Annotated in this window: 61 protein-coding genes; 45 read left to right on the plus strand and 16 right to left on the minus strand. The window is 68.2% G+C overall.

All coding sequences use genetic code 11. The features are described from left to right. The 30 genes from BLU09_RS20705 to rplQ all read left to right on the plus strand — a co-directional run. A partial coding sequence (locus BLU09_RS20705; RefSeq protein ID WP_482805277.1) for an EF-Tu C-terminal domain-related protein occupies positions 1-234 on the plus strand: 234 nt, incomplete at its 5' end. A 201-nt stretch (positions 235-435) separates the two neighbouring features. Next, complete coding sequence (gene rpsJ / locus BLU09_RS20710; RefSeq protein ID WP_002633608.1) at positions 436-744, plus strand: 30S ribosomal protein S10; 309 nt, start codon at positions 436-438, stop codon at positions 742-744. Positions 745-797: 53 nt separating this feature from the next. Next, positions 798-1,421 (plus strand): 50S ribosomal protein L4, encoded by a 624-nt coding sequence (gene rplD, locus BLU09_RS20715; RefSeq protein WP_002633607.1) that lies wholly within the window; start codon positions 798-800, stop codon positions 1,419-1,421. Continuing rightward, the gene (locus BLU09_RS20720) at positions 1,418-1,711 is read left to right on the plus strand and encodes a 50S ribosomal protein L23 (protein ID WP_002633606.1); all 294 of its coding nucleotides are present in this window, start codon (positions 1,418-1,420) and stop codon (positions 1,709-1,711) included. The genes rplD and BLU09_RS20720 overlap by 4 nt, the downstream gene beginning before the upstream one ends. A 34-nt stretch (positions 1,712-1,745) precedes the next feature. Continuing rightward, positions 1,746-2,591, plus strand: a complete 846-nt coding sequence (gene rplB, locus BLU09_RS20725; RefSeq protein WP_011553343.1) for a 50S ribosomal protein L2 — start codon at positions 1,746-1,748, stop codon at positions 2,589-2,591. 9 nt (positions 2,592-2,600) lie between these two features. Beyond that, on the plus strand, positions 2,601-2,888 hold the full coding sequence (rpsS, locus tag BLU09_RS20730; protein ID WP_002633604.1) for a 30S ribosomal protein S19: 288 nt from the start codon (positions 2,601-2,603) through the stop codon (positions 2,886-2,888). 35 nt (positions 2,889-2,923) lie between these two features. Then, positions 2,924-3,268, plus strand: a complete 345-nt coding sequence (gene rplV / locus BLU09_RS20735) for a 50S ribosomal protein L22 (RefSeq protein ID WP_013939877.1) — start codon at positions 2,924-2,926, stop codon at positions 3,266-3,268. Between the two features lie 41 nt (positions 3,269-3,309). Beyond that, on the plus strand, positions 3,310-3,972 hold the full coding sequence (rpsC, locus tag BLU09_RS20740; protein WP_002633602.1) for a 30S ribosomal protein S3: 663 nt from the start codon (positions 3,310-3,312) through the stop codon (positions 3,970-3,972). Positions 3,973-4,038: 66 nt separating this feature from the next. Then, complete coding sequence (rplP, locus tag BLU09_RS20745; RefSeq protein ID WP_002633601.1) at positions 4,039-4,458, plus strand: 50S ribosomal protein L16; 420 nt, start codon at positions 4,039-4,041, stop codon at positions 4,456-4,458. 45 nt (positions 4,459-4,503) lie between these two features. After that, positions 4,504-4,710, plus strand: a complete 207-nt coding sequence (rpmC, locus tag BLU09_RS20750; protein WP_011553344.1) for a 50S ribosomal protein L29 — start codon at positions 4,504-4,506, stop codon at positions 4,708-4,710. A 90-nt stretch (positions 4,711-4,800) separates the two neighbouring features. Beyond that, the gene (rpsQ, locus tag BLU09_RS20755; protein ID WP_011553345.1) at positions 4,801-5,127 is read left to right on the plus strand and encodes a 30S ribosomal protein S17; all 327 of its coding nucleotides are present in this window, start codon (positions 4,801-4,803) and stop codon (positions 5,125-5,127) included. Positions 5,128-5,194: 67 nt separating this feature from the next. After that, on the plus strand, positions 5,195-5,563 hold the full coding sequence (gene rplN / locus BLU09_RS20760) for a 50S ribosomal protein L14 (protein ID WP_002633598.1): 369 nt from the start codon (positions 5,195-5,197) through the stop codon (positions 5,561-5,563). Between the two features lie 43 nt (positions 5,564-5,606). Then, positions 5,607-5,942: a 50S ribosomal protein L24 gene (gene rplX, locus BLU09_RS20765; RefSeq protein WP_011553346.1), complete on the plus strand. Its 336-nt coding sequence runs from the start codon at positions 5,607-5,609 to the stop codon at positions 5,940-5,942. A gap of 181 nt (positions 5,943-6,123) precedes the next feature. Next, positions 6,124-6,777: a 50S ribosomal protein L5 gene (gene rplE, locus BLU09_RS20770; RefSeq protein ID WP_020478749.1), complete on the plus strand. Its 654-nt coding sequence runs from the start codon at positions 6,124-6,126 to the stop codon at positions 6,775-6,777. 27 nt (positions 6,778-6,804) lie between these two features. Continuing rightward, positions 6,805-6,990 (plus strand): type Z 30S ribosomal protein S14, encoded by a 186-nt coding sequence (locus BLU09_RS20775; protein WP_011553348.1) that lies wholly within the window; start codon positions 6,805-6,807, stop codon positions 6,988-6,990. 162 nt (positions 6,991-7,152) lie between these two features. Beyond that, a complete protein-coding gene (rpsH, locus tag BLU09_RS20780) occupies positions 7,153-7,569 on the plus strand; it encodes a 30S ribosomal protein S8 (RefSeq protein WP_011553349.1) in 417 nt (138 codons plus the stop codon). Positions 7,570-7,633: 64 nt separating this feature from the next. Further along, on the plus strand, positions 7,634-8,200 hold the full coding sequence (rplF, locus tag BLU09_RS20785; RefSeq protein WP_090491282.1) for a 50S ribosomal protein L6: 567 nt from the start codon (positions 7,634-7,636) through the stop codon (positions 8,198-8,200). A gap of 108 nt (positions 8,201-8,308) precedes the next feature. Then, entirely contained in the window at positions 8,309-8,665 is a 357-nt protein-coding gene (gene rplR / locus BLU09_RS20790) for a 50S ribosomal protein L18 (RefSeq protein ID WP_026114014.1), read from the plus strand. A 22-nt stretch (positions 8,666-8,687) separates the two neighbouring features. Further along, the gene (rpsE, locus tag BLU09_RS20795; RefSeq protein ID WP_011553352.1) at positions 8,688-9,209 is read left to right on the plus strand and encodes a 30S ribosomal protein S5; all 522 of its coding nucleotides are present in this window, start codon (positions 8,688-8,690) and stop codon (positions 9,207-9,209) included. Positions 9,210-9,212: 3 nt separating this feature from the next. After that, positions 9,213-9,482, plus strand: a complete 270-nt coding sequence (gene rpmD / locus BLU09_RS20800; RefSeq protein ID WP_011553353.1) for a 50S ribosomal protein L30 — start codon at positions 9,213-9,215, stop codon at positions 9,480-9,482. A 20-nt stretch (positions 9,483-9,502) separates the two neighbouring features. After that, positions 9,503-10,030, plus strand: a complete 528-nt coding sequence (rplO, locus tag BLU09_RS20805) for a 50S ribosomal protein L15 (protein ID WP_011553354.1) — start codon at positions 9,503-9,505, stop codon at positions 10,028-10,030. 134 nt (positions 10,031-10,164) lie between these two features. Continuing rightward, the gene (secY, locus tag BLU09_RS20810) at positions 10,165-11,511 is read left to right on the plus strand and encodes a preprotein translocase subunit SecY (RefSeq protein ID WP_090491527.1); all 1,347 of its coding nucleotides are present in this window, start codon (positions 10,165-10,167) and stop codon (positions 11,509-11,511) included. Positions 11,512-11,674: 163 nt separating this feature from the next. Then, complete coding sequence (locus BLU09_RS20815) at positions 11,675-12,322, plus strand: adenylate kinase (protein WP_011553356.1); 648 nt, start codon at positions 11,675-11,677, stop codon at positions 12,320-12,322. Between the two features lie 357 nt (positions 12,323-12,679). Then, positions 12,680-12,898 (plus strand): translation initiation factor IF-1, encoded by a 219-nt coding sequence (infA, locus tag BLU09_RS20820; RefSeq protein WP_002614803.1) that lies wholly within the window; start codon positions 12,680-12,682, stop codon positions 12,896-12,898. A gap of 73 nt (positions 12,899-12,971) precedes the next feature. Continuing rightward, a complete protein-coding gene (gene rpmJ, locus BLU09_RS20825; protein ID WP_011553357.1) occupies positions 12,972-13,088 on the plus strand; it encodes a 50S ribosomal protein L36 in 117 nt (38 codons plus the stop codon). 54 nt (positions 13,089-13,142) lie between these two features. Beyond that, entirely contained in the window at positions 13,143-13,526 is a 384-nt protein-coding gene (rpsM, locus tag BLU09_RS20830) for a 30S ribosomal protein S13 (RefSeq protein WP_011553358.1), read from the plus strand. A 61-nt stretch (positions 13,527-13,587) separates the two neighbouring features. Continuing rightward, positions 13,588-14,028 (plus strand): 30S ribosomal protein S11, encoded by a 441-nt coding sequence (rpsK, locus tag BLU09_RS20835; protein WP_011553359.1) that lies wholly within the window; start codon positions 13,588-13,590, stop codon positions 14,026-14,028. Positions 14,029-14,097: 69 nt separating this feature from the next. Beyond that, complete coding sequence (rpsD, locus tag BLU09_RS20840; RefSeq protein WP_090491283.1) at positions 14,098-14,724, plus strand: 30S ribosomal protein S4; 627 nt, start codon at positions 14,098-14,100, stop codon at positions 14,722-14,724. 143 nt (positions 14,725-14,867) lie between these two features. Then, the gene (locus BLU09_RS20845) at positions 14,868-15,890 is read left to right on the plus strand and encodes a DNA-directed RNA polymerase subunit alpha (protein WP_011553361.1); all 1,023 of its coding nucleotides are present in this window, start codon (positions 14,868-14,870) and stop codon (positions 15,888-15,890) included. A 183-nt stretch (positions 15,891-16,073) separates the two neighbouring features. Beyond that, the gene (rplQ, locus tag BLU09_RS20850) at positions 16,074-16,493 is read left to right on the plus strand and encodes a 50S ribosomal protein L17 (protein ID WP_011553362.1); all 420 of its coding nucleotides are present in this window, start codon (positions 16,074-16,076) and stop codon (positions 16,491-16,493) included. A gap of 103 nt (positions 16,494-16,596) precedes the next feature. On the opposite strand, the gene BLU09_RS20855 is transcribed toward rplQ, so the two are convergent. From BLU09_RS20855 to BLU09_RS20865, 3 genes are all read right to left on the minus strand, one after another. Further along, on the minus strand, positions 16,597-17,181 hold the full coding sequence (locus BLU09_RS20855) for a hypothetical protein (RefSeq protein ID WP_244171905.1): 585 nt from the start codon (positions 17,179-17,181) through the stop codon (positions 16,597-16,599). Positions 17,182-17,313: 132 nt separating this feature from the next. Continuing rightward, complete coding sequence (locus tag BLU09_RS20860; RefSeq protein WP_090491285.1) at positions 17,314-18,693, minus strand: tetratricopeptide repeat protein; 1,380 nt, start codon at positions 18,691-18,693, stop codon at positions 17,314-17,316. 14 nt (positions 18,694-18,707) lie between these two features. Next, on the minus strand, positions 18,708-19,502 hold the full coding sequence (locus BLU09_RS20865; RefSeq protein WP_090491286.1) for a lysophospholipid acyltransferase family protein: 795 nt from the start codon (positions 19,500-19,502) through the stop codon (positions 18,708-18,710). A gap of 235 nt (positions 19,503-19,737) precedes the next feature. Between BLU09_RS20865 and BLU09_RS20870 the strand changes: the two genes are divergently transcribed. The 3 genes from BLU09_RS20870 to BLU09_RS20880 are packed head-to-tail and all read left to right on the plus strand — an operon-like array spanning position 19,738 to position 23,280. Then, positions 19,738-20,352, plus strand: a complete 615-nt coding sequence (locus tag BLU09_RS20870; RefSeq protein WP_011553366.1) for a deoxynucleoside kinase — start codon at positions 19,738-19,740, stop codon at positions 20,350-20,352. Then, complete coding sequence (locus BLU09_RS20875; protein WP_186817663.1) at positions 20,349-21,524, plus strand: DUF2314 domain-containing protein; 1,176 nt, start codon at positions 20,349-20,351, stop codon at positions 21,522-21,524. Before BLU09_RS20870 ends, BLU09_RS20875 begins: the two co-directional genes overlap by 4 nt. A gap of 55 nt (positions 21,525-21,579) precedes the next feature. Beyond that, positions 21,580-23,280 carry an FHA domain-containing protein gene (locus tag BLU09_RS20880; RefSeq protein WP_090491288.1) on the plus strand — a complete coding sequence of 567 codons (1,701 nt, stop codon included), beginning with the start codon at positions 21,580-21,582 and terminating at the stop codon, positions 23,278-23,280. Positions 23,281-23,295: 15 nt separating this feature from the next. On the opposite strand, the gene BLU09_RS20885 is transcribed toward BLU09_RS20880, so the two are convergent. Continuing rightward, entirely contained in the window at positions 23,296-24,207 is a 912-nt protein-coding gene (locus BLU09_RS20885) for a DMT family transporter (RefSeq protein WP_090491289.1), read from the minus strand. A 75-nt stretch (positions 24,208-24,282) separates the two neighbouring features. On the opposite strand from BLU09_RS20885, the gene BLU09_RS20890 reads away from it, so the two are divergent. After that, on the plus strand, positions 24,283-25,194 hold the full coding sequence (locus BLU09_RS20890) for a pseudouridine-5'-phosphate glycosidase (RefSeq protein WP_090491290.1): 912 nt from the start codon (positions 24,283-24,285) through the stop codon (positions 25,192-25,194). Between the two features lie 21 nt (positions 25,195-25,215). On the opposite strand, the gene BLU09_RS20895 is transcribed toward BLU09_RS20890, so the two are convergent. Next, positions 25,216-25,701 carry a GAF domain-containing protein gene (locus BLU09_RS20895; protein WP_090491291.1) on the minus strand — a complete coding sequence of 162 codons (486 nt, stop codon included), beginning with the start codon at positions 25,699-25,701 and terminating at the stop codon, positions 25,216-25,218. A gap of 99 nt (positions 25,702-25,800) precedes the next feature. Here BLU09_RS20895 and BLU09_RS20900 point away from each other — a divergent pair, with 99 nt between their 5' ends. Then, positions 25,801-26,538, plus strand: a complete 738-nt coding sequence (locus BLU09_RS20900) for an SIR2 family NAD-dependent protein deacylase (protein ID WP_090491292.1) — start codon at positions 25,801-25,803, stop codon at positions 26,536-26,538. Positions 26,539-26,593: 55 nt separating this feature from the next. Here the strand turns inward: BLU09_RS20900 and BLU09_RS20905 are convergent, their stop codons facing one another. Beyond that, the gene (locus BLU09_RS20905; protein ID WP_167371123.1) at positions 26,594-28,288 is read right to left on the minus strand and encodes a serine/threonine-protein kinase; all 1,695 of its coding nucleotides are present in this window, start codon (positions 28,286-28,288) and stop codon (positions 26,594-26,596) included. A gap of 122 nt (positions 28,289-28,410) precedes the next feature. On the opposite strand from BLU09_RS20905, the gene BLU09_RS20910 reads away from it, so the two are divergent. Next, the gene (locus BLU09_RS20910) at positions 28,411-30,384 is read left to right on the plus strand and encodes an ABC-F family ATP-binding cassette domain-containing protein (RefSeq protein ID WP_090491294.1); all 1,974 of its coding nucleotides are present in this window, start codon (positions 28,411-28,413) and stop codon (positions 30,382-30,384) included. A gap of 23 nt (positions 30,385-30,407) precedes the next feature. Here the strand turns inward: BLU09_RS20910 and BLU09_RS20915 are convergent, their stop codons facing one another. Further along, positions 30,408-31,070, minus strand: a complete 663-nt coding sequence (locus BLU09_RS20915; protein ID WP_090491295.1) for a TFIIB-type zinc ribbon-containing protein — start codon at positions 31,068-31,070, stop codon at positions 30,408-30,410. A gap of 85 nt (positions 31,071-31,155) precedes the next feature. After that, a complete protein-coding gene (locus BLU09_RS20920; protein ID WP_090491296.1) occupies positions 31,156-33,399 on the minus strand; it encodes a sensor histidine kinase in 2,244 nt (747 codons plus the stop codon). 107 nt (positions 33,400-33,506) lie between these two features. Between BLU09_RS20920 and BLU09_RS20925 the strand changes: the two genes are divergently transcribed. The 8 genes from BLU09_RS20925 to BLU09_RS20960 all read left to right on the plus strand — a co-directional run bounded on the left by BLU09_RS20925 (position 33,507) and on the right by BLU09_RS20960 (position 42,847). Then, positions 33,507-35,912: a lytic transglycosylase domain-containing protein gene (locus BLU09_RS20925; protein WP_090491297.1), complete on the plus strand. Its 2,406-nt coding sequence runs from the start codon at positions 33,507-33,509 to the stop codon at positions 35,910-35,912. Positions 35,913-36,142: 230 nt separating this feature from the next. Beyond that, entirely contained in the window at positions 36,143-36,346 is a 204-nt protein-coding gene (locus BLU09_RS20930; protein WP_011553379.1) for a cold-shock protein, read from the plus strand. A gap of 134 nt (positions 36,347-36,480) precedes the next feature. Continuing rightward, positions 36,481-37,878 carry an L-seryl-tRNA(Sec) selenium transferase gene (gene selA / locus BLU09_RS20935; protein ID WP_090491298.1) on the plus strand — a complete coding sequence of 466 codons (1,398 nt, stop codon included), beginning with the start codon at positions 36,481-36,483 and terminating at the stop codon, positions 37,876-37,878. Next, positions 37,875-38,468, plus strand: coding sequence for an HNH endonuclease (locus BLU09_RS20940; RefSeq protein WP_090491299.1), 594 nt, complete (start codon positions 37,875-37,877; stop codon positions 38,466-38,468). The genes selA and BLU09_RS20940 overlap by 4 nt, the downstream gene beginning before the upstream one ends. A gap of 220 nt (positions 38,469-38,688) precedes the next feature. Beyond that, positions 38,689-39,642 carry a P-loop NTPase gene (locus BLU09_RS20945; protein WP_090491300.1) on the plus strand — a complete coding sequence of 318 codons (954 nt, stop codon included), beginning with the start codon at positions 38,689-38,691 and terminating at the stop codon, positions 39,640-39,642. Then, positions 39,639-41,447, plus strand: coding sequence for a helix-turn-helix domain-containing protein (locus BLU09_RS20950; protein ID WP_090491301.1), 1,809 nt, complete (start codon positions 39,639-39,641; stop codon positions 41,445-41,447). Before BLU09_RS20945 ends, BLU09_RS20950 begins: the two co-directional genes overlap by 4 nt. 85 nt (positions 41,448-41,532) lie before the next feature. Beyond that, positions 41,533-41,796, plus strand: a complete 264-nt coding sequence (locus BLU09_RS20955) for a hypothetical protein (RefSeq protein WP_011553384.1) — start codon at positions 41,533-41,535, stop codon at positions 41,794-41,796. A 10-nt stretch (positions 41,797-41,806) separates the two neighbouring features. After that, on the plus strand, positions 41,807-42,847 hold the full coding sequence (locus BLU09_RS20960) for an RluA family pseudouridine synthase (protein ID WP_090491302.1): 1,041 nt from the start codon (positions 41,807-41,809) through the stop codon (positions 42,845-42,847). On the opposite strand, the gene BLU09_RS20965 is transcribed toward BLU09_RS20960, so the two are convergent. After that, positions 42,828-44,138 (minus strand): HD-GYP domain-containing protein, encoded by a 1,311-nt coding sequence (locus BLU09_RS20965; protein ID WP_090491303.1) that lies wholly within the window; start codon positions 44,136-44,138, stop codon positions 42,828-42,830. The genes BLU09_RS20960 and BLU09_RS20965 overlap by 20 nt on opposite strands. A gap of 4 nt (positions 44,139-44,142) precedes the next feature. Then, on the minus strand, positions 44,143-45,909 hold the full coding sequence (locus BLU09_RS20970; RefSeq protein WP_090491304.1) for a HEAT repeat domain-containing protein: 1,767 nt from the start codon (positions 45,907-45,909) through the stop codon (positions 44,143-44,145). A gap of 158 nt (positions 45,910-46,067) precedes the next feature. On the opposite strand from BLU09_RS20970, the gene BLU09_RS20975 reads away from it, so the two are divergent. Continuing rightward, a complete protein-coding gene (locus BLU09_RS20975) occupies positions 46,068-46,403 on the plus strand; it encodes a hypothetical protein (protein WP_090491528.1) in 336 nt (111 codons plus the stop codon). 163 nt (positions 46,404-46,566) lie between these two features. Here the strand turns inward: BLU09_RS20975 and BLU09_RS20980 are convergent, their stop codons facing one another. From BLU09_RS20980 to BLU09_RS21005, 6 genes are all read right to left on the minus strand, one after another. Continuing rightward, a complete protein-coding gene (locus tag BLU09_RS20980) occupies positions 46,567-49,032 on the minus strand; it encodes an OPT family oligopeptide transporter (RefSeq protein WP_090491305.1) in 2,466 nt (821 codons plus the stop codon). 161 nt (positions 49,033-49,193) lie between these two features. Then, positions 49,194-50,081, minus strand: coding sequence for an RNA polymerase factor sigma-32 (locus tag BLU09_RS20985; protein WP_020478755.1), 888 nt, complete (start codon positions 50,079-50,081; stop codon positions 49,194-49,196). A 431-nt stretch (positions 50,082-50,512) separates the two neighbouring features. Further along, the gene (locus BLU09_RS20990) at positions 50,513-52,567 is read right to left on the minus strand and encodes a transglutaminase TgpA family protein (RefSeq protein WP_186817662.1); all 2,055 of its coding nucleotides are present in this window, start codon (positions 52,565-52,567) and stop codon (positions 50,513-50,515) included. Beyond that, positions 52,564-53,532: a DUF58 domain-containing protein gene (locus tag BLU09_RS20995; protein WP_090491307.1), complete on the minus strand. Its 969-nt coding sequence runs from the start codon at positions 53,530-53,532 to the stop codon at positions 52,564-52,566. The genes BLU09_RS20990 and BLU09_RS20995 overlap by 4 nt, the downstream gene beginning before the upstream one ends. Further along, positions 53,529-54,509: an AAA family ATPase gene (locus BLU09_RS21000; RefSeq protein WP_090491308.1), complete on the minus strand. Its 981-nt coding sequence runs from the start codon at positions 54,507-54,509 to the stop codon at positions 53,529-53,531. The genes BLU09_RS20995 and BLU09_RS21000 overlap by 4 nt, the downstream gene beginning before the upstream one ends. Positions 54,510-54,604: 95 nt before the next feature. Beyond that, positions 54,605-54,928: an STAS domain-containing protein gene (locus tag BLU09_RS21005; RefSeq protein WP_090491309.1), complete on the minus strand. Its 324-nt coding sequence runs from the start codon at positions 54,926-54,928 to the stop codon at positions 54,605-54,607. Positions 54,929-55,076: the final 148 nt, after the last annotated feature.

Raw genomic sequence — 55,076 nt, forward strand, 5'->3', positions numbered from 1 at the left:
GGTCGTCACACCCCGTTCTTCAAGGGCTACCGCCCGCAGTTCTACTTCCGCACCACGGACGTGACGGGCTCGGTGAAGCTGCCGGAGAACGTCGAAATGGTGATGCCGGGCGACAACATCGCCATCGAGGTGGAGCTCATCACCCCGGTGGCCATGGAGAAGGAGCTGCGCTTCGCTGTTCGCGAGGGTGGCCGCACGGTGGGCGCCGGCGTCGTGGCGGAAATCATCGAGTAGCGCAAACCCCCAGTGGCTCCCTGCGTTCCCAATTCCGGGAAATTTCAGGGAGCCGTTGGGAATCATGTTGCACACCCTGGGGCGGGATGGTACACACCGCGCCCCTTCGTTCTGAAGAAACGGCTCTGTGAAATCCAGGGGACGTCGGTCGTAACGCCCTCCCGCGGCAGAGGCAGAGTCCGTTCAAAGAGGTTCTTGCGAATGGCGACACAGAAGATCCGCATCCGGCTGAAGGCGTACGACTCGAAGCTCCTGGACCAGAGCGCGGGTGAGATCGTCGAGACGGCCAAGCGCACAGGCGCGAAGGTGGCCGGTCCGATCCCCCTTCCCACGCGCATCAACAAGTTCACGGTGCTGCGGTCTCCGCACGTGGACAAGAAGAGCCGTGAGCAGTTCGAGATCCGCACGCACAAGCGCCTGCTCGATATCCTCGAGCCCACGCAGCAGACGCTGGATGCGCTGATGAAGCTGGATCTGTCGGCTGGCGTTGACGTCGAGATCAAGTCCTAGGAAGCGGGTGGGCGTTCGAGTGGTTTCACTCCGACCCCCGCGAGGAAAGTGCCATGGCGAAGTTTGACGTTGTCGACCTGGATTTGAAGAAGGTGTCGGAGATTGAGCTCTCCGACGATGTCTTCGGCACCGAGCCGAACGCCCACCTGTTTTACGAGGTGGCGAAGATGCAGCAGATCAACCGGCGCCGCGGCACGGTCGGGGTGAAGAACACCTCGCTGGTCAGCGGCGGCGGCAAGAAGCCCTGGAAGCAGAAGGGCACCGGCCGCGCTCGTCAGGGCTCCATCCGCGCTTCCCACTGGGTGGGCGGCGGTAAGGCGATGGCTCCCAAGGCGCGCGACTACTTCTACCGCCCGCCCCGCAAGGTGCGCCGCGGCGCCCTGAAGTCCGCGCTGTCCCTGCGGGCCCAGGAGAAGACGCTCATCATCCTGGACGGCTTCTCCCTGGATGCTCCGAAGAGCAAGCAGGCCTTCGAGGTCCTCACCAAGCGTCTGAAGCTCCAGAACGCCCTGGTGATTGACGACAAGGGCAACACCAACCTGCACCGCAGCGTGCGCAACCTGGCGAAGTTCGACGTGCTGCCGCCCGAGGGCCTGAACCTCGAGGCCGTTCTCCGGCACTCGCACCTCGTCCTCACGTCCGCGGCCGCGAAGACCCTCGAGGGGGCGCTGTCATGAATCTGAACGACGTCATCAAGGGCCCGCTCATCACCGAGAAGCTGGACAAGGCCCGCGAGAAGTTCCGCCAGTACTCGTTCATCGTCGACCGCAAGGCGACGAAGCACGACGTCGCCCGGGCGGTGGAGACGCTCTTCAAGGTCACCGTCGAGGGCGTGAACACCAACATCGTCCGCGGCAAGATCAAGCGGGTGGGTCGTAGCATCGGCAAGCGGCCCAACTTCAAGAAGGCGGTTGTGACGCTGAAGCAGGGCGACTCGATCGAACTCTTCGAGGGAGGGGCGGCCTGACGCCACGGCGTCGAGCCAGCCTGAGGAACACACCATGGGCATCAAGAAGTACAAGCCGACTAGCGCCGCCCGCCGTCTGATGACGGTGTCCGACTTCGCGGACATCACCAAGGACTCGCCCGAGAAGAGCCTCACCGAGCCGCTCAAGCGCTCCGGTGGTCGCAACGTCCACGGGCACATCACCCGCCGGCACCAGGGTGGCGGCCACAAGCGCCGCTACCGCGTCATCGACTTCAAGCGCCGGGACAAGGATGGCGTCCCCGCGAAGGTCGTGGCCGTCGAGTACGACCCCAACCGCACCGCCAACATCGCCCTGCTGCACTACGCGGACGGCGAGAAGCGCTACATCCTCGCTCCGGTAGGTCTGAGCGTGGGTGACACGGTGTTCGCCGGCGAAGGCGCGGACATCCGGCCTGGCAACAGCCTGCCGCTGCAGAACATCCCGGTGGGTACGGTCATCCACAACGTGGAGCTGAAGCCGGGCCGTGGCGCCCAGGTCATCCGCTCCGCCGGCACGTCCGGACAGCTGATGGCGAAGGAGGACCGTTACGCGCAGGTGCGTATGCCCTCCGGCACCGTCCGCAAGGTCCTCATCGAGTGCCGCGCCACCGTGGGCCAGGTCGGCAACATCGAGCACGAAATCATCCGTATCGGCAAGGCGGGTAAGAGCCGCTGGCTGGGCATTCGTCCCACCGTCCGCGGTCTGGCGATGAACCCGGTCGACCACCCGCACGGCGGTGGTGAAGGCAAGTCCGGTCAGGGTAACCCGCACCCTGTGTCCCCCTGGGGCAAGAAGACCAAGGGTCTCACCACGCGCACTAACAAGCGCACTGACAAGTTCATCGTGTCCGGCCGCCGCCAGGGCGCGCGCAGCCAGTAAGAGGATTCCATGGCTCGTTCGATCAAGAAGGGTCCGTTCGTCGACGACTTCCTCGTGAAGAAGATCGAGGACATGATCAAGACGAACAAGAAGGCCGTCGTAAAGACGTGGTCCCGCCGCTCCACGATTCTTCCGGAGTTCGTGGGTCACACCTTCGCGGTGCACAACGGGAAGAAGTTCATCCCGGTGTTCGTCACGGAGAACATGGTTGGCCACAAGCTCGGCGAGTTCGCCCCGACGCGTACGTTCGGTGGCCACTCGGCGGAGAAGAAGGTCGCCAAGGCCCCGGGCAAGTAGCCTGGCGCATTGCCTGAGAGCCTGAGGAGAAGACCATGGAGTCGACTGCACATCTGCGTTTCCTGCGCATGAGCCCCCGCAAGATTTCCACTGTTGCGGAGCTCGTCCGGGGCAAGCCTGTTGAGGCGGCCCTCAACATCCTGAAGTTCACCAAGCGCGCCGCGGCCAAGCCGGTGGAGAAGCTCATCAAGAGCGCCGTGGCCAACGCGACTGACAAGTCCAAGGGCCAGGTCGACGTGGACACGCTCTACGTGAAGACCATCTCCGTGGACCAGGGTCCCACCCAGCGCCGGTTCATGCCGCGCGCCATGGGCCGGGCCACCCCCATCAAGAAGAAGACGGCCCACGTCCACGTGGTGCTCGCCGAGGCGAAGAAGTAGGACCCGTCGGGCCCTGCCCGGACGCTTCAAGGAGAATCACGTTGGGACAGAAAGTTCATCCGATCGGGTTCCGGCTTGGTGTCATCAAGACCTGGGACTCCAAGTGGTTCGAGCACAAGAACTACGCGCAGTGGCTCCACGAGGACATCCGCATCCGCGAGTTCGTGAAGAAGTCGCTGAACCACGCGGGCGTGTCGAAGGTGGAGATCGAGCGCGCGGCCAACAAGGTCAAGGTCAACGTCCACACTGCGCGGCCGGGCATCGTCATCGGCAAGCGCGGCGCGGGCATTGAGACGGTGAAGAAGGACCTCCAGCAGTTCACGAAGAACGAGGTCTTCCTCAACATCGTCGAGGTCCGCAAGGCTGAGACCGACGCGCAGCTGGTGGCGGAGAACATCGCCACGCAGCTCGAGCGCCGCATCGCGTTCCGCCGGGCCATGAAGAAGGCCCTGCAGACGGCGATGAAGTTCGGTGCCAAGGGCATCCGCGTGGCCTGCTCGGGCCGCCTCGGTGGCGCGGAGATGGCGCGCTACGAGTGGTACCGCGAGGGTCGCGTGCCCCTGCACACCCTGCGCGCGGACATTGACTACGGTTTCGCCGAGGCGAAGACGACCTACGGCAAGATCGGCTGCAAGGTCTGGGTCTGCAAGGGCGAGGTCCTCCCGGGCAAGGGTGGCCAGGCCCCCATGCCCTCCAACCGGTAATCAGTCCACCCGCGCCGGGCGCTCCCAGAAGGGGCGCCCGGGGCAGGGCGGCGAAGGACAGCGACGATGCTTCAGCCTGCTCGTACGAAGTACCGCAAGATGCACAAGGGCCGCATGCCTGGCAGTGCCCACCGGGGTAGCGACATGACCTACGGTGAGTACGGTCTGATGAGCCTCCAGCCGGGGTGGATCACCTCCCGGCAGATCGAGGCGGCTCGTATCGCGATGACGCGTCACGTGAAGCGTGGCGGCAAGATCTGGATCCGTATCTTCCCGGACAAGCCCATCACCAAGAAGCCCGCTGAGACCCGTATGGGTACCGGTAAGGGTGGCGTGGAGTACTACGTCGCGGTGGTGAAGCCCGGCCGCATCCTCTACGAGATGGAGGGTATGACGCCGGAAGTGGCCACCGGGGCGCTGAAGCTGGCGCAGGCGAAGCTGCCGGTGCTCACGAAGATCGTGAAGCGGGCGGACCTGAGCCTCTAAGGCACCGAGCGGCGGGAGCTGGTCCCCTGGACAGCTTCCGCTCGCATGGAGAGTGAAATGGCGACTGCGAAGGAATTGAAGGAACTGTCGGCGGACGACCTGAAGCAGCGCGCGGCGGAGCTGCGCGAGACGCTGTTCCAGGACCAGCTGAAGCGGCGGACCGGTTCGCTGGACAACCCGGCCGAGCGCACCCAGCACCGACGGGACCTGGCGCGGGTTCTGACCGTGCTGACCCAGAAGACGAAGGCTTAAGGGCTGAACACCCACGACTCCAAGCGCGCTCAGCTGATAGAGGAGCGCGTGCGGCCATCCGGGCGCCAATGCCCGGGTGCATGAGAGACAGTGAGAGAGAAGATGGCTGAAGCGACCGAGACGCAGGCTTCTGAGACTTCCACCCGTGGCCGTCCCAAGACGCGCGTGGGGATTGTCACCTCCAACAAGATGCAGAAGACGGTGGTCGTCACCGTCCAGCGCCGGGCTCCGCACCCGAAGTACGGGAAGATCATGAGCCTGCGCGAGAAGTACAAGGCGCACGTGGAGGATCACGACTACCCCAAGAAGATCACCATCAACGAGGGTGATCGGGTCCGGATCGCCGAGACCAAGCCCGCTTCGAAGGACAAGCGTTGGCGCGTGGTCGAGGTGCTGGAGAAGAGCAAGAACGTCTAGCACGCATGTCCCTTCCGCGCGGCCGTGAGGCGGCGCGGGATGGTCACCGGCGACAGGAGATTCCCAGATGATTCAGATGACGAGCGTGCTCGACGTGGCGGACAACTCGGGCGCGAAGAAGGTGTTCTGCATCAAGGTGCTCGGTGGTTCGAAGCGCAAGTATGCGTCCATCGGCGACGTGATTGTCGTTTCGGTGCGCGAGGCGCTTCCCAACTCGAAGGTGAAGAAGGGTGACGTGGCCAAGGCCGTCATCGTTCGCACCAAGCGCGAGGTGGGTCGTCCGGACGGCAGCTACATCAAGTTCGACGGCAACTCCGCGGTCCTCATCAACAAGGACATGGAGCCCATTGGTACGCGTATCTTCGGGCCGGTGGCCCGTGAGCTCCGCGCCCGCAAGTTCATGAAGATCATCTCGCTGGCGCCCGAAGTCCTCTGAGAGGACGGCAGGCCGGACGGCGAGCAGCCAGAGAGAGGAAGCCATGCAGAAGCTGAAGGTTGGAGACACGATCCAGGTCATGGCCGGGGCCGAAGCCTCCGAGAAGAACCCGGCGACCAAGCGCGGCAAGGTACTGAAGATCGATCGCGAGGCTGAGCGCGTGACGGTCGAGGGCCTGCGCCTGGTCAAGCGTCACATGAAGAAGACGCCCCAGAGCCCGGAAGGCGGCATCGTCGAGAAGCCGGGCACGATCGCGCTGGCGAACGTGCAGGTGGTTTGCGCCAAGTGCGACAAGCCGACCCGAGTGGGCATCCGTACTGAAGGTGAAGAGGGCAAGAAGAAGCGGTTCTGCAAGAACTGCGACGCCCTGATTGACTAGGTGTCCGCGTTGGTGCATGTATGCGCGCCCTTTGCCCACCCTGGTGGTGGCGAAGGGCGGGCGTGCAGGCATGGAGGGCCCGTGGAGCAACAGGGGCCCTCGCGGTGTTTCCAGGTTCCATACGAAGGACTGATCGGGCGTGCTGGGTCCACGACGGCGCCCCGAAGCAGAGGACAGGACGATGGCTGACGAGAAGAAGGCCGAGCAGAAGGAAAAGAAGGCGAAGCGGGGCAAGAAGGAAGAGGCCAAGAAGGTTGGCTTCGCCGCCAATATCGAGGAAGGCCTGGAGTCCAAGCCGGCCCGTCTGAAGGTGCGTTTCTTCAAGGAAGGTGTTCCGTCCCTCCTGAAGGAGCTGAGCCTGAAGAACCCGATGCAGGTTCCCCGGCTGGAGAAGATCGTCGTCAACATGGGTCTGGGCGAGGCGCTCGCCAACAACAAGATCCTGGAGTCGGCGGTGGAGCAGCTCGCGGCGATCACCGGCCAGAAGCCGATCGTCACGCGCGCCCGCAAGTCCATCGCGAACTTCAAGCTGCGCCAGGGGCAGGCCATCGGTGCCGCCGTCACGCTGCGCGGCGACCGCATGTACGAGTTCATGGACCGCCTCATCACCGTGGCGCTGCCGCGCGTGCGTGACTTCAAGGGCGTGTCCCCCAAGGCGTTCGACGGGAAGGGCAACTACACGCTCGGCGTGCGCGAGCAGATCATCTTCCCTGAGATCAACTACGACCAGATCGAGAAGGTGAAGGGGCTCAACATCAGCTTCGTCACCACTGCTGCCAACGACGAGCAGGGGCTGGCGCTGATGCGTCACTTCGGCATGCCGTTCCGTCAGTAAGCCCTCGAGTCAAGGACCCGACGAAACATGGCCAAGCTCTCCAAGATCGCCCAGGCAAAGCGCAAGCCGAAGTTCTCGGTGCGCCAGTACAACCGCTGCCCGCTGTGTGGCCGGCCGCGCGCGTTCCTGCGCAAGTTCAAGATGTGCCGTATCTGCCTCCGCAACCGCGCCCTCCGCGGCGAGGTCACCGGCGTTACCAAGTCGTCCTGGTAGCCGGAAGGGCAGGGTGCCTGGCGGGCCTCATCGGCCGGCCAGGCACATTGAAGTAGGAAGTTCGTAGTGGCGGTCAGCGCGAACCCCCGGGATGGGCCCGGCAGGCGCGGTGGCCGCGAACGCGGGGCGCCCGGTACGGGGTCTCGCTTGGGAAGGTACTCCATGCCGGTCAATGATCCCGTCGGCGACATGCTGACCCGCCTGCGCAACGCTTCGCGCGCGCGTCACGACAAGGTCGTCATCCCCCACTCGAAGCTCAAGCTCGAGATCATCAAGGTCCTCAAGGACGAGGGCTACATCGGCGAGTTCGTGGTGCACGAGCAGACCGTGCAGAACAAGCGCACGGTGTTCCCGGAGATCTCGGTGCAGCTGAAGTACGGTCCGGACCGTGCGCCTGCCATCACCGGTATCCGCCGCGTGTCGAAGCCGGGTCTGCGTCGCTATGCCGCCGCGCGTGAGATTCCGCAGGTGCTGGGTGGCCTGGGTATCTCCATCCTGTCCACCTCCCGCGGCATCATGGTGGATTCCGAGGCCCGCAAGCAGAAGGTCGGCGGCGAGCTGCTCTGCACCGTCTACTAGCCAGCCGCCAGGGTGCGGCGCCCCGTGAGGGAGCGCGCCCCAGGCACACAGGACCGAGGCAACCATGAGTCGGATTGGAAAACTGGCGATCAAGCTCGGCGACAAGACGAAGGCCGTCATCGCCGGCGAGCAGGTGAACTTCGAGGGCCCCAAGGGCAAGCTGTCGGTGAAGCTGCCTGGCAAGGTCAAGGTCGAGATCAAGGACGGCGAGATGACCGTGCAGCGCGCGGATGACTCGCGCGAGGCGCGCAGCCTGCACGGGCTGACCCGGACCATCCTCGCGAACGCCGCGAAGGGTGTGAGCACGGGCTTCGAGAAGAAGCTGGACATTCGCGGCGTTGGTTTCCGCGCCGAGGTGAAGGGCAAGGCCATTCACTTCGCGCTGGGGTTCTCGCACCCGGTGGTGTTCAACCTGCCCGAGGGCGTGACGGCCGAAGTCGACAAGGCGCCGCGCAACGAGGACAGCTTGCCCACCGTGGGCCTGACGCTCCGTTCTTCGGACAAGGAAGCGCTGGGCGCGACGGCGGTGAACATCCGCTCGCTGCGTCCCCCCGAGCCCTACAAGGGCAAGGGCATCAAGTACGCCGAGGAGCGCATCCGTCGCAAGGAGGGCAAGACCGGTACGACCTAGTCGTCCTGTCTTTCCTAAGTGTTCCAAACTCCACCGGGTCCTCGGGACCTGGTGGCATCATCCGGAGGCGGAAGGCCGCATCGCCTCCGGACGGAAAAGGAAGCAGCCATGCCTACGAAGATTGAAGCCCGTCTCAAGAGGAAGAACCGCATCCGCAAGAAGCTGTCGGGTACGACAGAGCGGCCGCGGCTCACCGTGTACAAGAGCCTCAAGCACATCTATGCGCAGGTGGTGGACGACACCACGGGCAAGACGCTGGCGTTTGCTTCGTCGCTGTCCAAGGACCTGAAGGGTCAGGACGAGGGCGACAAGAAGGCGGATGCGAAGCGTGTTGGTGCTCTGATTGCGCAGAAGTGCAAGGCCGCCAACGTCGAAGCGGTGGTGTTCGACCGCAACGGCTTCCCTTATCACGGGCGCATCGCCGCCGTGGCCGACGCCGCGCGCGAGGCCGGGCTGAAGTTCTAAGAATTCGAAAGGAATCCCCCAAGTGGCAACTCCGATCAATCCGAACGATCTGGACCTCACCGACCGCGTGGTGAATATCAACCGCGTGGCCAAGGTCGTGAAGGGCGGCCGCCGTTTCTCGTTCGCCGCCCTGGTGGTGGTGGGGGACGGCGCCGGACACGTGGGCGTCGGCCTGGGTAAGGCCAACGAAGTCCCCGAGGCCATCCGCAAGGGTGGTGAGAACGCGAAGAAGAACCTGTTCCGCGTCCCGCTCGTGGGTCACACCATTCCGCACGAGGTGCTCGGGCACTTCGGCGCTGGCTGGGTGCTGCTGAAGCCGGCCACCCAGGGTACGGGCGTCATCGCCGGCGGCGCGGTTCGCGCGGTGCTGGAGGCGGCGGGCATCCGGAACATCCTGACCAAGAGCCAGGGGTCGCGGAACCCGCACAACGTGCTGAAGGCCACTGTCGCTGGCCTGAAGCTGCTGCGCAGCGCGGAGCAGGTTTCGCGTCTCCGTGGCAAGGACGTCGAGCCGGCGAAGCTCGCCGGGGAGCAGAGGGGCTAGCCCATGGCGCTCAAGGTGAAGCTGGTGAAGAGCTTTGCGGGTGCGTCCAGCGACATGCTGGACACCATCCGTGGGCTGGGCCTGAAGAAGTTCGGTGACGAGCGGCTCCTCAAGGACACGCCTGCGGTTCGCGGGATGGCGTTCAAGGTGAAGCACCTGGTCACCCTGGAAACCGTTTCCGGCGACGCGCCGGCGCCCAAGCGCCGCAAGCCCGCCAAGATTGCCCTGCGGGAGCGGGCGATCGCGTATCAGGCCAAGCAGAACAAGGCCTGAGTCACGAGAGGATCGAGACGATGAGCACTCTGAACAAACTGCAGCGTCCGGCGCGCTCGTGGCACCGCAAGAAGCGCGTAGGCCGCGGCCAGGGTAGTGGTCTTGGCAAGACGGCCGGCCGCGGTGGCAAGGGCCAGAAGGCCCGCACCGGCAACATGCGGTTCGAAGGCTTCGAGGGTGGCCAGAGCCCCCTGCAGCGGCGCCTGCCGAAGTTTGGCTTCACGCCGCCGAACCGGACGGTCTACGCGGTCGTCAACCTGTCGGACCTCGAGCAGCACTTCGATGCCGGCGCCACGGCGGACGTGGAGACGTTGCGCAAGGTCGGCCTGGTCAAGGGCCGCTACCACGGCGTGAAGCTGCTGGCCCGCGGCGAGCTGACCAAGAAGGTCACCGTGGTCGTGCACAAGGCGTCTGAGGCGGCGAAGGCGGCCATCCAGAAGGCGGGCGGCGCGGTGGAAGAGATTCCGCTGGTGGCCCACAAGCCGGAGTCCGCGGCCAAGGCGCACGCTGGCAAGGGCGTCAAGGCTCCTCGGCAGCCCAAGGCCTGAGCGTGCCTGGCGCGCATCACTTGCTGGTGGTGCGCGCAGTTTCGCTTGTGTAGGCTTCTGCGCCCCTTTCCCACTCGTGGAACAGGGGCGTTTTGTCGTCCTGGCAGAACCCTCTCGAAGAGGATGGCTACCCCGTGGCTCTGAACGCCTTCGCCAACGTCTTCCGTATCGCTGAGCTGCGCAGTCGGCTCGCGTATACGCTCGCGCTGCTCGCCGTCTATCGCATCGGCATCTTCATCAACACGCCAGGCGTGGACCGTTCGGCGATGAACGCGTTCATGGACGCCCAGAAGCAGTCGGGCGGCCTCGTCTCGCTGTTCAACCTCTTCTCCGGCGGCGCGCTGGAGCAGATGTCCATCTTCGGATTGGGCATCATGCCGTACGTCAGCGCCTCCATCATCATGCAGCTGCTCGCCGTGGTCGTACCCAGCCTGGAGCGGCTGCAGAAGGAAGGCGCCGGCGGCCGGCAGAAGATCAACCAGTACACCCGCTATGGCACGATCGCGCTCTCCGTCGTGCAGGGCATCGGCATCTCGCGGTGGCTGGCGTCGCTGGGCCGCTCCGACGGTGGCCAGAGCGGTTTCAACCAGGTGGTCGTCCCCGACGACAGCGCTTGGTTTACCTTCATGACGGTGGTCAGCCTCACGGCCGGCACGGCCTTCATCATGTGGCTGGGTGAGCGCATCACCGAGCGCGGCATCGGCAACGGCATCTCGCTCATCATCTTCGCCGGTATCGTGGCGGGCCTGCTCCCGGGCGCGAAGCAGCTGCTGGACCTGACCCGTCAGGACGTCATTTCGATGGCCGAGGTGCTCGCGCTGGTCGTCTTCATGCTCATCATCATCGCCGCGGTCGTCTACGTGGAGCGTGGCATGCGGCGCATCCCCATCCAGTACGCGAAGCGAATGGCGGGGCGGCGGATGTTCGCCGGCCAGGCGACGTACTTCCCGATGAAGGTGAACACCTCGGGCGTGATTCCCCCCATCTTCGCGGGCGCGGTGCTGTCCTTCCCGGCCACGCTGGGAACCTGGTTCCCGTTCCTGCAGGGATTCCAGCGCGCCATCGAAGGCAACCTGTGGATCTACAACGGGCTGTTCGTCGTGATGGTCATCTTCTTCGCCTACTTCTATACGGCGCTGACGTTCCGGCCGGACGACGTGGCGGACAACATCAAGAAGCAGGGTGGCTACATCCCGGGCATCCGTCCGGGCCGTCAGACGGCGGAGTTCATCGAGCGCGTGCTCAACCGGCTCACGTTCGGTGGTGCCATCTACCTGTCGGTCGTCTGCGTGATTCCGTCGGTCATCAGTGGCTTGCTGGGGGTGCGGTTCACCTTCGGCGGCACGGCGCTGCTGATCGTCGTGGGCGTGGCGTTGGATACGGTGCAGCAGATCGAGGGCCACCTCATCAGTCGTAACTACGAGGGCTTCGCCGGCCCTCGCGGCCCGCGCATCCGGGGCCGGGTGCGCGTGGCGGCCTGAGCCTCCGCGCGGGCGTTCCGGGCGCCTCTCCCCGTCGCGGGGAGGGGCGCCTCGTCGTTCCCAGGCTAGGTGTTGTTCAAGGATATTCGCTGGTGCACACGGAGCGCGCTCGGGGGTTTGAGTCCTACGACTTCCGTGCCTTCCTTCGGAGCTGAGAGGACACATGAACCTGATCCTGTTGGGGCCGCCGAACGCGGGGAAGGGGACACAGGCGAAGCGCCTGTTCGCCGACTTCCAGATCCCCCAGATCTCCACCGGGGACATCCTCCGCAAAGCAGTCGCGGAGGGCACGGAACTGGGCAGGGTGGCTGGCCCGCTCATGGCCGCCGGGCAGTACGTCCCGGACGACGTCGTGATCGGTATCGTCGAGGAGCGCCTCAAGGAGGCGGACGTGGCCAAGGGCTTCGTCCTGGACGGCTTTCCGCGCACGCCGGGCCAGGCGGACGCGCTGGACAAGATGCTGGGTCGCCTGGGCAAGCAGCTGAGCGCCGTCATCTCGCTCGAGGTGCCGCACGCGAAGCTGGTGGAGCGCGGCTCCGGCCGGCGGGTCTGCCCGGTGGATGGCAGCGTCTACCACGTCTACCAGAGCCCGCCGAAGCGGGCGGGGTACTGTGACAAGTGCAATACCGGGCTTGTCCAGCGCCCGGATGATATGCCCGAGGTCATCGAGAAGCGCCTTCAGAAGTACGACTCGGAGACGGCGCCGCTGAAGGCCTTTTATGAGAAGAAGGGCCTGCTCAAGAGCGTGGACGGCGTGGGCACGCCCGAGGGTATCTACGAAGAGATCAAGGCCGCTGCGGGCAAGGCCTGATCCATCTGGCGGGTGGGGTGCCGGCCTGGCTGGTACCTCCTCGCCGGTTCGTCGCTGAAGCGACGGAGCTTGTTTCCGGAGGCCATGGGGAGCTCCTGCCTGGGGGGATCTGGACTCCCGTCCGGGACAGGCGCATTTTCACCCCGCCGGGAGAGCACCCGTTCCAGGTGTGGACCTTGACGTAGGTCTCACAGATTGAGTTGATTTTGCCATGACTGCGGGTGAAGTAGCCCGCTGTTATGTGGGGTTAGTAGGAAACCAAGTTTTGCAGTCGCGCGACGCTTGCCACTTGCGGACCAAAGTGCTATCCCGCCGCGCTTCCAAGAGGTTCGTGGTCCGGGGAAGAGAGTCTGACGCTTGCCGAAGGATGATTCCATCGAAGTCGAGGGGACCGTGATGGAGCCCCTCCCGAACGCGATGTTCCGCGTGGTGCTGGACAACGGCCACAAGGTGCTCGCGCACATCTCGGGCAAGATGAGGATGCACTTCATCCGCATCCTCCCGGGTGACAAGGTGAAGGTCGAACTGTCTCCGTACGACCTGACGCGCGGGCGGATCACGTACCGGGCGAAGTAGTAGGGTGCACCCGCCTGGGAATGGCGGGCCGCCCGTTGGGCTTTTCTTTAGCTGAGGAAGGAAGTTCGCTCCAATGAAGGTACGGGCGTCCGTCAAGAAGATCTGCGACAAGTGCAAGATTGTTCGCCGTAAGGGAATCGTGCGCATCATTTGCGCCTCCAACCCCCGGCACAAGCAGCGCCAGGGCTAACGGCCAAGCGGCCGTTGGCTTCAGACCAACTCCACCTAAGAAGGAAGACCGAAGATGGCTCGTATCGCCGGCATCGATCTGCCGCCCAACAAGCGCGCGGTGATCTCGCTCCAGTACATCTACGGGATCGGCAACAAGTCCGCGCAAGACATCATTGCTGCGGCGGGCATCGATCCCACGACCCGGACCAAGGACCTCACCGAGGAGCAGGCCCGCAAGATCCGCGAGATCATCGAGGCCAGCTACAAGGTGGAGGGCGACCTCCGGCGCGAAGTCACCATGAACATCAAGCGGCTGATGGACCTGGGTTGCTACCGGGGCCTTCGTCACCGCAAGGGCCTGCCGGTTCGTGGCCAGCGGACCCACACCAACGCGCGTACCCGCAAGGGTCCGAAGCGGGGCATCGTCCGGGCGAAGCCGGCAGCTCCGGCCCGGTAAACGCAGCGCTGGCCCGTAAGGTGCCAGCGTCGATCACCTCCTCCCAGGAGCAGCAACTCACATGGCTGACGAGATCAATACTTCGGCTGCGGCGTCCACGGGCGCCGAGGGCGAGGCCCCTGCCGCGAAGAAGTCGAAGCGCAAGGGCAAGAAGAACATCCTCAACGGCGTGGTCCACATCCAGTCCACGTTCAACAACACCATCATCACGATCACGGACGTGTCCGGGAACGTGATCTCCTGGTCGTCCGCCGGGGCGCGTGGCTTCAAGGGAAGCCGCAAGTCCACCCCGTTCGCGGCGCAGGTGGCCGCTGGCGACGCCGCGGCGAAGGCGATGGAGCACGGCCTGAAGAACGTGTCCGTGTTCGTGAAGGGCCCGGGCGCGGGCCGCGAGTCGGCGCTGCGCGCGCTGGCCGCCGCCGGTCTGAAGATCAACCTCATCCGCGACGTGACGCCCATCCCGCACAACGGATGCCGTCAGCCCAAGCGTCGCCGCGTCTAACCCCTTCGTCAGGGCTGCCCTTGCACCTTGGTGTGGGGGCGGCTCCAGATCACCTCTAAGGACCTCTCAATGGCTCGTTACACTGCCAGCGCCTGCCGCATCTGCCGGCGCGAAAACCTGAAGATGTACCTCAAGGGCGACCGTTGCTACACGGACAAGTGCGCCATTGAGCGCCGCCCCTATCCCCCGGGTCAGCACGGCCAGGGCCGCGTGAAGTTCTCCGGCTACGGCGTGCAGCTGCGCGAGAAGCAGAAGGTCAAGCGCATGTACGGCCTGCTGGAGAACCAGTTCCGCGGCTACTACCACCGCGCGTCCGCCGCCAAGGGCAAGACGGGTGAGAACCTCCTGCAGCAGCTGGAGCTCCGTCTGGACAACGTGGTGTTCCGCATGGGCTTCGCGGACACGCGCAACGAGGCGCGCCAGCTGGTGCGTCACGGTCACTTCCAGGTGAACGGCCGCAAGGTGAACATCCCCTCGTTCGCCGTGAAGCCGGGCACCGCGGTGGAGGTGGTGGAGAAGAGCCGCAAGGTGCTCCGCATCTCCGAGGCGCTGGAGACGGTGGACCGCCGTGGCGTTCCGCAGTGGATCTCCCTGGACAAGAAGGCGTTCAAGGGCACGGTCACCACGGTTCCGAACCGTGAGGACCTGACGATGCCCATCTCCGAGCAGCTCATCGTCGAGCTCTACTCGAAGTAAGCACGCTGGATGTCGCAGTGGACGCCCTGGCCGCCGAGGCCGGGGCGTCTTGCTTTCAAGCAGTCGCAGTCCCCGCGTGCGCATCCTCCCGCCAGGCCGGTGGGTAAGTCGGTGGTGCGGCACGAACCGAGGAGCGGTACACCATGGCTGATACGTTCGTTGCGAAGAACTGGCGTGACCTGATCAAGCCCCGTCGCATGGAGGTGGATCAGGACAGCGCGACCCCCACCTACGGCAAGTTCGTCGCGGAGCCGCTCGAGCGCGGTTTCGGTACGACGCTGGGCAACTCGCTCCGCCGGGTGCTGCTGTCGTCGCTGCAGGGCGCCGCCATCACCACCGTCAAGATTGAAGGCGTGGACCACGAGTTCACGACCATCCCCGAGGTGTCCGAGGACGTCACGGACGTCGTGCTGAACCTGAAGGAAGTCCTCCTTCGGATGCACACGAACGAGACGAAGACGCTCCGCATCGAGGCGGAGGGCCCCAAGGAGGTCAAGGCCGGTGACATCATCACCGACCCGGACACCGAGATCCTCAACCCGGGCCACCACATCTGCACCATCTCCGAGGGTGGCAAGCTCCGCATGGAGCTGACCTGCCGCCGCGGCCGTGGTTACACGCCGGCCAACGTGAACAAGGTCGCCGGTTCGCCCATCGGCACCATTCCCATCGACTCGCTGTTCTCGCCCATCCGCAAGGTGAACTACCAGGTCACCAACGCGCGCGTCGGTCAGGTCACGGACTTCGACAAGCTGTCGCTCGAGGTCTGGACGGACGGCTCCGTGTCCCCGCAGGACGCGGTGGCGTACGCGGCGAAGATCATCAAGGAGCAGCTCACCGTCTTCGTGAACTTCGACGAGACGGAGGAGCCCGTCGTCGCCGAGGCGCCGAAGGAAGAGGCGAAGCTGAACGAGAACCTGTTCCGCTCGGTGGATGAGCTCGAGCTGTCGGTCCGCTCGGCGAACTGCCTGCAGCAGGCGAACATCAAGTCCATTGGCGACCTCGTGCAGCGCACCGAGGCCGAGATGCTCAAGACGAAGAACTTCGGCCGCAAGTCTCTGAAGGAGATCAAGGAGATCCTCGCGGAGATGGGCTTGTCGCTGGGCATGAAGCTGGAGAACTGGCCGCCGAAGCAGGCGCCGGCTCCCGCGCAGCCGAAGGCGTAGTAGGGTTCACGCAGGGCCTCCCCACGTGGCCGCGGTACGGCGGTCAGCGGCGCGAGGGGAGGGGGCTGGGACGTCTTCCGGTCCGAATGACAGCGGCGGGCCTCGTGCCGGGTCCGCCCATCCCACCCGGTACCTGATACGGCCGGAGTGGTGGAGTCCTCACCAGGACTCCGGAGCACGACGATGCGCCATAAGGTCGGACAGAGGAAGCTTCACCGCAGCACGAGCCACCGGCTCGCGATGCTCAACAACATGGTGACCTCGCTGTTGGAGCACCAGGCCATCCGCACCACGCTTCCCAAGGCCAAGGAGGCCCGGAAGATCGCGGAGCGGATCATCACCCTGGGTAAGCGTGGCGGCCTCGCCAACGTTCGCCTGGCGGCCCGTACGGTCAAGGACCGCGACGTGCTGCAGAAGGTGTTCGGCGAGTACAAGGACCGGTACGCCAGCCGTCCCGGTGGCTACACCCGCATCGTTCGGCTCGGCTTCCGCCGGGGCGACGCCGCGGAGATGGCCCTCCTGGAGCTCGTGGACCGGCCGGAGAAGGCCGCTCCCGTCGACACCGAGGCGGCTGCGCCTGCGGAAGAGACGAAGGCGGAGTAGTCCAGTACGGACTGCATACCTGGCCCCTTCGTGAGAAGGGGCTGGGAGCAACGCGAGGGCGCGCTTCCGAGAGGAAGGGCGCCCTTCGTGTTTCCACGGCGGACTACCGCTGCGGCTTGTGAATGCGCTCCCAGGCGGCGTTGAGGTCCTCTGTGAGGTCCGCGCTGTCATCCCGGCTGCGCATCTGGATGGACTGGAAGCGGAGGTCCGCGGGCGCGGCGCCGCTGGAGCCCATCAGCTGCTTGGGGGTGATGGTGATGAACTCACCCGGGGCCACCGTCAGCACCGCCGCCTGGTACTGCCCGTTGACGGTGAGGGTGACGTCGTACCAGGGCTCCTTGCTCTCGTTCCAGATGGTGACCGAGGGCCGGTCCAACCTGTCACTGAGCACCAGGCGCGCGTCCATGTCCCCCTTGCGCACCGTGCTGCCCGGGCACGCAATGGCCAGGCTCGCCACCGTCATCACCAGCCAGCCGGCGATGATGGACGCCTTGTATTTGAAGAAGCGGTCGCTCCGCCGGAAGTCCGCGACCAGCTCCTTGAGGATGGAGAGGCCATTGAGGAGGTGGTTCGACGCATCTCCCGCCAGGCGCTTCCCCAGTGGGCCGTCTGGCTTCTCCTTCAGGAGCGGCTCGGCGCGCGCGGCGGACATCACCCGCAGGTTGGACTGGCTGGGTGCGCGTGGCATGCCGGGGTTCGTCGGCGTGCGCGGCTGAGAGCCAGACGGAGACGCCGCCCGAGGAGGCTGCGTTCCAGGCTGGGGGGGCTTGCGACCGTCGCTCATCGGACAACGAGTGTAGAGGGCTGGGCCCGTGGATGGCTACTGTGCCTTGAGTTGCTGAAGCGCGCGTGACGCCACCGCGTTTTCAGGCTGGGTCTCCAGCACCTTCATCAGCCAACGCTCGGCCTCGCTGGCCGCGGTCTTCCGCGCCTCGGGGCGCGAGGCCTTCATCGCCTGCTCGGTGTAGAGCAACCCCAAGCGCAGGCTGAACTCCATGTTCTCCGGGTCCTTTTCGACCACGCGGCGCAGCTCGCGCTCGGCGGCGGCGAAGTCACCCTCCAGTTGGTACACGAGCGCCAGCTTGCCTCGCATCGCCACGGCTTCCGGTGCCAGGGCGGTGGCCACGGTGAAGGACTCGCGGGCGGCCGTGAGGTCCCTGCGCTCCAGGTGGATGTCACCCAGGTGGAACCACGCGGTCTCCAGCAGCGGATGGAGCGCCACGGCCTTCTCGAAGGAGACACGGGCCGCGTCGGGGCGCTGGCGCGCCAGGTAGAGCTCGCCCAGATAGAAGTGGTTCTTGCCATCGCGGGGGGCGCGTTCGATGGCCTGCTTGAACTCATCCACCGCGCGTCCCGAGTCATCCAGGCGTTGGTAGGCCAGGCCCAGCAGGGCGTGCACCACCGCGACGTCCGGGTAGTCGAGCAGGATTTCCTCGAAGGCGAGGATGGCGTGCTGGGGCGCATCCAGGTCCTTCAGGTAGCGCATGCCTTCTTCCAGCTTGGCCTCGGCGGCCTTGGGGAAGCCGGAGAACGGATCCGCGATCTGCTCCATCAATGCCCGCGCGGTGGAGACCTCGGCCGGCGTGGGCTGGCCCCGCACCACCGTACCCAGGGCTTCCACGGCCCCGGGCGCGTCTCCCGTGCGGTGCAGCGCCTTGGCCAACGGCAGGCGCCAGGCGGTGCGGGCTGGCTCCAACGCCGTGGCGCGCCGCAGGGGCCCGAGCGCCTCCGTGTACTGTTCGGACTCCAACTGCGCGAGCCCCAGCCGGTAGTGGAACTCCGCGGTGTCCGGTGCCAGGGTCGCGGCGCGCTCGAAGGCGGCGACGCTGGGCGCCCCCGCGTCGCGAGCGCGTGAGAAGAGGGCGAGCCCCAGCATGTACTGGTCGACCGCGCGCTCACCCGCCGCGATTCGCTTCTGGAGCTCCGCGATCCACGCGTCCGTCTGCCCCGCCTTCACGTAGGCCTCGGTGAGCGAGCGCGCCACGTCCAGGTTGTCCGGCGTCTGCCGGTGCAGGTCTGTCAGCAGCCCCAGGGCCTTCGTGGGCTGATGCTCGTCCAGGTAGGCCCGCGCCTGGGAGAGCGGATCGGTGGGGCGCGCCTTGGCGGAGTTGGAGGAGGTGGTGCTGCAACCAGTCAGGAGGCCCACGCCGAGTACCGCGGCGCGAATCCAGGGACGGGAACGGAGGTGGCGAATGGTCATCTCGGAGAGGCGTCTCAGGTGGAGGAGAGGGCTCGGGCGCTGGCGTCGCTGACGCCCTCGGCGCCCGCGGCGGCCACGGCGTCATCCACGTCGCCGCCCTTGCCCCCGAGGGACAGGCTGTCCGCGATGATGACGGCACGGACGGCTCGGGCCAGCCCTTCGCGGTCGTTCTCGGCGAACGTGGTCGTGTCGATGGGCTTGCCAATCTTCACGCGGATGGGACCGGGGGTGATGTTCCAGGTGGACTTGGGCATCAGGTCGCCGGAGCCCTCGATGGTGACGGGGCAGACGGGGACGCGGGCCTTCAGCGCCAGGGCGAAGGGGCCCTTCTTGAAGGGCAGGACGCGGCCGTCCGTCGAGCGGGTGCCTTCCGGATACAGGAAGATGCTGGTGCCACCGCGAATCTTGGCCGCTGCCGCGTTGAGCGAGGCGATGGCCTTGGAGCGGTTGGAGCGGTTGATGAAGACGTGGCCCGCGAGCGCCAGGTACCAGCCGATGAGGGGCACCCACTTGAGCTGCGTCTTGGCGACGTAGCGGAAAGGGATGGGGACGGCCAGGAAGTGCGCCGGGATGTCGATGGTGGACTGGTGGTTGGCCACGTAGATGGTGGGCCGATTCGGGTCCACGTTCTCCTGGCCGATGATTTCCAGCTTGGCGCCCCCTGCCCACAGCAGCACGGGCGACCAGAGCTCGCGCGCCACCCAGATGGAGCGCGAGGGGTTGAGCGTGAGCAGCATCGCCAAGGTGGCAATGGGGAAACAGAAGAGCGTCCAGACGCCCGCCACGAAAATGCAAAAGAGCTTGCGCATCCCTCAGCCCGCCTCCTGGGGGCCGATGTTCAGGGCCGGAAGGTGCCCGGGCCCGCGGGCTTGCCCGCCGAAGCTCCCTGGCCAGACGCTCAGGCGGCGACTCCCACGAGGGAGGACGGCGGCACCTGTCACGCGTTGAACGGGACGACGGGGGGGCATGCACTTCTTCTACCACGTCCTACCTACACGTTGTTTCTGGTGCGCGTCGCTCGGCGGGGTTACAAGCAGGGGTGGTGTGGCCAGGAAAAAGTTCATCGCCATCGCGGGCAACATCGGCGCCGGAAAGACGGAGCTGACGTCCTTCCTCTGCCGGAAGTACGGGTTGACGCCCTCCTTCGAACCCAACGACCAGAACCCTTATCTGGCGGACTTCTACAAGGACATGAAGACGTGGGCGTTCCGCTCACAGCTCTTCTTCTTGACGCACAAGTTCCGCCTGCACCGGGAGCTGGAGCGCACCTCCGGGACGGTGCTTCAGGACCGCACCCTTTATGAGGACGCGGAGATTTTCGCCAAGAACCTCCACCGGCAGCGGCTCATCGACAAGCGGGACTGGAAGACATACTGCGAGCTGTACGAGACGATTTCGGAGTCGTTGCGGCCCCCCGACCTGATGATCTACCTCCGCTGCCCAGTGCAGACGATTCGTGAACGCATCCGCATCCGTGGCCGGGCCATGGAGCGGGACATCCCCACCCGCTACCTGCAGCGCCTCAATGCCCTCTATGAGGAGTGGTTCGAGGGCTACCGCCTGTCGCCGGTGCTCGTGCTTCCCACGGACAAGCTCGACTATTTGACCAACCTGGTGGACCGCGTGGACCTCTTTCGGCAGATCGAGAAGCACCTGTGATGGAGGTCTACCTGCTGGCGACGGAGCAGGAGGGCCCGGCTCCCCTCGATGCGCTGCGCGCGTCCTTCGCGAACGATGAGGTGGAGTTCACCCCGGACGCGGACGGCGAGGGGTTCACCCTGCGGGCGGACGGCTCCGAGGTGCTGGTGCGCCTGACGCGGGGCTCCGAGGGACTGCCGCGCTTCCGCAAGGAGGTGTTCAGCGGCAGCCCGGAGGCCTTCGAGCGGCTGGGGCGCGCCAAGGCCTACTACCATCTGTCCGTGGAGCCGGGCGGGGCGCAGCCCACGCTGCCTGTCTTCGAGGCACTGTGGGCTGTGCGCACGCTGCTGGAGCACGTGCAGGGCGTGCTGGTGGACCTCACCGCCTTCAAGCTCCACGAGCCCGACGACGTGGCGGAAATCACGGAGCTGGACTTCGACATCCGCGACCACGTCCACCTCCATGCCGTGGAGGCGACGGAGGGGGACACGCCCCTGTGGGTGCACTCGCATGGGATGGAGAAGTTCGGGGCCCGGGACCTGGAAATCTTCCACCTGGCCGAGAAGGACCTGCTGGCCGCGGAGAGCTTCCTTCACGAGCTGTGCACCGACCTGGCCTTTGGGCAGGGGCCGGCGCTGCGCACCCAGGTGGGCACCAGCGAGGGGCAGGTCTTCACGCTCGTGCCCTCGGAAGAGGCCCGCGCCAACCTGCTGGGCGTCCCTCTGGACACCTTCGAGGGCCATGAGGGGCTCTTCCTCACCGTGGTGTCCCCGCTGGGCCGGCACAACACGTCCCAGCTCCTGGCGCCCTACCGTGAGCGCTTCGAGAAGGAGCCGGAGGAGCAGACCCAGGCCATGCGGCGGGAGGCCCAGCTGGTGCTCCCGTCCTTCCTGGCGCGCTTCCAGCGCAAGGGCCTGATGGAGCCGCTCACCTTCCTGGTGCGTGCTCCTTTCGACACCCACCCCGAAGGGAACACCGTCACGGAGAACCTGTGGCTGGAGGTCATGGGGCGGGACGAGGGCTCCGTGGTGGGCAAGCTCGTTGATGGCGCGGTGCATACAACCGAGTGGCGCAAGGGTGCCCACGTGGAGGTCGCGGAGACCCAGGTCAACGCGCTGGCCATCAGCCGGGAAGGCCGGGCGTTGGACGAGCGGGAACTCCGTGAACTCCTGAACGCCGAACGGCCGATGTAGCAAGCGGCGCCGGGGGCCTTGCCCAGCCATCGCGGGGCGCTAGGCTCCGCGCCCCATGCCCGCCCTCCTGCTGCTCACCGGTCCTTCCGCGGGGCGTCGTCACGACGTGCTCGCGGAGGCGACGATTGGCCGCAGTCCCTCGTGTGAAATCCCACTGGATGACCATCAGGTCTCCCGCAAGCACGCGCTGATTTCCGTGCTGGACGGGCTGGCGCGCATCCGCGACTTGCGCTCGCGCAACGGGACGTTCGTCAACGGCGAGCGCCTCGTGGATGAGGTGGTGCTCAAGCCCGGTGACCAGGTGCGCGTGGGCGTGACGACGGCCCTCTTCGAGCCGCCCCCGGTGACCCTGGTGGCCGACGGGCCGGAGAAGATGGGGCAGGTGCCCATCGAGGAAGTGCTGCCTCACGTGGGCGCGGCGGCGGCGATGTACTCGGCGGGCATTGCCCTGCTGGGCGCGACGAGTGGCGCCCTGGTGCTGCGGCGCCTGGCGGATGAGGTCGCGCACGCACTCAATGCCGACCGCGCGGCCGCGCTGCTGGGCAGCAGTGATGGCTTGCTCACCGCGGCGGTGGCGGGCGCGGAGGCGCTGACGATGCCGCGCGCGCTGGCGCAGGCCGCGCTGGAGCGCAAGGAGCTGGTCCAGACGGATGACGTCCTCTGCGCGCCCCTGGTCGCCTCAGGCGGCATGCCCTTCGGCGTGCTGTACGTGACGCGGGCGGAGCCGAAGTTCAGCGAGGGTGAGGGCCAGTTGCTCGCGGCGCTGGGACGGTTGGGGGGCGAGGCCTACACCACCGTGCGCTCCCGCGTGGATGCGGAGCCGCCCGTGGCCGCGCTCTCCGGGACGTCCCGGCCGCTGCGGGCCTTGCTGGAGCTGGCGCGCCGGGTGGCCGCCAGCGCCGCGCCGGTGGTGATTCATGGCGAGCCGGGCGTGGGCAAGGCGCTGCTGGCGCGCTTCGTCCATGCGCGTTCGCCTCGGGCCCTGGGGCCTTTCATCGTGGTGGACTGCCGGGAGCCGGCCGATGCCGTGGAGGAGGCGCTGTTCGGCCGGGCGAGCGCGCCCGGGCAGCCGCCTGTCGTCTCCGCGCTGCTTCGCGCGGATGGGGGCTCGCTGGTGCTGCTCCATGTGGAGTCGCTCGCGCGGCCTGCTTCGGAGCGGCTGGCGAGGGCCCTGGCGCGCCGCTCAGCGCCCGCGCGGCAAGGCGGCGAGGAGCCCGTGGACGTGCGGGTGCTGGCCACCGCGCCCGCGTCGGTGTCGTTGCTGGCGGCGCGCGGCGACGTGGAGGCCTCGTTGGCTCGGGCGCTGTCGGGCTTCGAACTGGACGCCCCGCCCATCCGCGAGCGGCGCGCGGACGTGCTGCCGCTGCTGGAGCAGTTCGCGGCGCGCGCGGCCCGCCGGATTCGGAAGGAGCCACCGACGCTCAGTCCCGAGGCCCGGCGACTGCTGACGGAGTACGGGTGGCCGCAGAACCTGCGGGAGCTGGAGCTGGTGGGGGAGCGACTGGGCCTGCTGTACGCGGCGAGCCGAGTGGGCGCGCTGCAACTGCCCCCGGAGTTCCAGGAGGGCGGCGACGAGGGCGCGAAGACGTTGCAGGGACGCGTGGCCCGGCTGGAGCGCGATGCCATCGCCGAGGCCCTGCGCGAGGCGTCGGGAAAGAAGGTCCGCGCCGCGGCGCTGCTCGGCATCAGCCGGCCCACGCTGGACAAGAAGATTGAGGAGTACGGGCTCGCGGTGGAGCGGGGGCGCCGGGAGTGAGTCGGGCCGCGGCGCCTACGACTTCCGCCGGCTGAGCAGCACGCCGGAGAGGACGAGCCCCGCGCCGAGCACCTGCGTCCAGGTGGGCCGCTCTCCACGCACGGCCCACGCCGTGAGGGCGGCCACCACGGGGATGCCCGTGTTGTAGAGCCCCGCGCGGCTGCTGCCCACCTTCTGCACGGTGCGGCCCCAGATGAAGTACGCGAGCACCAGCGGCACCAGCGCCGAGTACACGACGCCCGCCCAGGCGCCGGCGCGGATGTTCTCGGTCTCCAGTCGCAGCAGCTCGGGCACGCCCGCGAGCACCACGCCCGGTGCGCCCGTGAGCATGCTGATGGCGGTGATGCGCAGCGCGGACACCTCCGGGCCCACGGTGCGGATGCCCACCGTGTAGATGGCCCAGCAGAGGCTCGCGCCGACGATGAGCCCGTCGCCGAGCAAGGACGCGCCATGTTCGGACGCGCCGCGTCCCCCCAGCACCAGCAGCATCCCCACCACGCCCAGCGCCAATGCCGCGACGAGCGGGCGAGTGAGCCGATCCACGCCGAACAGGGCGCCAAGCGTGGCCACGAGCACTGGCGTCACCGCTGTCAGCATCCCGCTGTTCGCCACCGAGGTGTTCGCCAGGCCGACGATGAAGCACACCTGGTACACGGTGTTGCCCACCAGCCCGAGCCCCAGCAGCTTGAGGAACACCGGGCGCGGAAGCGGCTTCCAGCCTTCGACGCCGAGGAGCAGCGCGCCCATGGCCAACGCCGCGATGGTGAAGCGCAGCGACATGAAGGCCAGGGGAGGGAGCGTCTCCATCGCCTCCTTCACCACCGTGTAGTTGGTGCCCCAGGCAATCACGACGCCGACGATGGCCAGGTCGGACGCGGAGATGCCGCGTGAGGAGGCGGGCACAACGGCGGTGGTGGACGTGGACACGGCGGCAGGGGAATAGGCCCGAGGGGCCACGCGCGCAAGCCGACGTTTGAATCCGGGCATGCTAAACGCCTGGGCATGGACCTACGCTTTTCGGAAGAGGTGCGCCGCGCGCTCAAGGCCGGCCAACCGCTGGTGGCCCTGGAGACGAGCGTCGTGGCCCAGGGCCTTCCGTATCCGGACAACCTGGCCGCGGCCCGAGCGTGCGAGGAGGCCATCCGCCGCGCTGGCGCCGTTCCCGCCGCCACCGCCATCATCGACGGGCAGCTGTGCGTCGGGCTGGAGGAGCCGGAGATGCGCCGGCTGGCGGAGGGCAAGGAGCGCCTGCTCAAGGTGGCGTCCCGGGACCTGGCCATCGCCATGGCCACGCGCGCCACGGGTGGCACCACCGTGAGCGCCACGTGTGAGATGGCCGCCGCCGCGGGCATTCGTGTCTTCTCCACCGGTGGCATTGGGGGTGTGCACCGCGGCGCGTCGGAGCACTTCGACATCTCCCAGGACATCGCCGCGCTGGCGCGCTTCCCCGTCGCCGTGGTGTGCGCGGGCGCCAAGTCCGTGTTGGACCTGCCCAAGACGATGGAGCTGCTCGAGACGGCCGGCGTGCCCGTCATCGGCGTGGGGACGGATGAGCTGCCGTCGTTCTACAGCCGGGGTTCTGGCATCCCCCTGGAGCACCGCGCGGATGACGTGGACACGGCTGCCCGCATCGCCCGCGCCCGCTTCGAGTCGCTGAAGCAGGGTGGGGTGCTCTACACCGTGCCTCCGCCCGAGGAGACGTCCCTGCCTCGCAACGAGGTGGAGTTGCACATCGCCGCGACGCTCGCCGACGCGGACCGGCAGGGCATCCGCGGCAAGGCCGTGACGCCCTTCCTCCTGTCGGAAATGGCGAAGCGCACCGGGGGCAAGACGCTCAAGGCCAACCTGGCGCTGCTCATCAACAACGCGCGCTTCGCCGGTCAGCTCGCCGTGGCGTACGCACGCGCGAGCTGAGTCCCCGGACGCGGGCCGCCGCTACCGCTGGAACCAGCGCACCAGCTCTTCCAGCTCGCGGCGGTCCACTTCGTCGAAGGTGTTCTTGTACTCGGAGTCGATGTCGAGCACGGCCAGCAGCTCCCGGTTGCGGCCGAACACCGGGACGACGATTTCCGATGCCGAGCGCCCGTCACAGGTGATGTGGCCCGGGAAGGCGTGGACGTCCGCCACCACCACCGACTCGCCCTTCGCCGCGGAGGCACCGCACACGCCCTTGCCGAACGGGATTTCCAGGCACCCGAGCGTGCCTTGGTAAGGGCCCACCCGTAGCAGCCGGCCCGGCGTGACGACGCGGTAGAATCCCGTCCACAGGTGCCCGAAGGCGTGGTGCAGCAGGCAGCTCATGGTGGCCATGCCGGTGATGTCGTCGTCGATGCCCTCGAGCACCGCGCGCACGTGCTGCTTCAGCTCGGCGTAGGCTTCGGCCTTGGGCATGCCGCGCAGATCCAGGGTGACTTCCGCCATGATGGGACCTCGCAAGGCGACCTCCCGCGAGCATCAGGCCCCGGTAGGGTCAGCGTCCCATCCATAGCTTGATTCGCTTTCCGCCGCACAGGAGCCGACATGGATTCGCTTATCCTCGATTCGAATACCTGGCTGCTCGTTCTCACGGGCGCGGGAGTCTCCGCTGAAAGCGGAGTCCCCACCTTCCGCGGGATGAGCGGACTCTGGGAGGACCAACCCGTGGAGGCCGTGGCGTCGCCCGAGGGCTTCCGGAAGGACCCGGCGCTGGTGTGGCGCTTCTACTCGGAGCGCCGCAAGGCCGCCGCCGCCGTCCACCCCAACCCGGGCCACGAGGCGCTCGTCGCCTGGGAACGCCACCTGGGGGACCGCTTCCTGCTCGCCACCCAGAACGTCGACGGCCTGCACACGCGCGCCGGAAGTCAGCGGGTGGTGGAGATGCACGGCAACCTCTTCAAGACGCGTTGTAGCCGCTGCGAGCGGCCCCCGTTCGAGGACGCCACCGTGTACCCCGCGGGGGCGGTGCCCGCGTGCGACGCGTGTGGGAAGCAGCTGCGGCCCCACATCGTCTGGTTCGGCGAATACCTGGACCCGGCGGACATCCAGCGCATCGAGGACTTCTCGCTGCGGGCCGCCACCTCGGGTGGACGCTTCGTCTTTCTGGCCGCAGGGACCTCTGGCGCCGTGTACCCGGCCGCTGGAATCGTGGACCAGGTGCGCAATGCGGGCGGGAAGACGTGGCTCGTCAACCTGGACCCGGCGGAGAACTCCAACCGCTTCGAGCACCGCATCGTGGGCAAGAGCGGGGAAGTCCTCCCGACCCTCGCGAAGCTCGCCTGACGCGGGGGGGGAGGACAGGGGGGCACCGCGGTGCTTCCGCGTGCCCCCGAAGGGACTACTCGAAGACGGAGATGTCAGGCCCGGACGGGCTCGCCGGCTTCGGCGGGGGGCGCGGCGAACGCCCGGGGGCCGCGGCTCGCACGGGCTCCAGCACCACGTTCGCCGTCTGCGTATCCCCGGCCACCCGGCGCAGGTTGAGCGTGAGCTCCTTGTCCTGGTGCCCCGGCAAGCGGAAGCTGAAGGAGTGCACCTTGTCGCGGCGGAGCTGGAGCTTCGTGGGCGTGGTGCCCACCATCTCCTCGCCTTCGTAGATGGATGCGCCGGACGGCGTCGAATCGAGGCTCACCGTGAGGACGGACGACTCCTCGGGCGTTCCCGTCGTGCCGGTCGCGGTCTGCGTGGTGGCGGGTGGGGCGTCGCGGGGGACGTTCACCACCACCGGCGTCGCGGGGGCGCTGCCGCCCGGGTTGCCCAGGACCACGGCCGCGCCAATGCCCAGCAGGACCAGCGGCACGGCGACCAGGGCCACCTTCTTGCCGGTGGACATGCCCTCCGGCTCGGGAGGCGGGGGCGGAGGAGGCGGCGCGGACCGGGACGTCTGCGAGCGGACGCGGCTGGGAGAGGACGATGAGCCGCTCGCGCCGCCCTGGGGCCTGGCGACGACGACGTTGGACGGCGTGGAGCCCCGGCCCAGGGTCGGCGCGGCGCCCACCCGCGAGGAGCGGATGCCGCTCTGGCTCCCCTGACGGCTGGAGCGGCTGCGGCTGTTGCTGCCGCGCTCGCTGGCGCTGGGGACGCCGCCGCTCGGCATGGCGTCGAGTTCCTCGGAGGTGAGGTCCGCCACGGTGTCCAGCATCGCGTCGATGAACTCCTGCGCGTTCTGGTACCGGTCCTCCTTCTCCGGGGCGAGCGCCTTCTTGAAGAAGGCATCCAGCGCGGCCGGCACGGGGGCGCCCTGGCGCTTGGTGTTGACGGCGGGCACCGCCTGGGTGAGCGACGCCGTCAGCGCCTTGCGCACCGTGTTCGCGCCGAAGGGCGAGCTGCCGGTGAGGCAGAAGTAGAGCACGCCGGCCATGGAGTAGAGGTCGGAGCGCTGGTCCACGGACTCGCCGCCGGCCTGCTCGGGCGGCATGTACTGGGGCGTGCCCAGCACCTGTCCGGTCGAGGTGAGCTGCTCCTCCTCCTCCGACTCCATGGCCTTCACCAGCCCGAAGTCCAGCACCTTGACGAAGTCCTGACCGCTGAGCTGCTGCACCATGATGTTGTGCGGCTTCAGGTCGCGGTGGACACAACCCTCCGCGTGCGCGTGCGCCAGGCCCTGCGACGCCTGCTCCACGAGGCTCAAGGCCCGTCGCAGGGACATGGGGCCCTGGCGCTTCACCGTCTCCTTCAGGCTTTCGCCTTCCAGGAGCTCCATCACGTAGTAGCAGGTGCCGTCCGGCGACCGGCCGAAGTCGAAGATGGTGATGACGTTGGGGTGCCGCAGTCGGCTGGCGAGCTCCGCCTCCCGGCGAAAGCGCTCGAAGAACTGGGGGGCGGCGGCGAGCGACGGGTTGAGCGTCTTCACCGCCACCGGGCGCTGCACGGACGTCTGGGTGGCACGAAACACCATGCCCATGCCGCCCTGGCCCAGGACGCTTTCGATTTTATAACGGCCGTCGAGCACCTGGCCGAGGAGCTGGAGGCTCTGGCCTGAACAGAGGTGGTCGACGCCGTCGGTGCTTCCGCAATGGGGACAGGGGGCAGCCATGTGGGGCCAGAGTATAGACAGGCCCTGGCCCAACCCGGAAAGCCCCTGTAGGGCCCCAGAGCGAACGGGCGGGCACATCCGACATTCCCGAGGGGCTCGCGGGCTGTTACATCCCCGGCGCCATGAGCCTCGTCATCGCCCAGGACCTCTGTCTCTCCTACGGAAAGAAGGTCCTCTTCGATCAGGACAGTTTCACACTGGGTCCCAGGGACCGGGTGGGCCTCGTAGGGGCCAACGGGACGGGCAAGAGCTCGCTGATGAAAATCCTGGCGGGCGTGGCTCAGCCCGACTCGGGGACGGTGCAGTACAGCCGCAAGGCCCGAGCGGGCTACCTGCCGCAGGAAATCGCCGGGCTGCCGGATGGCACCGTGGTGGAGGCGGTGATGAGCACCGTGCCCGGCCGCGATGCCATGGAGGCGCGCCTAAAGGAGACGGAGGCGGCGCTCGCCGCCGCCACGGACGAGGAGGACCAGCTGGAGCTGTCCCAGTCCCTGGCGGACCTGCACGCGGAGCTGGACGACTTCGAGAACCGCTACGGCCGCCACCACGCCGAGCGCATCCTCAAGGGCCTGGGCTTCCGCGACACGGACCTGGCCAAGCCCACCTCCGCGCTGTCCGGCGGCTGGCGGATGCGCGCGGCCCTGGCGGGTCTGCTGCTCCAGGACCCCGACCTGCTCCTGTTGGATGAGCCCACCAACCACCTGGACGTGCCCACGCTCACGTGGTTCGACGACTTCATGCGCCGCTCCAACAAGGCGCTGGTGCTCATCTCCCACGACAAGGACTTCCTCAACCGGCAGATCAACCGGGTGGTGTCCCTGGAAGTGGAGGGCGTGCGCGAGTACGCGGGGAACTACGACGAGTACAAGCGCCTGCGCGCCGAGGAGAAGGAGCTGTTGAGGGCCCGCGCCGAGAAGGTGGAGTCGCGCCGCGCGGAGCTCCAGGGCTTCATCGACCGCTTCGGCGCCAAGGCCACCAAGGCGCGGCAGGCCCAGAGCCGCGCGAAGATGTTGGAGAAGCTGGAGAAGGTGCAGGTTCTGGAGGAGCGGACGTCGATGAAGTTCCGCTTCCCCGAGGTCGAGCGGAGCGGGCGCGACGTGGTGACGCTGGAGGGCATCACCAAGCGGTACGGCGCGCAGACCATCTACGACGGCCTCACCGGGCGCGTGGAGCGTGGGCAGCGCATCGCCGTGGTGGGCGCGAATGGCGCGGGCAAGACGACACTCCTGAAGATGGTCGCTGGCGAGCTGGCGCCGGACACCGGGACGGTGACGCTGGGGCACAACGTGGTGGTGGGCTATTACGCGCAGCACCACGCGGACAAGCTGAACCGGCAGAACACCATCATCGAAGAGGTGCGCCCGTTGGCCGCGGACAAGCCGGAGAGCTACGTGCGCGGCGTGCTGGGCGCGTTCCTCTTCAGCGGCGACGATGTGGAGAAGCCCATTGGCGTGCTGAGTGGTGGTGAGCGCGCGCGGGTGGCACTGGCCAAGCTGTTGCTGGTGCCGTCCAACTTCCTGCTGATGGACGAGCCCACCAACCACCTGGACCTGGACTCGGCCGAGATGCTGATTGAAGCCCTGAAGGGCTACGGCGGCACGTTGCTGTTCGTCAGCCACAGCCGGAGCTTCATCAACGGCCTGGCGTCGCACGTGTGGGAGGTCGCGGACGGGAAGCTCACGCCGCACCCAGGCAACCTGGACGACTACCTGTACCACCAGCAGAAGCTCCAGCAGGCGGCGGCGGAGGCCTCGGCCATGGCCGCGGGCCAGGCGCGGGGCGAGAAGGTGGCCTCCGGGCCGATGACGGAGAAGGACCGCAAGCGCCTGGAGGCGGAGGCGCGCCAGCGCCGCAGCGTGGTGGAAGGGCCCCTCAAGAAGGAGATCGCGAAGCTGGAGGCGCGCATCGCCGAGGTGGAGGCCGGACAGAAGGAGCGCGAGGCGCAGCTCGCGGACCCGGCCCTCTACAACGACTTCGCGCGCGCCAAGCCGCTGATGGACACGCACCGCGCGAGCAAGGAGGAGCTGGAAGACCTCTATGCCCGCTGGGAGGCCGCGCAGGAGAAGCTGGCCGAGGCGTCCGCGTCACTGGGATGAGGGCCGCGCGGCGCTCGCCCGGCTCATCGGGTGAGCATCCGGTGGAGCAGCCACATCAAGCCCTCGGAGGCATACCCGGCCAGGTTGAGGGTCTGGCCTCCGCGCCGGGTGGGGACGAACATCGGGATGTCATGGCTGCTGAACGTTTCCCTGTAGGGGGTGGCGCCACTGGGCGCGCAGCTCCCGCAGTAGAGGCGCTCCTCCGCGACGAAGCCGTGCTCCAGCCGGAGCTTGCGCCGGCACGCGGTACAGCAGGGGGGCCCTTCGAGCCGCACCGTGGCGCGGGCATCCAGCGGCTCATCGCGGTACGCCTCCACGGCGTCTTGCAGTTGCTGGAGCTCGCCCTCATCCAGGGCCACGCCCGCGCAGCCCGAGCACACCTCCATGGGGACCCCGAACACCTCCACCACGGGAAGGGGCGCGCGGCCACAGCGCGGACAGGTGGGGGCGCGGGTGCCGCAGTGTGTGCACTCCGGGACGGACTGGAGCTCGCCCTGACAGCCCTTGCAGCATCCTGGGCGGTTCTTCGCGCGTCGCAGGAGCGCATCCGACACGGAGCCGCCCATGACTTTCGTGAGCGCTTCACCCTCGAACCACACCGCGCCACAGGCGCCACAGGTCTCCAGGGGAAGCTCACTGCTGGGCGTGAGCTGCATCGAGTTCTGGCAGAAGGGGCATGCGCTCATGGGGATGCCCTATAGGCGCTCGCCCCCAGGGGCGAAAGCAGCAATGTCCGGAAGGTGCGTTCCCCTGGTGTACCGCCCGGTGTCGCTACGCGCGGAGCCGCTTGCGGCGCTCCCGTTTGGCGCGGCCGTCCCCATGCGATGGCTTGCCCGCGTCGCGGAGTTCATCGGACACAGGCAATGACTGCGACGGCCGCTTCCCGGCAGGCAGACCGTCCACGGAGATGGCCTCCGCGGGTGGCTGCTCGGAGGGGAGGGCGGGGAGGCGGATGACGAACGTGGTGCCTTCGCCCATCTTGCTCTGCACGGAGATGCTGCCGCCGTGGTTCTTCACGATGCGTTGGCAGATGGCCAGCCCCAGGCCGGTGCCTTTCTGCTTCGTCGTGTAGAACGGCACGAAGATGTGCGGGTGCTGGTCCGAAGGAATGCCGGGCCCGTTGTCGGACACCTGCACCTCCACGAACTCGGTGCCGGCGCTGCGCAGCTCACCGAAGCGCTCCGGCTTCTCCGTGCGCACGCTGATGCGGCCCTCGCGCGTCTCGAGCGCCTGCACCGCGTTCTGCACCAGGTTGATGAGCACCTGCTTGAGCTGCTCCGCGTCGCCGTCCACGCGCGGCAGCATCAAGTCCAACTCCACGGCCAGGTGGAGGTTGGGCGGCACATCGTTCTGGATGAGCCGCATGGTGCGCGTGACCACCTCGTTGAGGTCGGTGGTGCCGAAGCTCTGCTTCAGCGGGCGCGCGTAGTCGAGGAACGCCGTCACCACGCCGTTCAGCCGGTTGACCTCCTCGACGATGACTTCGAGGAACTCCGCGTCTTCGCCCTGGTAGTGCGCCGGGTCCAGGCACTGCGCCGCGCCCTTGATGGCGCCCAGCGGATTGCGAATCTCATGCGCGAGACCCGCCGCCATCTCACCCAGCGCGGCCAGGCGGTCCCGCTCGCGAATCTTCTCGTAGAGCTTGGAGTTCTCCAGCACCGTCGCCAGCCGCTCCGCCACCTCCAGGATGATGGCGATTTCGTCGGACGCGAAGGCCTCCGGCACCCGTTCGTCCCACAGGTTGAGGAACCCGATGACGCGGTCATTGCCCATCAGCGGCACGGCGATGCCGGCCTTCACCTGCACCAGCGCCGTGCGCGTGTCGTTGAGCCGCTTGAGCTCGTCCCGGTAGCGCTTGCCCTCCACCGCCTGCAGCCGCATGGTGGCCATGCGGCGCTCCACGTTCTCCCGCAGCACCGCCTTCTGTCCGCTGGCCGCCGCGAAGAGCAGGCCGCGCGCCACCGCCGTGTCCAGGAAGGCCACCGGCAGCGGCCCGCGCGAATCCAGCAGCCGGTACCCGGGCCGGTCCTCCGCCAGCAGGTACACGGAGGCGTGCGTGACGCGACCCGTCTCGTGGAGCGTGTCCAGCACCAGCCGGGCAAGCTCGGAGATTTCGATGACGTTCGCCATGCGCGCGCGCAGCGCGCCCAGTGAGTCCAGGAGGGCGAAGCGCTCGCGGAAGAAGATGCGCACCACCATCTCCTCCACCTTCACCTTCAGCGGCTCCAGGAGGATGAGGATGACGAACGCGGCCACCACCGTGTTGAAGAGGAAGAGGCCGGTGTTCTCCTTGCCCCACGCCGTCAGCACCGTGAAGACGGCGGCCAGGATGCTGGCCAGCACCGTCTGCGAGGCGATCTTGCCCAGCAGTTCGTGCAGGTCCATCAGCCGCAGGCGCAGCAGCGTGTGGGCCAGGAAGAACAGGTACAGCGTGGAGAAGACCGACCCCAGCGTGGGGAAGGGGATGCCGAAGCTGACCAGGAAATCCAGCGCGGAGAAGAGGATGGCCGCGCCCGCGCCACTGGCCAGGTACGCCAGCCGGAACTTCTCGATGCGCGACTCGGTGGTGCGGACCCGGTGGAGCAGCAATGAACCGTAGGTCAGCAGCGTGCCCAGCACCCACACGCCCATGCCCACCCGGGCCCAGAGCTTGTCGGCCAGAGGGGTGACAGCCACGGTCAGCCCCAGGACGGCGGACAGCAGGGCGAGCCGGCGGCCCACCAGGTTCGTCCCCTTGCTGACCCCCAGGAACTCCAGGAAGAAGGCCACGGCCGCGCCCGGCACCAGGGAACCCACCAGGATGGTGGCGCCCACGAAGATGCGGGAGGTCCACGGGTAGTCGCCGGCCGGGAAGACGCTGTGAAAGAAGAGCGAAAGGTAGTAGCCGGCCACCGTCAGCGCGAAGACGGAGTACAGCGTCAGTACCCTGGGCCTTCCGGGCCGCAGCAACATGGACACGCCCAGGGCGAGCCCGATGATGGATGCCAGCAGCGCGCTCTGTGTCCGGATGTCCATGAGGAGGCGGACAGTCTAACCTGTGTCAGCCTCCGGAAATTTTCCATGACCTGCCGGTTGTCCTGGGGCGAGCCCGCGCGCATCTCCCTGGGACCCAGCCCCCGCGTATGAAGCCCTTCCTTTCCAAGCTCGCCGTCGCCGCCTCCGCGCTCCTGATGACCGCGCAGGCACCCGCCCCGCAGGCGGTTTCGTCCACCCCGGCCGAGCCCGAGGCGTCCGAAGCGCCGGCCCAGCACCCCAGCAACGCGCCTCCAGAGGCGCAGCTGTCGCCCCCTCCCGACTCGGAGAAGGCGCCGCTTCCGGTGGGCTACGTGGAGGTGCTCAACCCCGCCTTCCCCAATGCCGCGCCGCCCACACCAGTGGTGCACCGGGGCCGCCGCTACGCGCTGGAGGACCTGGCGCCCTACTTCGGCGAGGGCAAGAAGAAGGAGGCCCGTGACGCGTTCGACCGTGGACAGTACACGCGCGCCCGCGAGCTGCTGAAGGACGAGGGTGACAGCCCGCCGGTGCGCTACCTGCGCGCCCTGGCCGCCGTGCGCGCCGGAGATGACGCGTCCGCCGCCAAGGAATTCGCCGCGCTGGCCCCGGACTATCCCGCGCTGAAGGACCGCTGCCTGACGCATGGCGGCGTGGCGCTGGAGAGCCTGCGCCGCTTCGATGAGGCCGCGGTCCTGCTGGAGCAGGTGCCACCCGAGTCCAAGCTGTACGTGGACGCGCGCCTGGCCCTGTCGCGGGTGCTGCGCAAGAAGAAGGACGCGGCGGGCGCCATGGCCGCGCTGGAGCCGCTCACGTCGCGCGCGGCGCCCAGTTGGGGCCGCAACGTGGGCGCCGAGGCGCTGATGGCCATCGCCGACATCGCCGCGGAGAAGAAGGACAAGGCCGCCGAGCGCGCCGCGCTGTGGCGCCTGTGGGCCGCGCACCCGCTGTCCGCCTTGTCGAAGCAGGCCGAGAAGCGCCTCAAGGGGCAGACGCCGCCCGTCGATGCGCGGGTGGGGCGTGGCGAGGCGCTGGTGGAGCTTCACCGGAACAAGGCCGGCCTGGAGCAGTTGGAGCCGCTGCTGCCGAAGCTGGCGCTTCCGGACCCGCTGGCCTGCCGCGCGCACTTCGCCTTCGGCAAGGGCATGCGCAAGGAGCGCCAGCACACGCGCGCCATCCAGGTGCTGACGCCCGTGGCGGAGAAGTGCCAGGACCGCGACCTGCTGGCGCGCGTGCTGTACGTGCTCGGCTCGTCGCGCTCCATCGTCGACCAGGCGCGAGGCACGGAGACCTACGAGCGGCTGGCGCGCGAGTTCCCGGACCACTCGTTCGCGGATGACGGCCTCTTCTACGCGGCCGACCTCTACCTGAAGACGGGCCGTCCGAAGGAGGCCATGGCCCGCCTGGACACGTTGGCCCGGCTGTACCCGCAGGGGGACTTCCTGGGCGAGGCGCTCTTCAAGGCGTTCTGGATTGCCCGCACCACGGGCGTGGAGGACTCCGGCCTGTCGTTCCTGGACCGCATCGAGGCGCAGTTCGCCAAGGCGGATGAGAGCTACGACGTGGAGCGCGCGCGCTACTGGCGGGCGCGGACGATGCAAGAGAAGGGCAACATCCAGGGCGCGGCGGAGCTGTTCGAGAAGCTCTCCGTGGACCACCCGGCGACCTACTACGGGCTGATGGCGCGCTCGCAGCTGGCGAAGGTGGACCCGCCGCGACTGGAGAAGGTGTCCGCCGAAATCTTCACCGTGCCCGAGGCCGCCAGCCCCTGGCCGCTGTTCGCCGGCCCCATGGGCGAGGACCCGCACTTCCGCGCGGGCGTGGAGCTGTACCGCCTGGGCTTCAAGGAAGCCGTGTCGTCCGAGATGCTGGCCGTCAACCGGACCAATCTGCCCGCGGAGTCCGTGCGCCTGCTGGTGCTGGTGCTGCACGAGGCCGGGGACGAGCGCTCCGCTCATGCGGTGGCGCGGCTGGCGCTGCGGAAGGACTTGAGCGGGCGCATCACGCCGGAGACGCGCGTGGTGTGGGAGGTGGCCTATCCCAACGCCTTCCGCGACAGCATCGAGAAGCACACCGCGGACGCGGGCGTGGAGCCGGACCTGCTCCAGGCGTTGATGCGGGAGGAGAGTGCGCTGGACCCCAAGGCGCTCTCGTGGGCGGGAGCGATGGGCCTCACCCAGTTGATGCCGTCCACCGCGAAGGGCGTGGCGCGCGAGCTGAAGCTCAAGCGCTTCAGCGTGGACCAGTTGCTCCAGCCCGACCTCAACATCCGCATGGGGGCCCACTACCTGGGCGGCTTGCTCAAGCGCTTCAACGGGCACACGCCCTATGCGGTGGGCAGCTACAACGCCGGTCCTGGCGCGGTGAATCGTTGGAGGTCCGACAGGCCGGACCTGGCGCTGGACGCATGGGTGGAGGAAATCCCCATCTCCGAGACGCGCGGCTACATCAAGCGCGTGCTGCGCTCCTTCAACACGTACCAACTGCTGTACGGACGGGCGCCCAAGCTGCCGGTGCTCAAGAGCGCCGCGAAGTAGGTGCGCTGCCGCCATCCGGGCGCCTGCTGGGTGGTGTCGGTGGAGAATTCGTGCGGAATGGGGCGCGGATGCCGCGGGTTATGTCCACACCCGGAAAAAGGGTGCCTGCGTGTGGGGGACCCCCTATGCAACTGGCCGGAAACGTGACACATGGCCAGGGCCGCACCCTCACACGGCGTGGCAACCAGCTCAATTCATGAAGCTGGTAGAGAAAGACGAAGAGAAGCGTAATGGCGACTGGTACCGTGAAGTGGTTCAACGACGCGAAGGGCTTTGGGTTCATCATGCAGGACGGCGGGGGCGAGGATCTCTTCTGCCACCACACTGCGATTCAGACCCAGGGCTTCCGCACGCTGCAGGAAGGCCAGAAGGTCGAGTTCGACGTGGCCCGTGGCCCCAAGGGCCTGCAGGCTCAGAACGTTCGCCCGGTCTGAGTACCTACTGAGCGCTCATAGCGCTTAGTCCGAAGGCTCAGTCTCCCCGAGGGAGGCTGGGCCTTTTCCTTTTGTCACCCCGATGTTCCAGGGCGCGCCTGGAACTTGCCCGGCGGCTCCCCTAGACTCGGGGCGTGGGCGCCCCGTCGAACAGTGGAGACGGTGGGAAGAATGCGCTCTTGCGCGCGCTCCCCTCCGTCGAGCAGCTCCTGCGGCGCCCGTCGCTGGAACCCCTGTTGAGCGGAGTCCCCAGGGCCCGTGCGGTGGCCGCGCTCCGGCTGGCGGTGGACCGGGCCCGGGGCCGGTTGGTGGCGTCGGGTGGGCCGGGCTTCGAGGACGCGGACGTCCAGCACGCCCTGGACACGCTGGCCACCCCGGGGCTGCGGCCCGTGCACAACGCCACCGGGGTGGTGCTGCACACCAACCTGGGACGCGCACCCCTGGCGGCCTCGGCCGTGGCGCGTGTGGCGGAGGTGGCCCGGGGGTACTCCAACCTCGAGTACGACCTGGATGAGGGAGAGCGGGGCAGTCGCTACGCGCCGTTGGTGGGGCTGCTGCGCTCGCTGACGGGCGCGGAGGACGCGGTCGTCGTTAACAACTGCGCGGGCGCGGTGCTGCTGGTGCTGGCGGCGTTGGCGTCCGGCCGCGAGTGCGTGGTGTCGCGCGGTGAGCTGGTGGAGATTGGCGGCGGCTTCCGTGTCCCGGAGGTGATGCGGCAGTCGGGCGCGAAGCTGGTGGAGGTGGGCACCACCAACCGGACGCGGCTGTCGGATTACTCGGCGGCGCTGGGCCCGGAGTCGGCGCTGCTGGTGAAGGTGCACCGCTCCAACTTCGCGTTGGTGGGCTTCACGGAAGAGGTGGAGGTCGCGGAGCTCTCGGCGCTGGGCCGCGCGCGCGGCGTGCCGGTGTTCCAGGACCTGGGCGCGGGCGCGCTGGTGCCGCTGAAGGGCGAGGGCCTGAGCCGGGAGCTCACGGTGGCCCAGGCCGTGGCGGCGGGCGCGGACGTGGTCGCCTTTTCGGGAGACAAGCTGTTGGGAGGACCCCAGGCGGGAGTCGTGGTGGGCCGGTCCGTGCTGCTGGCACGCATCAAGGCCCACCCGCTCATGCGGGCCCTGCGGGTGGACAAGCTGACGGTCGCCGCGCTCGAAGCCACCCTGGCGCTGTACCGGGATGGCCGAGCGGACGAGGTTCCGGTGCATCGCCTGCTCGCCCAGCCGCCGGAAGACCTGCGCGCCCGGGCGGTACGGCTGCAGGGCCTGCTGGCGGGGCGGGGTGTGCGTGCGCGGGTGGCCAGTGTGGAGGGGCAGGTGGGTGGGGGTGCCATGCCGCTGGCCAGGTTGCCGTCCTCCGCGTGCATCCTCACCCTAGGGACGCCGGAAGAATTCCTGGAGCGCCTGCGCGGAGGAATGTCGCCGGTTATTGGGAGGATCGCGGATGGCGAGGTGCTCCTCGACGTCCGGTGTCTCGAGGAGGAGGAGCTCCAGGCCGTCGCGGATGCCGTCGCGGCCGCCATTCCAGGGAACCCGCCATGATCAACAGCGCCGTGCTTGTCCTCAACCGGTACTACCAGCCGGTGCATGTCACCTCGGTGAAGCGGGCGTTCTCGCTCCTGTACCTGGGGGTGGCCAAGGCCATCGACTCGCAATACCGGCTCTACGAGTTCGCGGATTGGGCAGCGCTGAGCGCGACACAGGACTGCATCACCACCATCGAGCGCACCATCCGCGTTCCCCGTGTCCTGGTGCTCAGCGCGTATGACCATCTGCCCCGAGGCCGGGTGCGCTTCTCCCGGCTCAACATCTACGCGCGCGACAACGACACCTGTCAGTACTGCGGCAAGAACCTGCCGCGCAGCGAGCTGAACCTGGACCACGTCATGCCGCGCACGCAGGGCGGCAAGACGACGTGGGAGAACGTGGTGTGCTCCTGCGTGCCCTGCAACCTGAGGAAGGGGGGGCGCACGCCGGAGCAGGCCCACATGAAGCTGCTCAAGAAGCCCGTGCGCCCGCGCTGGACGCCGCTGTTCCGCGGCGCCACTCGCAAGGTGACGTACCGGGAGTGGCTGCCGTTCCTGCATCTGGCGGATGCGTCGTACTGGAACGTCGAGCTGCTCGACGAGTAGCGCCTGCCTGGTGGGCATCCGGGCTCGCCGCAGGGGCTGGAAACACCGGGAGTGACGGGTTTCCGGCGCATGTGCGGGCCGGGATGTTCCACTGAACGGATGCAGAAGGCCGGGGAGTCGACGCGACCCCGGGTTCGGGATTTGATGGGGGGGCATGCCCCAACCCTCGCCAGCGCCCTGGACCGAATCCCGTGTCCTGGGCCCCGCGGAGCCAGGCTCCATGGTCTCCGGCCCTCCTGGTCTGTCACGCCGTCCTCGTCCGCGGCGCATCATCGCCGTGGGAGGCGGGAAGGGCGGCATTGGCAAGTCCATGGTGTCCGCCAACCTGGGTGTGGCCCTGGCCCAATCCGGGGCCAACGTGCTGCTCGTGGACGTGGACCTGGGCGGCGCCAACCTCCACACGTGCCTGGGGGTTGGACAGCCCAACGCGACGCTGTCCGACTTCCTTCGTCGGAACAAGGCGCAGCTGGAAGAGGTCATCGTTCCGACGGGCGTGCCCCGGCTGTCGCTGATCGCCGGCGCGCAGGATGCGCTGGACGCGGCCAACCTCAAGTACGCGCAGAAGCAGAAGCTGCTGCGGACGTTGATGGGCACGTCGGCGGACTACCTCATCCTGGACCTGGGCGCGGGGACGAGCTTCAACACGATCGACTTCTTCATCCTCGCCGACCACGGCGTGCTGGTGATGCTGCCCGAGCCCACGTCGGTGGAGAACGCCTACCGCTTCGCGAAGGCGGCCTTCTTCCGCAAGCTCCAGCAGGTGGAGTCGCAGTACGGCATCGAGGACCTGGTGGAGGACGCGCTCACCACCCGTGAGGGGGCGCTGCGCACGCTGCATGACGTGCTGGCGCAGGCCCGGCGCAAGGACCCGGCCATCGCGGACCGCTTGGAGCGCGAGCTCTCCGCGTTCCGCATCCGGCTGATCGTGAACCAGGCGCGCACGGATGCGGACCTGTCGGTGGGCACCTCGGTGGCCGCCGCATGGAAGAAGTTCTTTGGCATCGAAATGGATGTCCTGGGTGCCATTCGCTACGACGACGAGGCGTGGCGCGCGGTGCGCAAGCGCAAGCCCGTCCTCATCGAGCGACCGGATTCCGCGGCGGCCACTGCCATTCAGGGCATCGCAACGCGTATCCTCACACTCGACGGCTCCCCTCAGCGTTCCACACCATGAAGCCCTTCGAGCAGCAGACCTATTACGAGATTCTCGAAGTCCCCGTCACCGCGCCGAAGGAGGAGATTCGGGCGGCGTATGAACGGCTGACGGAGCTGTATTCGCCGGACTCCATCGCCGTCTATGCGCTCGTGGACGAGGGCCAGGTGGATGAGCTCCGCACTCGGCTCGCCGAGGCGCTGGAGATTCTCTCCGACGAAGAGCTGCGTGCCGAGTACGACAAGGACCTGGGGCTCCCGGCCCGCCGGTTGATGGACGCGGTGTCGACCGGGGGCGAGGTGGCACACGCCGCCGCGCCGCTGGAAGCGCGCGCGGGGCTCGTTGGGGTTGCCGCTTCCGGCGCGGAAGATCAAACTGGCCACCTTTCGACGCAGGTCCCCGAAACGGGGACGAACGGGAGGACAGGAGCAGTGCGAGACGTGCCGGTGGAGGACTCGGAGACCGCGATGACGGGGCAGGGCGGGGAAGGGGAGGCCGGGGCCCATGCGACGGAGCCTCGGGTGGAGCCGGTGCCGGCGTCCTCGGGACATGCGGACTTCCGGGCGTCGTTTTTCCGTGGGTTCTCGTTCGCGTACGTGTCCAGCTCGTTGCAGGACACGCAGCGGATGGGGAGCGCGGTGGATGTTCCCGTTGCGTCGATTCAGCCCCAGGTTTCGGGGAGTGGAACGGGCACGGGGGCCGCGAGCGCTGAGTCGCAGCGAGAGGCCTCCGGTGCGGTGGCTGCGGCTCCGGTGGGGGAGCCGTCCGCGGCGCATGAGGCCGCTGCGGGGGGCCCTGGCGTCGTGGCGGCCAGCGCAACTGCTTCGGTTTCCCCAGGGGGGCCTGCGGTAACGGGCAGCGCGCCAGCTCTGGCGACGGCTCCCCAGGTCAGCGTCCCTTCTTCGGGCAGCGACGCCTCGGTGACTGCTTCGGCTACCGTGCCGACGCCTGGTCCGGCAGCAGGCGCTGTCAGTGCGCTGGCGCCGGTCAGCGATGCGCCTGCGGCGGCTGCCGTGCCGACGCCTGGTCCGGCAGGCGCTGTCAGTGCGCTGGCGCCGGTCAGCGATGCGCCTGCGGCGGCTGCCGTGCCGGCGCCCGCCTCGGCCGCTCCCGTCAGCGCCCCGGTGGCGGAAAGCAGTGCTGCGGTGGCTGCCTCGGCCACTCCGGCCAGCGGCCCAGCCGCCGCGCCGGCCCCCACGCAAGGCGCTCCGGTCAGCGCCGTGGCGGCGCTGCCCCCTTCGGCGCCTGCTACCGCCGCGACTGGCGCCCCAGCGTCGGAAGCCAGCGCTGAGCCCCACCCGCCGGTTCCAGCGAGTGCCAGCCCGGTACCGCCGGCCTCCCAGGCACCCGACGCCGAGTCGACCGCCCTCGTCCCTGTCCGTCCGTCGCCCGGCACGGAGGCTCAGCCCGAGGCGGGCCGGGCTGGAGCGCGTCCCGGGCGGCCCCTGGGAGACGCGCCGCAGATCGCCCAGGACTCCGCCATCGCCACGGCGGAGGCGGCCCTGGCGCAGGCGTCCCAGGCCGCGTCGCGGGCCCGTGAGCCCCGGCCTCGCATCCCGGACATCCCGTCCGATGCGGAGTTCAACGGCGAACTGCTCCGCCAGGTCCGCGAGGCCCGGGGGGTGACCCTCCAGCAGGTGGCCGACCGCACCCGCATCACGCGCATGCACCTGGAGAACGTCGAGGCGGACCGCTACAACCTGCTCCCGCCCTCGGTCTACCTGCGAGGTATCCTGATGAGCCTCGCCCGCGAGCTGGGGTTGGATCCACTCCGCGTGTCCAAGAGCTACCTGGCCCTGTCTTCTGAGAAGTCAGGCCGGAAGTAGGGGAGGCGCCCGGAAGTGCTCGGATGTCACCGGCGTTGCGAGGAAAGTTGACTCGCCTCCAGCCGCTGCCTAAGTAGGTAGCACGATGACGGACGAGGAAAAGGTCAAGGCGATGCGGCTCGCCCGTGCGATTGCCTCGGATATCTCGCTCTACAACGAGCAGAAGATCATCAAGGGAATCGAACAGGACAACCTCTTCGAGGTCCTCAAGGAGGAACTGGAAGAGGGCCGCGAGCTCTACAAGAGCCGCGTCAGCCAGGAGATCTTCACGAAGATGAACTTCTTCGAGCGGGCGATCAACGACATCGTCCTGCGCTCGAAGGCGCATGTGAAGTCGAAGATCTGGTAACCCCCTCCCCGTGGTAGCGCCTGACACGCGAGAGCACCGCGCTCCGCCCGAAGCTCGCGGCGAGCGCGTCGACCAATACCTCGCGCGCGCGTTCCCGGACCTCACGCGCTCTCGCATCCACGGCCTCATCGAGGCCGGGCATGTGCTCGCGGACGGCCAGCCGGCCAAGCCGGCCCGGCGTCTGCGCGGCGGTGAGCTGCTCGTCCTCCACATTCCGGCGCCCGTTCCCGCCGTCCCGTTGGCGGAGGAGCTGCCGCTCGCGCTGCTGCACGAGGACCGCGACCTGGTCGTCGTCGACAAGGCGGCGGGCATGGTCGTCCACCCCGGCGCGGGCCACGCCTCCGGCACCCTGGTCAACGCGCTGCTGCACCGGGTGAAGGACCTGGCCGGTGTTGGCGGCGAGCTGCGGCCCGGTATCGTCCACCGGCTCGACAAGGACACCACCGGCTGCCTCGTCGTGGCGAAGAACGAGCAGGCGCTGGTGGCGCTCCAGAAGGCCTTCAAGACGCGCGCGGTGGAGAAGACGTACCTGGCGCTGGTCCACGGCGTCCCGCCGACGGAAGGGCGCATCGAGACGCTCTACGGCCGTCACCCCGTCCACCGGCAGCGCTTCACGGGCAAGGTGAAGGAGGGCAAGAACGCCATCACCGAGTACCGCGTCCTCGAGGCCTTTGAAGGCGCCGCGCTGGTGGAGGTGGACCTGCTCACCGGCCGCACGCACCAGATTCGCGTGCACCTCTCCGAAGCCGGCCACCCGCTGCTCTGCGACGCGCTCTACGGCGCCGGACGCAAGGCGAAGGGCGCCGCGGCGGAGGCCCAGGAGCGGCTGGGGCGCCAGGCGCTCCATGCGTGGCGCCTGTCCTTCGCGCACCCGCGCACGGGCAAGGTGCTGAAGCTGGAGGCGCCCATTCCCGCGGACTTGGAGGCGGCCCTGACGCTGCTCCGGGCCACCGTCCCCGCGCCGCCGGAGACCCCGCCCGCCACCCGAAAGCAGCCCGCGCCCCGGAAAGCGGCGGGCGGCTCGAAGCGGACTACAGGCCGGACACGCTGAGCGACTGCTGGCGCTTGGACAGCACCTTCACGGGCTGAATGGCCATCACCCGCATGAAGACGGACAGCAGCTCCGGGTCGAACTTGTTCCGCATCTCCGACCACATCAGCATCAGCGCCACCTCCGGGCCGTAGGCATCCCGGTACGGGCGCTTGGAGGTGAGGGCGTCGTACGCGTCGCAGATGGCGATGATCTTCGCGTACACCCCGAGGTTCGTCTTCGGGATGATCATCTGGATGTTGCCGCGGGAGTCGCGCACGGCGGTGCCGAAGTCCGTCTTGTGCTCGAACGTCGTCACCACGCGCAGCAGCGTGGAGCGGCTGAAGCCCTTCTCCATCAGGATGTTGCGCACGGAGATGAGCGGCGCGCGCTGCACTGTCTGCTTCTCCTCGGGCGTCAGCGCGCCTCGCTTCGTCGACAGCTCCTCCGACAGCGTGGCCATGCCGGCGTCGTGGAAGAGGGCGATGTAGCCCAGGTCGCGCAGCTGCGGCTTCGTCAGCCCCAGCTCCGCGCCGAAGACGACGCTCATGAGGCACACGTTGACCTGGTGGTACACGAGGTAGTCGTCCTCGCGCCGCATGGTCGTCATGCCCAGGAAGTGCGTCCGCTGCTCGTAGGAGATGTCGACGAAGTCCTGCACCAGGCGCAGCGCCTTGGAGGCGTTGATGGGCTTTCCGGCGCGCACCGACTCCAGGTACTTCGTGAGGAAGAACACGGCGCGCGCGTAGATGGTCATCGCGTACTTCTTGCGGTCCACCTTCTGGTCGCCCGGGTTGTCCAGGTCCTTGTTCAGCTTCTCCTTCAGCTTGGAGAACTTGGCCACCCGCATGTTGAGCAGCTTGCGGTTGGACAGGCCGTCCTCTTCGGACGCGGTCGTCTGCTCCTTGCTGAAGATCCAGATGAAGTTCTTCAGCTCCGGAACGGTGACGGGCTTGGTGAGCGTGAATCCGCCCACGTCCTTCGAGCGCAGCTCCGTCAGCAGGTATCGCTGGTTCTCGATGGAGTTGAGGTCCACCTTCACCAGCATGCCGTTCAGGTAGAACGACTCCTTGACGCCCGTGAGCTCCAGGCGGCCTTCCTTGCCGATGATTTGATTGATGATGTCCTGGAGCTGGTGCAGCGGCTTCTGGAAGACCGCGTTCTCCGGGTCATACATCTTCACCGAGCGCACCAACATGTACAGGCCGGCCACCAGCGAGCGCGCCAGGACCTGGAGCTTCTCGTTGTGCTCGCGGCCGTACTCGTTGGTGTTCTCGTCCTGCGCCTGGGTGATTTTCAGGTTGTCGGCCATACGCCTATGCCTCCTCCGACAGCGCCGAGTCTCCGAAGAGCGCCTTCTTCGTCTGGTACATCGCCTTGCGAGCCGAGGTGAGGACCTCCAATGGCTGGTTCTTGTCCTCCACCACCGCCTGCAACAGCTTGTAGCCCTGGATGGAGCACGCGCCGCCCAGGCCGTGGATGGCCAGGAGCTTCTCCTCCAGCACGCGCTTCTTGTTGAGCAGCGAGGGCTTCGTCGCGAGCATCTGCTGCATCATCGACAGGGCGCCCGGGGTGCCTGTGGAGCCGATGGCCGCGTACACCGCGGCGCGCTCGTCGGGCGTCTTCTTGTCGAAGCCGGGCTCCCGCACCAGGCGCATCAGGTCCGCGTAGCCCTTGTCGCGGTCGAACTCCGGCAGCAGCTTCGCCGCCAGCATGCGCACCTGGGAGATGGAGTCCGTGAGTGCGTCCGCGATGATGCGCCGGGCCTCGCCCGTGCGGCCGCGGCCGATGATGTTGAGCACCTCCAACTTCACCACCAGGTTGGGGCTCTTGAGCACCTGGCCAAACATCTTCACCCGGTCCGGGTGGTTGCTCTTCTCCAGGATGTAGACCATGTCGCGCACTGTCTGCGGTCGCTCTGACATCAGCCGCGCGACGAAGGGCTCGGGCAGCTCGCGCGCGAAACCCGCGAGGGCGTCACAGAGCAGGGTGCGGTTGTCGGCGACCTCGATGCTCTCCAGCACCGACAGCAGGGGGATGATGGAGTCCCGGCCCAACACCTGGAGGTAGCGCGACACGTCCGCGGGGTTCTTCGGTCGCGTCGACTTGAGCGACTCGCCCACCCGCATCAGCCGCTGCTCCTCGCCCATCTTGTGGAGGAAGTTCTCCAACATCTTCGCCAGGTCCTCGCTGCCTTCGCGCTGGGACAGCGCGCGCAGCTTGAGGACGATCTGGTTGATGGTGCCGAAGTCGTCCTGGAGGAGGAGCATGTCCAGCAACTGCACGAAGATTTCCTCGAGCAGGGACGCGTCATCCACGCCGCCTTCCACCACCTGGAACACGGCGCTCACCAGCTTGGGGAACAGCCGGGCGTTCTCCTCCTCGGAGACTTCGCGCTGCAGCTTGGCCTTCAGCTCGTCCGAGGCATGCCGTCCACCCACCACGAGCCCGCGAATCTGCTCCACGCCGTCCAGCTTGGCGTCCAGGTCCTCCGCGGACACCCGCGCGAAGCGCAGGTAGTCATCCGAGTTCGTCTGCAGGCGCGAGTAGAGGTAGCCCACCACCTTGTCCACCTCGACCTGCACTTCCTCCTCGCTGGCGTTCTCCATGGAGAAGCCTTCCACCACCACGTACTCCACGTGCTCCATGCTCGCGCGCCACAGCTGCGCCAGCACGTCCTCCGCGCCGCGCTCCGGCTCGGACAGGGCGATGAGCGTGAAGGTGGTCAGCTCCTCCACCGTGAGACCCGGGCGGAAGATGAGCTGCCGGATGCCGTCGCGGAAGAACTTGTAGGGCAGCGGGGTGTCCTCGGAGAACAGCGACTCACCGAGGAGCAGGAAGTTCTGTTGCTCCACCTTCATCGACAGGGGCCCGAACTTGTCGGTGTAGGTGGCAATCGACTCGAGCGCCTTCCCGAGGAACTCCGGGAAGCGCGACTCGTTGTGGCGATACATCCCGATCTGCTTGATGCCCTTGAGCAGGTGGAAGGCGAATGTCTTCGCCAACTCAACCTTTTCGCGTGCTTCAGGCGAAAGCTGGGGCTCCGCGTTGGATTCCTGGATGGCTTTAGGGGGGTGGGCCATGCTGTCACCCGAGCCTAACCCGATTTTGGACGGTCACCCAGGAGTCGGCCCGTGGAAGCCTCATGGCTTGGGTGTCGTCCCCGTGACGGGGCATGAGAATGACGGGGATTCCTGGTTGTGTTGCCAAATGCGTCATCCGCCGGAACGGGGTGACGTCCATGGCGCGATTGCTGACGTGCTCGCTGCTGCTGGTTTCGTTGACGGGGTGTTTCCGGATGAGCCTCCGTTCCGGAGCGCCGCGCGGAGGAGCGCCCGAAGAGCAGACCGGCGTGAGCCTGGTCGCCGGACTGACGACCTCGAACGTGGTGGCGCCGGAGTGCCAGCACGGCTTCTCCCGCGTGGACGTGTATTGGCCGTGGTGGAGCCCCATCGTCTACGCGGCGACCTTCGGCATCGTCGCGCCGTTGCGCACGGAGTACGTGTGTGCGGAGGCCGCGGAGGCCGCTGGCCCCGTGCGGCCCGAGCCCGTGCCGTCCTCCCACTCGCCGCTCTGAGCGAGACGGCCCGGGTGGGTGCCCGCCGCCTCCTGGACGGGATTTCAGGAGGCACGCCGCACCCGCCCTGGAAATGAGCGGGGCGGCGAGGATTGCTCCTCGCCGCCCCAGGTGTCTCAGCAGTGTTTCACCCGGCCTCCAGGAGGAGGCCCGGGCACGTGGCCTACGCCTCCTTCTGCGGCGGCGGGGACATGGCGGCGCTCTGGCCCTTGAGGGCGGAGCGCAGCAGGAACAGCGTCAGGCCGGCGAAGAAGAGCAGGCCCCAGAGGTTGGACCACAGCGGGTGGGCGTGTTCGCTCTCGCCCACCATGTTGAGGAAGCCGCCCAGGCCGCCCTGATTGCCCAGCAGGGCGGGCAGGTTCAGCGCGCGGGTGCCTGCTCCGTCGGTGGCGATTTCCAGGAAGGCGATGAGCACGCCCGCGATGGAGCCACCGGCGATGAAGCCGGAGGAGAGCAGGGTGCCCGGCGAGAAGTCGGACTCGCCGCCGCGGATGCGGTCCACGAAGTAGCGCACCATGCCACCCACGAAGAGCGGCGCGCTGCTGCTGATGGGCAGGTACACGCCCACCGCGAAGGGCAGGGAGGACACGCCGCACAGCTCCAGCATCAGCGCGATGAACACGCCCAGGAGCACCAGGTCCCACGGCAGCTTCTGGGTGAGGATGCCGTCGATGATGAGCGAGAACAGCTGCGCCTTGGGCGCCGCGTAGCGCGTCAGCTGCTGGCCTTCATAGACGCTGACACGGCCGCCGATGCCCGGGTCCACCACGTACTGGATGGTGTCGGACTCATCGAGCAGGTACTTGCCCGCGGGTACTGGCGTGTCCGCGCCGCGCACGAAGCCTTCCTTGTAGGTGCGCTCCGGGCCGTCCGTGACGGCGCCCAGGTCCGCCACCTTGATGGGGGCGCCGCTGGAGACGTTGAGCGTCACCGCGCCCAGGTCCTGCGAGGACACGTCGCGCCAGCTGCGCAGCTCCATCGCACCGCTCTGCGTGTTCAGCTCGTAGCCCTGCGCCCAGACGGCCTTGCGCAGCGCCGCCTCGTCCAGGCCGCGGGCCGCCATCGCGTCAGCGGAGACGGCCCAGGAGAAGGTGTGCTGGACGCGCGTCTCGTTGGAGAACTGCGTCACCTTCACGCCCGGGTGGGGCTCGGGGATGGTGACGGTGGCGCCGCGGTTGAGCGTCACCAGCACCAGGCCGATGAACATCGCGCTGGTGAGCACACCGACGAACAGCGCCAACTGCTGGCGCCGGGGCGTACCGCCCACCAGGAAGGCCGTCTTGAGGTCCTGCGCGGTGGTGCCGCCGTTGGACGCGGCGATGCCGACGATGGCCGCCGTGGTGAGGGCCATGAAGCGGTCCTCGGACGACGTCCAGCCCATGAGCAGGTACACGAGGCAGGTGATGAGCAGCGTGGCCACCACCATGCCGGAGATGGGGTTGGACGAACTGCCAATCTCACCGGTGATGCGCGCGCTCACCGTGACGAAGAAGAAGCCGAAGATGACGATGAGGATGGCGGAGATGAAGTTCACCTCCAGCGGCGGCGCCAGCCAGATGGCCAGCACCAGCAGCGCGCTGCCACCCAGCACCACGGTGATGGGCAGGTCCTGCTCCGTGCGCAGCAGCTGCGGCATGGCGCCCTGACCCCGCGACGCCTTCAGCGACTCCAGGCTGCGCTTGAAGGCCCCGACGATGGTGGGCAGCGAGCGGATGAGGCTGATGAGACCGCCCGTCGCCACGGCGCCCGCGCCGATGTAGAGCACGTACGCATTGCGAATCTGGTCCGGCGACATGTCCCGGATGAGCTGGCCGTTGTGCATCAGCAGCGGCGTCTCCAGCCCGCTGCCGAAGAACGAGATGGCCGGGATGAGGATGAGGTAGCTGAGCACACCACCGGCGAAGGTGATGGCCGCCACGCGGGGGCCGATGATGTAGCCCACGCCCAGCAGCTCCGGGCTCACCTCGGTGGAGACGGTCGCGCTCTTGAGCCCCTGAAGCGGCGTGCTCAGCACCTCGCGGAACAGCTTCATGCCGGAGTAGGCGAGCTTGTAGACACCGCCCACGATGAATCCGGTGATGACGGTGCGGGCGTTGGTGCCGCCCTGCTCGCCGACGATGAGCACGTCCGCGCTGGCGGTGCCCTCCGGGTAGGGCAGCCTGCCGTGCTCCTGGACGATGAGGCCCTGGCGCAGCGGAATCATCATCAGCACGCCGAGCACGCCGCCCAGCGCCGCCGTGAGGAAGGCGTGGGTGAGGCTGATGTCGTAGCCCAGCAGCAGCAGGGCGGGGAGCGCGGCGGCCACACCGAAGGCGAGCGACTCACCGGCCGAGCCCGTCGTCTGGACGATGGTGTTCTCCAGGATGCTGGAGTTGCCCAGGGCCCGGAAGATGGCGATGGAGAGCACCGCGACGGGAATGGACGCGGAGACCGTGAGGCCCACCTTGATGGCCAGGTACACGGACGAGGCGGCGAACACGATGCCCAGCACCGAGCCGAGCACCAGGGCTCGAATCGTCATCTCCGCCGGAGACTTGTCGGGGGGGACGTACGGGGTATGGGCGACTTTCGCGAGTGTCTGCGCGACCGGGACGCGATCCTCGGAGATTGGCGGCGAACCGTGGGCCAAGCGGGGGGCTCCTTCGAAGGGAAACCGACTCCTTCTAGCAGGCCCCCGGCTGGCCGTGAAACAACGCCCTCAAATGACAAGCGCCTCCGCCGGTAGGGCAGAGGCGCTTCGGAGCGGGCCAGCCCCGGAATGCTGGGGCAACAGGCTGGGTCAATCCCGGCTCACTGCTGGGCGGCGACGGCCTCGGGGTCCACCTCGGCCATGAGCGCGGCCAGCTCCGACTTGAGCTTGTCCTTGGCGCGAATCTCCAACTGGCGGGCGCGCTCGCGCGAGAAGCCGAAGTGCTCCCCCAGCTCCTTGAGCGTCATGGGGCGCTCGTTCATGACGCGTTGCTCGATGATGAAGCGCTCACGCGGGTCCAGGCGCATCAGCGCGGTACGGACGCGGGCGTTGATGAGGCCTGCCTCCTCCTTGTCCGCGAACTCGTCGTCCTGCGGGGCCGCGGCGCTCACCACGAAGTCCACGTGGCTGTTGCCGCCGTCCTCGCCCATGGGCGCGTCCAGCGACAGGTCCCGGCCACCCATGCGCTGCTCCATCTCCCGCACCTCACCCGGCTTCACGTGGAGCCGGCGGGCGATGTCATCCACGTTCACCGCGGCGTCACCGCTGCCAAACTTCTCCAGCTCGCGGCGCGTGCGGGCCAGACTGAAGAACAGCTTCCGCTGCGCCTGGGTGGTCCCCAGCTTCACGAGCGACCAGCTCTTGAGGATGTAGTTCTGGATGTACGCGCGAATCCACCAGACGGCGTAGGAGATGAGGCGGATGCCCTTGTCCGGATCGAACTTCTGCACGGCCTTCATCAGGCCGATGTTCCCCTCCTGGATGAGGTCCGACATCTTGATGCCGTACGAGCGGTACTCATAGGCGACCTTCACCACGAAGCGCAGGTTGGCGGTCACCATCCGGTGCCCGGCCGCCAGGTCGCCCTTGAGGAAGCGGCGCGCGAGCTCCTGCTCCTCCTCCACCTTGAGGAGGGAGTAGTGGTTGATCTCCGAGAGGTACATCGCCAGGGAGCCGGAGTTGGACGACTGCTCGGTGGATGCCTGCATGAATGATTTCTCCGCCGGTGGGCCTCGCGGTGAGGCCGGGATGGATGGATTTCGTCTGACGACGTGACGAAGGGAGCTTGAGCAACAGAAATGCCAACCTGCCCCGGAGGGCCATTCCCAATGTCTGCGAGGGGTTGGCGTGCTCCAGCGGCGCGTACAGCGCCGCAATCCTGTAACCGTTACGTCGCACCGGCATGAATCGCCGGATGCGCTAGCTGTAGGAGCTTCAGAACTGTTCGCATTCAAGCCTCCCGGGGGCTGCGCAGGGCCGTGCTCCCAGTGAGGGCGCGGCCATTGGAGCGATGCCCGTCACACGACGTGGCCGCCCGCGGGAAAAGGCGTAACGACGCCTCGGGCCGCTGACACACCCAGGCCGCCGGCACGCGCGGTGGGCGGCCTGGCGGCCAGGCGCGAGGACCAAGGTCCGGGTGTCAGGAAGCGCGCGCTTGGGGCGGGCGAGTGCCCTCGCTGGCGACGCGCTGGGACTCCGTGAGAACAGCGCGTCTCAAGTCCGTCAGCAGCCGCGTCGCCTCTCCCTGCTGGAGCGGGCGACCGCCAAAGCGGGCTTCCAGGTAGCGCCGGGTGACGGGCGTCAGGGCGGGGGACAGCGGGTGCCGCTCCCGGGCGAGCCGAGCATCCAACGCTTCCAGTGTCTCACCGTCGACGCGTGTGATTCGCGCGGAGGCGAGCTGCGCCTCCACCGCGTCCGCGAAGCGCGTGGCCGCCAACGGCCGCTCGCGCGACAGGAACTGCGTCAGCAGCCGCCAGGCGGTATAGGCCGCGGCGGCCGCGAGCAGCGCGGCACCAAAGGCCCGGGGGGGCGGCGTGCGGCTGGGCGGCTCGTCCTTCTTCGGGACCTCGCGCGAGCGAGTGAGCGAGCGGACGACGGTCAGCTGATCGCGGAAGTTGTAGTCCAGGACGACGTCACGCCACTGCGACTCCACGACTTCATAGAAGTTGATGAGCTGCTCCAGCAGGCGAGGGGACTGGCTCGCGCGGTGGGCTGGCGGCGTCGCGTCCACGGTGATGAAGCCGCGCCCCGGCACCAGCACGTGCGTCCAGGCATGCGCATCACCCGCGCGAACCACGTAGCCCCCCGTCACGCGCTCGCCGCCGAAGAAGCCGGTGGCCAGCCGCGCCCGCATGCCCTGGGTGCGCAGCATCAACGTGAGCGCGGTGGCGAAGTGCTCGCAGTGTCCCTGCTTGCGCTGGAAGAGGAAGTCAGCGACCGGGTCCGGCACGTCGCCGCTCAACTCCAGCGTGTAGCTGTACTCGCGTTGCAGCCACGCGGACAGCTTCCGCGCGGCGGCCAGCGGGTCGCGTTCGCCATTCAGCACCCGCGCGGCTGTCTGGCCGACGCGGACGTCCAGCCCCTCCGGCAGCGACAGCAGGGCATCCTGCTCCTCCGGGGGCAGGTCCTGGACGTCGTCGCCGCTGGCGCCGGGCGGGAGGCTGTAGGCCTCATATGAATACGAGATGCCGGAGTCGCGGAAGCGCACCTCGCCGCCGCCCAGTTCGTGGATTTGCGTGCGCCGGGAGCCCACCTGCGTGTTGGCCACGGCGTTGCCCAGCCGCGAGGGCGTCTCCAGCGCCACCAGCGTGCGCGCGCCGTACGCGGGCATCAGCTCCACGTGCTGGTGGACCAGGTTCTCCTGGCCCGGACGCAGCGTCGTCATGAACTCGGAGCCGTGGCTGGTGGCGCGCGCGTTGGACCACTCCATGCCGTCGAAGACGTCATAGGTGCGGCCCACCCAGTACGCGTCGAGCGTTTCCTTCTCCGGGTCCGGGGTCAGGGTGGCGCGCAGCACGATGCGCGGGTTGCCCTTGATGGTGCCCGCGCCGCCCAGGCGCACGGTGTTGGAGAAGCCCGCGGTGGCCACGCCCAGGCCGGGCGAGGCGCCGGGGCCAATCATGTTCCAGTTGAGGCGGGGGAAGAGGATGAAGAAGGCCACGGCGCCCACCACGGCGAAGCCCACGCCCATGGCCAGCGGGCCCATCACCGCGCGCACCGGCACCGGCTCGCCTTCGGGGACCGCGGACTCCACCACGCCCAGCGCCAGGGCGATGCTGGCCAGCACGCCGAAGACAATCAGGAAGAGGCCGTAGACGAGCTCGCCGGAGAGCGCCGCGCCGCCCGCCACCATCAGCAGACCTGACAGGTGGACCTGGCCATCGGTGGCCGCGTCCGGCGTGGACAGCAGGCGCTGCGCGGAGATGAGGCCGGCGAAGGCACAGGCCGCCACCACCAGGTTGAGCGAGCCCGCGAGCACGTTCGTGCCCAGCGTCAGCGCCACGGCCAGCAGCAGCAGCGCGGTGAGCTTCACCCGGTTGGCGAAGGGGCGCCGCCCCGCCAGCGCGACCACCAGGGCCACGCCGTAGAGGACCAGCGACCAGAGGGGGAGCTGGCCCGACACCGCCATGGAGGCGAAGGCGGACCCGGAGCCCAGGTCTCGCAGCACCAGCCTCAGCCGCGTGCCCTTCCTCATGCCGCCTCCTCGCCACCGCGTGGGCGCTCGTACCCCAGCCACGCCAGCGCCCGCAGCAGGCGCCGCTCCTGGGCCGTGCCCGCGGTGGGCCGGATGCGCTCCTCCGGCGTGTCCAGGCCCACCTCGTGACCTTCCTCGATGAGCCGGTGGGCCAAGGCGGCCACTTCCTCGCAGCGGCGCTCGAGCGCCTCCGCGTCGAGCCCGTCCGCCACCGTCAGCACGAAGGTGCGCCGCTCCTCGTGCTCGCGCTCCACCCGCAGCAGCTTCCCGGCGGAGGCGCTCTTCATCCAGTGGATGCGCCGGGCGTCCTCTCCCGGCGCCAGCTCGCGCAGGCCGCTCAGGTCCCCGTTGCCGTCATTGCGGCGGGGGTTGCCCGCGTCGCCCACGGGGCCTTGCTCCGGCGCGCCCGGGTCCTGACAGGCGTAGGTCCGCCGCGGGTAGATGAGCAGCGTGCTCTCCAGCGGAAAGGTGCGCGTCTTGGCGAACAGCCCCAGCGGCCAGGTGGTGGTGACACGCACGCCCGTGAGCAGCACAGGCCCGCGCTGGGGCGCGGTGAGGTCCGCTCGCACGACGTGGTCCACGCCCGCGGGCAGGTAACCCACGCCGCCCGCGCCGGTGAGCGGCGAGTCCGCCTCCGACAGCGTGAGGGCGAAGGCGTGGCCCTGGCCGCGGGAGATGGCCCACCGGAAGGCGAAGGGCTCCTGGGCGAAGGCCGCGTCCGCGCCCACGCGCCGCACCGACAGGTAGCGCAGGCAGCGCTCGGACAGGACGCCCGACACCACCACCATGCTCAGCAGCAGGCCCAGCAGCAGGTAGAGGAGGTTGTTGCCGGTGTTGAGCGCGCCCAGGCCCACGCCGAACGTCACCACCAGATAGGTGCGCCCGATGCGCGTCACCTTGAGGGTGCGCGGCGGGCGGAGCCGCGAGCGAACCCGGGCCCACCATGACGGCAGCCGGGGCTTCACCGGGGCGCCGGGACCTTTCGGGCAATCTCCTCCAGCAGGTGCGCCGCCTCGTCGCGCGCGGTCAAGCCCTGCACGGCGCTGCGCAGCATGATGCGGTGGGCCCAGCAGGGCACCAGCACCGCGCGGACGTCACCGGGCGTGGCGAAGTCCCGGGCGTCCCACAGCGCGTGGGCCCGTGCGGCCGCGCCCAGCGCGAGCACCGCGCGGGTGGAGGCGCCTCGCTCCAGGTCGCCATGCGAGCGCGTGGCCGTGGCCAGCCGCACCACGTAGTCCGCGACCGATGCGTCCAGCCGCAGCGCCGCGGCGAACGAGCGCAGGGACGCCAGCTCCTCGGGCTCGGAGACGGTCTCCACCGCGTCCAGGGGCGGCGTGCCGTCGCGGGTGACGAGCAGCCCGGCCTCCACCTCCGGCGTCGGGTGGCCCAGGGACATGCGCACCATGAAGCGGTCCAGCTGCGAGTCCGGCAGCGGGTAGGTGCCGGAGAAGTCCACCGGGTTCTGCGTGGCCACCACCGTGAAGGGCGCGGGCAGCGCGTGCGTGGCGCCGTCCAGGGAGACCTGGCCCTGGGCCATGGCCTCCAGCAGCGCGGACTGGGTGCGCGGCGGGGCGCGGTTCAGCTCATCCGCCAGCACCAGCTGCCGGAAGAGGGGACCGGGGCGGAACTGGAAGGTGGCCGTCTGCGCGTGGAAGACCTGGGCGCCCAGCACGTCGGCGGGCATCAGGTCCGCGGTGAACTGGACGCGGGCGAAGCTCAGGCCGCAGGCCTTGGCCAGGGCCTCGGCGAGCGTCGTCTTGCCCACGCCCGGGACGTCCTCCAGCAGCACATGGCCGCCGGCGACCAGGGACGTCACCACGAGCTGGAGTTGGGAGGATTTTCCCTGCACCGCGCGGCCCAGCTGGGTGGCGATGCGTTCCATCGCCGAGCGCGCGTTTGCGGGGGAAGGCACCGGGGAGAGGGCGCGGGCAGGCTGGTTCATCTGCCGCCACTGTAGCCGACTCCCTCGATTGCCAACACGCCTCGCGTCCGGGCTTGCGGCGCGGACGCTCCCTCCCTCCCGAGGCGGCGAAGCGCCTACGCCAGGAAGACGTCCTCGGGCGTGTAGTAGGCGGGGCGCGGCGACGTCCCTGTGCCCACACCGAAGTACCGGAACATCCGCTCGTGGTGGGTGGCCAGGCCGCGCAGCTGGACGGGGCGCTCCACCAGGCCTCGCGTCAGGACGCCCACGGCGCTGTCCTTGAACTCCCGCAGGTGGGTGAAGTCCAGGACGACCTCACACCCACTCAGGGCGCTCAGAGAGGTCCGGACCTCTTCCGCCGTCTTGCCGTCCAGCGTGCCTTCCAGCCGCAGCGTCACGGAACCTGCGGACTCCTCACGGTGGATCTGTAGCCCCGACATTGCTGTGCTCTCCAAGTTGGCGCGGAGCCTGGGTTGGAGCGTCATCGCTCCAGTCCTTCCACGGAGGACCCGTGGGGTTCTCCCGCCCGGCGCACAGTGCACATGGTCCGCGGGTTTGGTTACCCCCCACATTGCAACTTTCTCGCGA

The organism is Myxococcus virescens (assembly GCF_900101905.1).
Lineage (GTDB): Bacteria > Myxococcota > Myxococcia > Myxococcales > Myxococcaceae > Myxococcus > Myxococcus virescens.

Coding starts and splice junctions, on each gene's coding strand:
- rpsJ (WP_002633608.1), top strand. CDS start 436: ATGGCGACACAGAAGATCCGCATCCGGCTGAAGGCGTACGACTCGAAG.
- rplD (WP_002633607.1), top strand. CDS start 798: ATGGCGAAGTTTGACGTTGTCGACCTGGATTTGAAGAAGGTGTCGGAG.
- BLU09_RS20720 (WP_002633606.1), top strand. CDS start 1,418: ATGAATCTGAACGACGTCATCAAGGGCCCGCTCATCACCGAGAAGCTG.
- rplB (WP_011553343.1), top strand. CDS start 1,746: ATGGGCATCAAGAAGTACAAGCCGACTAGCGCCGCCCGCCGTCTGATG.
- rpsS (WP_002633604.1), top strand. CDS start 2,601: ATGGCTCGTTCGATCAAGAAGGGTCCGTTCGTCGACGACTTCCTCGTG.
- rplV (WP_013939877.1), top strand. CDS start 2,924: ATGGAGTCGACTGCACATCTGCGTTTCCTGCGCATGAGCCCCCGCAAG.
- rplP (WP_002633601.1), top strand. CDS start 4,039: ATGCTTCAGCCTGCTCGTACGAAGTACCGCAAGATGCACAAGGGCCGC.
- rpmC (WP_011553344.1), top strand. CDS start 4,504: ATGGAGAGTGAAATGGCGACTGCGAAGGAATTGAAGGAACTGTCGGCG.
- rplN (WP_002633598.1), top strand. CDS start 5,195: ATGATTCAGATGACGAGCGTGCTCGACGTGGCGGACAACTCGGGCGCG.
- rplX (WP_011553346.1), top strand. CDS start 5,607: ATGCAGAAGCTGAAGGTTGGAGACACGATCCAGGTCATGGCCGGGGCC.
- rplE (WP_020478749.1), top strand. CDS start 6,124: ATGGCTGACGAGAAGAAGGCCGAGCAGAAGGAAAAGAAGGCGAAGCGG.
- BLU09_RS20775 (WP_011553348.1), top strand. CDS start 6,805: ATGGCCAAGCTCTCCAAGATCGCCCAGGCAAAGCGCAAGCCGAAGTTC.
- rpsH (WP_011553349.1), top strand. CDS start 7,153: ATGCCGGTCAATGATCCCGTCGGCGACATGCTGACCCGCCTGCGCAAC.
- rplF (WP_090491282.1), top strand. CDS start 7,634: ATGAGTCGGATTGGAAAACTGGCGATCAAGCTCGGCGACAAGACGAAG.
- rplR (WP_026114014.1), top strand. CDS start 8,309: ATGCCTACGAAGATTGAAGCCCGTCTCAAGAGGAAGAACCGCATCCGC.
- rpmD (WP_011553353.1), top strand. CDS start 9,213: ATGGCGCTCAAGGTGAAGCTGGTGAAGAGCTTTGCGGGTGCGTCCAGC.
- rplO (WP_011553354.1), top strand. CDS start 9,503: ATGAGCACTCTGAACAAACTGCAGCGTCCGGCGCGCTCGTGGCACCGC.
- BLU09_RS20815 (WP_011553356.1), top strand. CDS start 11,675: ATGAACCTGATCCTGTTGGGGCCGCCGAACGCGGGGAAGGGGACACAG.
- rpmJ (WP_011553357.1), top strand. CDS start 12,972: ATGAAGGTACGGGCGTCCGTCAAGAAGATCTGCGACAAGTGCAAGATT.
- rpsM (WP_011553358.1), top strand. CDS start 13,143: ATGGCTCGTATCGCCGGCATCGATCTGCCGCCCAACAAGCGCGCGGTG.
- rpsK (WP_011553359.1), top strand. CDS start 13,588: ATGGCTGACGAGATCAATACTTCGGCTGCGGCGTCCACGGGCGCCGAG.
- rpsD (WP_090491283.1), top strand. CDS start 14,098: ATGGCTCGTTACACTGCCAGCGCCTGCCGCATCTGCCGGCGCGAAAAC.
- BLU09_RS20845 (WP_011553361.1), top strand. CDS start 14,868: ATGGCTGATACGTTCGTTGCGAAGAACTGGCGTGACCTGATCAAGCCC.
- rplQ (WP_011553362.1), top strand. CDS start 16,074: ATGCGCCATAAGGTCGGACAGAGGAAGCTTCACCGCAGCACGAGCCAC.
- BLU09_RS20855 (WP_244171905.1), bottom strand. CDS start 17,181: ATGCCACGCGCACCCAGCCAGTCCAACCTGCGGGTGATGTCCGCCGCG.
- BLU09_RS20860 (WP_090491285.1), bottom strand. CDS start 18,693: ATGACCATTCGCCACCTCCGTTCCCGTCCCTGGATTCGCGCCGCGGTA.
- BLU09_RS20865 (WP_090491286.1), bottom strand. CDS start 19,502: ATGCGCAAGCTCTTTTGCATTTTCGTGGCGGGCGTCTGGACGCTCTTC.
- BLU09_RS20880 (WP_090491288.1), top strand. CDS start 21,580: ATGCCCGCCCTCCTGCTGCTCACCGGTCCTTCCGCGGGGCGTCGTCAC.
- BLU09_RS20890 (WP_090491290.1), top strand. CDS start 24,283: ATGGACCTACGCTTTTCGGAAGAGGTGCGCCGCGCGCTCAAGGCCGGC.
- BLU09_RS20895 (WP_090491291.1), bottom strand. CDS start 25,701: ATGGCGGAAGTCACCCTGGATCTGCGCGGCATGCCCAAGGCCGAAGCC.
- BLU09_RS20900 (WP_090491292.1), top strand. CDS start 25,801: ATGGATTCGCTTATCCTCGATTCGAATACCTGGCTGCTCGTTCTCACG.
- BLU09_RS20905 (WP_167371123.1), bottom strand. CDS start 28,288: ATGGCTGCCCCCTGTCCCCATTGCGGAAGCACCGACGGCGTCGACCAC.
- BLU09_RS20910 (WP_090491294.1), top strand. CDS start 28,411: ATGAGCCTCGTCATCGCCCAGGACCTCTGTCTCTCCTACGGAAAGAAG.
- BLU09_RS20915 (WP_090491295.1), bottom strand. CDS start 31,070: ATGAGCGCATGCCCCTTCTGCCAGAACTCGATGCAGCTCACGCCCAGC.
- BLU09_RS20920 (WP_090491296.1), bottom strand. CDS start 33,399: ATGGACATCCGGACACAGAGCGCGCTGCTGGCATCCATCATCGGGCTC.
- BLU09_RS20925 (WP_090491297.1), top strand. CDS start 33,507: ATGAAGCCCTTCCTTTCCAAGCTCGCCGTCGCCGCCTCCGCGCTCCTG.
- BLU09_RS20930 (WP_011553379.1), top strand. CDS start 36,143: ATGGCGACTGGTACCGTGAAGTGGTTCAACGACGCGAAGGGCTTTGGG.
- BLU09_RS20940 (WP_090491299.1), top strand. CDS start 37,875: ATGATCAACAGCGCCGTGCTTGTCCTCAACCGGTACTACCAGCCGGTG.
- BLU09_RS20945 (WP_090491300.1), top strand. CDS start 38,689: ATGGTCTCCGGCCCTCCTGGTCTGTCACGCCGTCCTCGTCCGCGGCGC.
- BLU09_RS20950 (WP_090491301.1), top strand. CDS start 39,639: ATGAAGCCCTTCGAGCAGCAGACCTATTACGAGATTCTCGAAGTCCCC.
- BLU09_RS20955 (WP_011553384.1), top strand. CDS start 41,533: ATGACGGACGAGGAAAAGGTCAAGGCGATGCGGCTCGCCCGTGCGATT.
- BLU09_RS20965 (WP_090491303.1), bottom strand. CDS start 44,138: ATGGCCGACAACCTGAAAATCACCCAGGCGCAGGACGAGAACACCAAC.
- BLU09_RS20970 (WP_090491304.1), bottom strand. CDS start 45,909: ATGGCCCACCCCCCTAAAGCCATCCAGGAATCCAACGCGGAGCCCCAG.
- BLU09_RS20975 (WP_090491528.1), top strand. CDS start 46,068: ATGGCGCGATTGCTGACGTGCTCGCTGCTGCTGGTTTCGTTGACGGGG.
- BLU09_RS20985 (WP_020478755.1), bottom strand. CDS start 50,081: ATGCAGGCATCCACCGAGCAGTCGTCCAACTCCGGCTCCCTGGCGATG.
- BLU09_RS20990 (WP_186817662.1), bottom strand. CDS start 52,567: ATGAGGAAGGGCACGCGGCTGAGGCTGGTGCTGCGAGACCTGGGCTCC.
- BLU09_RS21000 (WP_090491308.1), bottom strand. CDS start 54,509: ATGAACCAGCCTGCCCGCGCCCTCTCCCCGGTGCCTTCCCCCGCAAAC.
- BLU09_RS21005 (WP_090491309.1), bottom strand. CDS start 54,928: ATGTCGGGGCTACAGATCCACCGTGAGGAGTCCGCAGGTTCCGTGACG.